We start from the raw sequence: 52845 nt of genomic DNA, 5'->3' as shown, positions 1-52845 counted from the left end.
GCAAGACCCTGCCCGGACTGCGCGCGCTCGAAAAATACGCGGTGCGCATGGGCGGGGGCGAGAACCACCGCATGGGCCTGTGGGACGCAGCGATGATCAAGGACAACCATGTTGCCGTGGCGGGAAGCGTGGGCGCGGCGGTCGAGCGCGCGGCGGCGGCGGGCGTCAAACCGATCATCTGCGAGGTCGACCGGCTCGATCAGATCGAACCCGCCTTGGAAGCGGGCGCGCACCACCTGCTGCTCGACAATATGGACCCCGCGACGCTCACACAGGCAGTGGCGATGATCGGCGAGCGCGCCAGGACCGAGGCAAGCGGCGGGATCAATCTCGACACCATCGCCGACAAGGCGGCCAGCGGGGTCGACTATTGCTCGGTCGGCCGCCTCACCCAAAGCGCGCCAGCCGCCGATATCGGGCTGGATTTCACGCCGCTGTGATTGAGCGAATTCGCGCGCGCCCTTGGTCCATCCACGCTTTCGCGGTTCTCATTCTCGCCGTCGGGCTGCACACTCTTATCACGAGCCTGGCCCACCTCGATGACTGGCTCTTCGACTTTGCCAACGCTCTTCCGCAGCTTCCCTGGAACCGCGACTGGGTGATCGTCGCGTTGTCGGCGCGTTTCACGATCGTGTGCATTCCGGTCGCCGCGATCTGGATCTGGCGAGCCGGATTTGCGCGTACGCTGGTAACGCTCTTCACCTTCCTGGCGTGCGCGAGCCTGATCCGTGTTCTCGCCGAAGGGTCCGATCCGCCCGATGCAATGGGCGTCGCAAAGACGCTTATCATCGCGGGGGCAAACGCCCTTCTTTTTACCCCGTCGGCCAATCAATGGCTGCGCAGGGACGAGGCGCCCAGCGGCGTCGAAGCCTTTGAGTAGACGCGCCCGCGACAAGGGCGCTCGAATGCGCAAAAAGTCGCGGGAAGAGCATCGTTTCTCGTGGCGCCGAACCCGTCGGGTCCGTATGAAGGGTGGGAAACAAAGGGGATCACCATGCAACCACAATCGATTGTCAATTTCAGCCGGATTTATCTCGGATCCCTGGCCCTTGGCATCGGCAATTTCATAGCGTCCTACGATAGCGTGATGGCTGAATTGCAAGCCGATCCGGTGGTCGCGGAGATGGGCTTTGCGAGCCTCGGATTCGTTCTGGGCACCGCCGCGATTGGCTGGGGGATTTCGCTGCTCATCTGGTTCTTCATCGCGCGCCGGGCGAGCAAAATCGCGAAATGGATCTTGGTGGCTTTGACCGCACTTGGATTGGCCATGCTCCCATCCTCGCTCGCAACCATGCCGACCGTCTCCCTCGTCGTCACACTTGTGATCACCGCGATGCAGCTTGTGGCCATCTATTTCCTCTTCCGGCCCGATGCCCGCGCATGGTTCGACAGCAAGGGCGACCCGGCGGCCGATATCTCCACCTTCGAATGAGACCTCGGCGGTTTGCGTGGACGCTGGCGCTTCTCGCGCTGCCGGCCACAGCCCACGCCCAGGCCTATCAATGCCGCGCGCCGCGCGTTTCCAGCGTCCCGCAGATTGCCGCTGACAGCAAGCCGCGCCGCGTTCCGATCACCGGCTACACGCTCGCGCTCAGTTGGAGCCCGGAATTCTGCAAGCCGCGCGAAAGCGCGCCCGCGCACCGGGTGCAGTGTTCGGGCGAGAACGGGCGGTTTGGCCTGGTCGTGCACGGGCTTTGGCCGCAAGGCACGCGCACCTGGCCGCAATGGTGTCGGCAGGAGAACCCGCTCACGCCTGCAGAGCTGCGCAAGCGGCTGTGCATGATGCCAAGCGCTCGCCTGATCGCGCGCCAATGGGCCAAGCACGGCAGTTGCATGACCAAAAGGCCGGAGACGTATTTTGGCGTCACGCAGATCTTGTGGGAGAGCCTGCGGATCCCGGAATACGACCGCATCAGCCGCGAAGAGGGTCTTACCGCCGGCCGCATCCGCCGCGCCTTCGCCGAAGCCAATCCCGGCCTCCCGGCCAGCGCGGTCGGGGTGAAGCTCAACGAACGCGGATGGCTGCAGGAGCTGCGCCTGTGCTATTCCAAACGCTTCCGCCCCACGCGCTGCGATGATCGGCGCTATGGCGCGCGCGACGGCGCGCGGGCGAGGATCTGGCGCGGACTCTAGGTCGCCCCATCGCTCCCTTGCCTGGGAACCGATTGCCGCCTAATGAGATGATGTCTCATTGAGCCAATCCGATGACCACTCTTCTATCCCCCAGCGCGCAGCGATCGACCGACCACAGCGTTCTTGACGCGATCCGCGACGAGGCGTGCAATCTGGCGATCTGGGAGCGGTCTGGGGCTCCGGCGTTCGACACGCTGCTCGCATCGCCGCTCGACGATGTGCGCTTTGCCGCCACGCTGTCGGAGCTTGGTGCGCGCCTCACGGCCCAGCTCGGCGCGGCGGGCTATCCGGCGACCCCTGCGCGCGCGGCTCTCATCGCGGATATCGCCGCGCTTGCCGAGCGTTACGCAGCGGTGATGGAAATCGACGCGGTGAGCGTGCGGCTGGCGATTGTCACCACCAATTCGTGCCGCAAGTTCCACGCCGACTATGTGAAAGCGCGGCTGATCACGACCTATGTCGGCACCGGCACGCAATGGCTGGATGCCGAGGACGCGGCGCGGGTCGCGCGCGATGAAGAACCTCACCACATTCGCACCCTTAAGGCAGGCGATGTCGGTCTGTTCAAAGGCCGAATGTGGACCACACACCCCGCCATCCACCGCTCCCCGCCGATCGCGGACACGGGCGAGAAGCGCTTGCTGCTGGTGCTGGACCCGGTGCGCGACGCGGCGGGCTAAACCCTGACGACCTCGCCTTTGCCCCAGATCAAATGACCGGGCGCGGCGAGTGTGGTAGAAGCCTCGCCATGATCGATATCGAACAAATCTCCGCCACCGCCCACCGGATCGTCGTCATCGCCGAGTTCCGTCAGGACGACGCGCAGCGCCTCGCCGGCTTCGCAAAAGAGCGCAACGAGGCGGGTGGAGGCGGCAACCTCCTCATCGATCTCACATCCCTCCAGGGCTTCACCTTGTCGGCTGTCACCGTTGAACTCGGGCATATCCCAAGCTTCCTCAAGTGGGTTTATGGCCTCGATCGGATCGCGGTGGTCTCGGACGAGGAATGGATCCGCACCGCCGCGCGGATCGAGAGCGCGATGCTGCCCGGCGTGACATACGCGGTCTACGACGAGGATGAAGCGGACGCGGCGCGCGCGTGGGTGATGGAATCAGCCGAAGCGCCGCACACCGGAGCCTTTCGCGAGCTGGATCTGGGCAATCCCGCCATCGCGGCCTTCGAACTCGCCGGTCGGCTCGACGCCCCCGAAAGCGAGCGCGGGATCGCGATGGTCGAAGCGCGGCTGAAAGAGCCGGAATGCCGCAGCCTGATGATGGTGATCAAGAGCTGGCACGGTTTCGAGGCGGACCTGTTGTTCGACTTCGGGTTGATGCGATCGAAGATGCACCTCATCAACGAAATCGACCGCTACGCCATCGTCGGCGGCCCCGACTGGATCGGCGGCACCGCGCAGCTTTTCGGTAAGCTTGTGAAACCCGAGATCCGCGCGTTCGATGACGATGAGCAGGACGAGGCGGTGGAGTGGTTGAAGGGATAAGCCGAGAGGCCGCAGTTTTGTGGGACTGTCAGCTAAGGGGTGGGAAACGGGCACTAACATTGTCGTCATTCCCGCGCACGTGGGAATCCACTCTGTCACAACGGCTCAAATCCAAAGTCCTCAGCCAAATCTCGCCATCTTGGGTTGTCTTCTTCGATCAAATCCACCTTCCAAGCACGCCGCCATTACTTGATCTGCTTCTCGCGCAAGATGGCTTGCTCCACTGTCGCATGTTGTTCGAACCAAACAAGACGATGCGCATCGTACTTCTTGGAGAAACCTTCGAATGCACCGTCGCGATGCTGAGCAATGCGCTGGAGTAGATGCGAACTGACGCCGAGATACAGCGTGCCGTTTTAGGCAGATGCCAACAGGTAAACCGTTGGCTGAAACTCTTTGTGCATTGGACCTAGCTCAATGGATTCCCGCGTGCGCGGGAATGACGAAATATGTCCGCTAGTGGGGTCGTAAGCGGACGAGACACCCCTCACCGCCGCTCCCTGAAAAACGCCCGCAGCAACTCCGCCGCTTCCTCTTCGCCCAAGCCTGAGTACACCTCGGGCCGGTGCAGGCATTGCTCCTGCTCGAACACCCGGCTCCCATGTTCGACGCCGCCGCCTTTGGGGTCGCTTGCCCCGTAGTACAGCCGCGCCAGCCGCGCGTGGGCGATCGCGCCCGCGCACATCGCGCACGGCTCCAGCGTCACGTAGAGGTCGCAGCCCGTCAGCCGGTCATCGCCCAGTTTTTGAGACGCCATGCGGATTGCGCGCATTTCGGCGTGGCCGGTGGGATCGGGGGGAGAGCGCGTTGCGTTGCCCGCCACCGCGATCACCTCATGGCCCTTGACCACCACCGCGCCAACCGGCACTTCGCCCGCCTCGCCCGCCTTCCGCGCGGCCTGCAAAGCGAGCGCCATGGGTTGAGGCAACGGCCATCGGGGACTTGAGCGCGCGGTCATGCTCTGGCGCTAACCCTCGCACGGCGACGAATCAATTGACGTTTTCGCGGCGCCCCGCTATGCGGCGCGCTTTCCGGGACCTCCGATCGATCGGACCGCGACCATCGCGGCGCGCCCGTCACTGTGAACAGAAACGAGATTTACCATGTCGCGTATTTGCGAACTGACCGGCAAGGGCCGCCAGGTGGGCCACAATGTGAGCCACGCCAACAACAAGACCAAGCGCGTCTTCCTGCCCAACCTTCAGAACGTCACGCTGCTGAGCGAAAAGCTGGATCGCAGCTTCAAGTTCCGCGTGTCGACCCACGGCCTGCGCTCGGTGGAGCACAATGGCGGGCTCGACAACTGGCTGTTGAAGACCAAGGATGAAAAGCTTTCCCCGCGCGCGCTCAAGGTGAAGCGCGAGCTTAAGAAAGCGGCGGCTTCGGCCTAAGCCAGGCATCGGGCTCTCCAAGCCAATGAAAGGGCGTGCGGGTTCTACTCGCGCGCCTTTTCTTTTGCCGGTTTTGAGAGCGGTTTCCTGGTCTTTTTCTTGCGCTCCTCGCGCGCGGCGGTCTCCGGGTCGAAGCGCAATTTGACCAGCAGGGTGCGCTGCATTGCGGCGAAATTATCGTCCGACAGGACCCAGATATCGAGCGCGCCGTCCTCGCGCTTCCGCACGGCAAGCGCCTCGTAATTCTCAGGCGGCGCAACCGATGTCAGATCGAGCGCGATCCGGGGCCTCAGCGCGAGCGCGGTGTCGCTATCGCCCCCGCTATCGCCGCCGCCATCGACCCCGGCGCCGGGCGCCTCGGCGATCGCAAGGCGGGCCTCGAAGGGCGGCACGCTCCAGACGACGCGGCGCAGCAGAAAGAGCAGTCGGCCATCGGGCAATTGCTTGACCTCGGTAACGCCGAAGTCTCCAGGAGGGGCCTCGTACGGAATGATAATCGGCGCAGCGCCCGTCACAGGATCGGACGGGTAGAGCAACGCCTCGCGCCCGCGTTCGGGCACCACCAGAAAGCGGCCATCGGCAAGGCGCACCATCGCTTCGGCGCCCGCGTTGAGCGGCCAGTCCACTTCGTCCTCGATCACCCGCACGCCGTCCGCCGCGTGCGCGCGCGTATAGCGATGGATCGCGTGCGTGTTTTCATAGCCGAGCCAGTATTGCCCGGTCGCGGGACCGCGCGTCGCCGATTCGATGTCCCACAAGAGCGTCTGATAGGCCTTCTCGACCGGCTGATAGCCGAGCGCTTGTGGCGCCTGAACGTCGGTTTCGGCGGCCCCAGCGGCTCCTGCAGCTCCGGCCACAACGGCGCGCGGCGGCGCGTCCGGAAGCGTCAGCGTGAAATACGCCCCGCGATCCGAAAACGCGCGCATCCGCGGTCCTCCCATATCCAGCAGCGCCGAATAGCCGCCGAAGAAAAGGCCGTCGCTCTCGTACTCCCACACGCCTTTGAGCGTCCATCCGGCCGGGGGCCGCCCTCCCGGCTCGTCGACTGCGCGCGCGTGGATCGGGAGTTCGAAGCCCTGCGTTATCGGGGATCGCACCCAGGTGCCCGGCACGAGGCCCACGGCGAGCAAGAGTGTAAGGACAAAGCGCTTCATTGCATCCGCGCCCTTCCGCTAACGCGCGCCGATCGTCAATCAGTCGCAGCGCCCGATCACTCCATCGGCCCTGTAAACAGCAGCGGATCGAGCCGCGCGTCGTTCCATTTGAGGCTCCAGTGCAGATGCGGCCCGGTTGCGCGTCCGCTTGAGCCGACATTACCGATATACTGGCCCTGGCTCACCGCCTCGCCCTGTTCGACCGCGATCCTGGAGCAGTGGAGAAAGGCGCTGTTGAGGCCGGCGCCGTGATCGATGATGATCAAGCCGCCCTCAAGGCTGAATCCGGTCGCGGCCAGCACCACGACGCCATCGGCGGGCGCGACAAAGGGAACACCGTTGCCCGGCGCGATATCGATGCCCGAATGATACGAGCCCGCCTCGCCGCGATAGATGCGCTGGCGTCCAAACATCCCGGAAATGCGGCCCTTTACCGGCCAGATGAAGTCTTGACGCCACCCTTGCGCCCCGGTCCTTGCCGCGCGCGCAGCGACAATCGCGTTGTATTCGGGCTCGCGCCGTTTCCACCATGCTTCGCTTGCGCCGCTGGGGCGTTTGGGAAGGTTTATGCGCTGAATGAACCACTTGCGCGGCGTGATGGAGAGCGTCTCGCGCGCGATATCGCCGCTGGCGAGCGTCACGCGCAATTCAAGCGTGTCCGGGCTGTCGCGGTCAAACGCGGCGAAGAAACCCCCGTCCTCGGCCAGTTCCAGGCTCTGCTCGCCCAGCGCCGCGCTCGCCGCGCCCGGCGGCGCCTTGCCACGGATATAGCCGCCCTGCGTGAGTTTGCCGTCATAGGTGAGGGCGGGCAGCGGGGCGAGCGAGGCGGACGCACCGGAGACTGTCGGTGCGCCGGCCCGAAGGGCGGACCCGCTGAACGCGGCGAGAAGGGCCAAGGCCGCGACGCCGCTTGCGATTGCCCGGAAGCTGGCTGGCCTGCGCGGCCTCACCCTTGGGCGAGCAGGCGCTTCGTGGCGATTTCGGCGCTCGCATAGGCTTCCTGAAGCTCCGCGCTCCAGTAGCGCAGCTCCTCCAGCGGAATGATCTCACCCGAAACCGCGCACACGACATGCTGGCCGGGGCGCAAGACGCGGAAGGTGGAAGGTCCGTAATAGAGCTTCGCAGGCTTCTCGGTCGAATTCATCAGCATGGCCGTGTCCTTAGCATCAAGCGCCTAGCCGAACAAATCCTCTTGGGTTGAAGAGGGCGGCCTGGCCTTGGATGAACGGCGCGGCTTTACCGAAGCCTGAACGCGCTGCGCCGAGCCATCCGAAAGCGGGACCGCGTCGAGGGTGCCGTCCTTGAACTGCAGGGCGAGCCGCGCCTGGTTGGCGGCCTCGGCGCGGGTCGTGACCGCCGCGCCGCCCTCGCCGCGAACGATGGCGTAACCCCGCTCCAGCGGCTTTTCGGGGTGCAACTGGCTCGCCAGCCGGGCCAGCGCGTCGAGCCGCGCGCGTGCCTCCTCGATCGGACGCCGAATGAGAGCGGGAGCCAGCCGAACCCTCTCCAGCCTGTCGCGCGCGCTGCGTTCGGCCCGGCGAAGCACGACCGGCGAGAGCCGCGCCGCCGTTCCGGCCAGTTCTTCGCGGCCCCGTCCGGCGCGCAGGGTCAAGGCGCGGCGCAGCCTTTCAGCAAGTTCATCGAGCCGCTGGGCCTGCGGCTGCAAGAGCGCTTCGGGACGCGGCATCCGGCGCACCCGCGCCTCCAGACGCTCACGCCCCAACTCCACCGGACGGTGCACCGCGCGGCGCTGGCGCGCGGCGAAGTCGGCCAGCGTCGCTTCAAGATCGGCGCGCACCGGCACTGCCATTTCCGCCGCCGCTGTGGGCGTTGGCGCGCGCCGGTCGGCGGCGTAATCGCAAAGCGTGGTGTCGGTCTCATGCCCCACCGCCGAAATAACCGGTATGGTACATTCTGCGATCGCACGCACGACGATTTCCTCGTTGAAGCTCCACAGATCCTCGATCGACCCGCCCCCGCGCGCGACGATCACAACATCGGGTCGCACGACCGATCCGCCTGCCGAAAGATCACAGACCGCCGAAAGATCCGAAAACCCCTGAATGGCCTGTGAAATCTGCTCCGCTGCGCCTTGACCCTGGACGAGAACCGGCCAGACGATGACGTGACTGGGGAAGCGATCCGCCAGACGGTGGAGAATATCGCGAATAACCGATCCGGTTGGCGAGGTGACAACCCCTATCGTGCGCGGCAGATAGGGGAGCGCGCGTTTGCGCCGCTCATCGAACAGCCCTTCCTGCGCCAGCCGCGCGCGCGTCTTCTCCAGCAGCGCCAGCAACGCCCCCTCGCCCGCGATCTCGAGGCTGTCGATGACGATCTGATATTTCGAGCGCCCGGCATAGGTCGTCAGCTTGCCGGTCGCGATCACCTCAAGCCCGTCTTCGGGCGCAAACGCCAGTCGCTGCGCGTTGCCGCGCCACATGACCCCGTCGAGCACCGATTTCTCGTCCTTGAGCGCGCAATAGAGGTGCCCGGACGCAGCCCGCTTGACCCCCGACAATTCGCCGCGCAGCCGCACATGGCCAAAGCGGTCCTCCACCGTGCGCTTGAGGGCCTGCGAAATCTCGGTGATCGTGAGGGGTTCCGCGTTGTCGCCAGCCCGGCTCGAGGCTACGAGACGGTCGTTCGCGTAAGAGGGTCCGGAGGAAGGGGAACGCGCCATGAATGTCCTGCTGCTTGGATCGGGCGGGCGCGAACATGCGCTGGCGTGGAAGCTTGCGCAATCCCCCAGCGTCACCGGGCTGGCCGCCGCCCCCGGAAATCCGGGCATCGCGCAGGTTGCCGCGCTGTTTGATCTCGACGCCAGCGATCACACCGCCGTGATCGCCTTTTGCAAGAACGAAGGCATCGACCTCGTCGTCATCGGCCCCGAGGCCCCGTTGGTCGATGGGCTCGCCGACAGTCTGCGCGCAGCCGACATTGCGGTTTTCGGGCCCTCAAAGGCCGCCGCCCAGCTGGAAGGTTCCAAGGGCTTTACCAAGGATCTGTGCGAACGCGCGGGGATTCCGACCGGAGCCTATGTCCGCTGCGCCTCCTTGCAAGCGGCGCGCGCGGCGCTCTCCCGGTTCAGCGCGCCATATGTGCTCAAGGCCGATGGCCTTGCAGCGGGCAAGGGCGTCGTGATCGCCCAGACGCTGGAAGAGGCCGAGGCGGCGCTCGCCGACATGTTCGGCGGGCAATTCGGCGAGGCGGGCGCCGAGGTCGTGATCGAGGAATTTCTCGAAGGCGAGGAGGCGAGTTTCTTCGCGATCACGGACGGGACCACGATCCTGCCTTTCGGCACCGCGCAGGACCACAAGCAGGTGAGCGAAGGCGACACCGGCCCCAACACCGGCGGCATGGGCGCGTATTCGCCCGCTCCGGTGCTGACGCCTGCGCTTCAGGCGCGCGTGATGGACGAGATCATCCGTCCCACGGTTGCGACCATGCGCGCGGACGGCATGCCTTATTCGGGCGTGCTCTACGCCGGGTTGATGCTGACCGCCGACGGCCCCAAGCTGATCGAATACAATTGCCGCTTTGGCGATCCCGAATGCCAGGTGCTGATGATGCGGCTGGAAAGCGATTTGGCGAAGATCATGTTTGCCTGCGCCAAGGGCGAGTTGGCCGGTGCCGAAACGCGCTTCTCCGACGAAACCGCGCTCACCGTGGTGATGGCGGCCAAAGGCTATCCCGGAACGCCAGAGAGAGGCGGCGCGATTTCATTGGGCGAGGCCGAGGCGTATGGGGCCAAAGTCTTCCACGCGGGCACGAGAGCCGCCGAGGATGGCGCGCTCGTCGCCAATGGAGGCCGCGTGCTCAACGTCACCGCCACCGGCGCAAACGCGACCGAGGCGCAGGCGGCGGCCTATGAAGCGGTCGAGCGCATCGACTTTCCCAGCGGCTTCTACAGGCGCGATATCGGGTGGAAGGAAGTCGCGCGGGAGGCGCAGGCCTAGTATCCGTGCTAGGATGGCGTTGCGCGCTTCGAACGGACGCAGGACCGCAAAGGGAGGCAATAGCTGTGCGACATTTTATCACCCTGGCGGCCGCGGCCGCTCTGCTTGCCGCTTGCCAGAGCGACGACACAGCGCCGCCCAAATCCGCGTCAGCCGCGCAGCCTGTGCCCAACCTCGTTCAGGGCGTGTGCGGGGATTGCCATGGCGTTGAGGCGCCCTTCCTCTCGCCCAATCCCGAAGCGCCGGGTTTTGACGCGATTGCCAACAGCGCCGGGCTCACGGGCGACAGCCTCACAGACTGGCTGATCGACGCGCACAATTACCCCGAATTGATGGAGTTCGAACTCACCCGCGAAGAAGCGGAGAAGGTCTCGCGCTACATGGTTTCGCTCCAGCGCGAGGATTACAAGCCCGCGCCGTGATGCGGAGCGCAAATTGCGCTCAGAGCTTCTCGGCAATCAGCGCCTTCAGATCCGCCTCGGGACGCGGGCCGTAATGCGAGATGACTTCGGCCGCCGCGATGGCGCCGCGTTTGAGGCACTCCTCCAAATCCATGCCCTTGGCGTAGCCCGACAGGAAGCCGGCGGCGAATTGGTCGCCCGCCCCCGTGGTGTCGATCACGTGGTCGATCGGCTCCGCGCTCACGACCGCGCGCGTCCCGTGCGCGTGCGCGACCGCGCCGCGTTCGGAGCGGGTGGCGACAAGGACGGGCACTTTGGGCGCGATCGCGTCGAAACCGGCGTCAAAATCATCAAGCCCTGTCAACGTGGCCAGCTCGCTTTCGTTGACGAACAGGATGTCGATCATCCCGCGCTCAATCAGGTCGCGGAAATCGTCGCCGTGGCGCTCGATCACGAAGCTCTCGCTCGCGGTGAAGGCGACTTTGCGGCCCGCGCGGCGCGCAACTTCGATCGCCCGCCGCATGGCGCTGCGCGGTTCTTCGGGATCCCACAGATAGCCTTCGAGGTACAGGATCGCGGCGCTCGCGATCAGATCTTCGTCGAGAGCGGCGGCGGGCAGGAATTGCCCGGCCCCCAGGAAGGTGTTCATCGTGCGCTCGCCATCGGGGGTCACGAAGATGAGGACGCGGCCCGTTGCTGGCTCTCCGCTGCGCGCGGGCGTGTCGAAATCGATACCCGTCGCGCGCATATCGTGGCGGAACACCTTGCCCAGCTGGTCTTCGGCGACCTGACCGATAAAGGCGCATTGCAGGCCCAGCGTCGAAAGCCCCGCTAGCGTGTTGGCGGCCGATCCGCCCGACACCTCGCGCGCGGGCGGCATCGCGTCGTAGAGTTCGTCGGCGCGCGCCTCGTCGATCAGCGTCATTCCTCCACGGTTGAGCTGGAGTTCGTCGATCAGATCTTCGGGGCAAGAGGCGATCACATCGACCACGGCGTTGCCGATGGCGATGACGTCATAGCGCGGTTCTGTCACGGATGGTCTTTCCTGAGTGGTGCAAGAGGATTAATGTGGGCAAGCGCCTAGCGGCACCGCTCGCCCTCGCCAAGCGGTTTGACACCTATGCGGGCTCTCGCGCAGATTCCTTGTTATGACGACCGTCCTTGCCGCCCTTGCCAAAGCTGTCGGTCAGCTCTCCGATCCGGCGATCGTGCGCGTGCTGGTGAAGACGGCCTTGATCACCGCGCTGCTATTCGCTGGGCTGGTCTGGAGCCTTTACCGGGGCCTGATCTGGATCGGAACCGAAATGAACTGGTCAGGCGAAGGGTGGATCGAGGCCATCACGGCAGCGGTTCTTGCTCTGGTCGCGGGGTGGTTGCTGTTTCGCACCGTGGCGCTGGCGGTGTTGCAGCTGTTCGCGGATGAGATTGTCGCCGCCGTTGAGGCGCGGCACTATCCAATCGCGGCCACGCACGCCAAGCCGCTGCCATTGCACCAAGACATTGGCAACGCGTTGCGTGGAATGGCGCGCGCCTTGGTATTTAACGCGCTCGCGATCCCGGTCGCAGCGGTGCTTTTCGTCACTGGGATCGGACCGGCCGCCGTGTTCCTGATCGTCAACGCGGTGCTGTTGGGGCGCGAGCTTACCGATATGGCGTGGCTCAGGCATTGCGAGGGCGATACGCGCGGCAATCCGGTGTCGGGGCTCGACCGCCTGACGCTGGGCGGAGCCATCGCCGGGCTGATGCTGGTGCCCTTCGTCAATCTGCTCGCCCCCGTGATCGGCGCGGCGGCGGGCACGCATCTGACGCAAGGCGCGCTGTCACGGGCGGCAGATAAGGAGGCGAACCATGCGTAAGGCCTTGACGCTCCTTGCTGCCTTAGGCGTGTCCGCCTGTTCGACCGGGCTGATCCCTCCGCCCAAGGCGCCCAGCCAAGCGCCGCGCGCATCAGCCCCTGTGCCAGACCCTGTGCCAGCTCCCCGCACTGCGCCGCAAACCGCGCCCCCGACCCGCGCCGCGCCCGCCTTTCGCAGCCCTCAGGTCCAGCGCGGGGGCGATCTCGACGCGGTCATCGGCGCGAACGCCAGCGCGCTCACGCGGCGCTTCGGTGCAGCGCGCATCGACCTTGCCGAAGGCGACGCGCGCAAGCTGCAATTCACGGGGCGGGCCTGCGTGCTCGATATCTTCCTCTACCCGCTTTCCCCCGGCGCCGAACCGGTCGCAACGCATGTCGAGGCTCGATCGCGCCGCGATGGATCGGACACGGACCGCGCGCGCTGCATCCGCGACGTTGAGGCCGAACGGTAAGGGCAGCCCCCTCGGTAACCCAGCCTTAAGCACGTGTGCGCTATGGCTTCGGCCAAGGAAATCAGAGGGGTTCACCACCGCCATGACAACGCATTTCATCGATCTTGCCCAGCGCGCGGCCGAGGACGGGCGCGTCTCGTCCGAGGAAGTTCTCGCCCTGCGTCGTCAGGGCTGGGGCGATGGCGCGATCCACCGCGACGAAGCCGAGGCGCTGTTTGCGCTCAACAACGCGCTCGACGATCGCAGCGAGGAATTTGCCGATTTCTTCGTCGAGGCGATCGGCGAGTATGTCCTCAACGGCAATCCGCCGCGCCTGCAATGCAGCGACGAGGAAGCCTCGTGGCTGATCGCTCAGGTGGATCACGACGGCGTGGTCGAGAGCCTGGTTGAGCTTGAGACGATCGTGCGGATTATCGAGCGCGCGGAAAACACCCCCGTGCAGCTCAAGAATTACGTCCTGCGCCAGGTGGAGCGCGAAGTGCTGAGCGGGGTTGGCCCCACACGCTGCGGCGGTTCGCTGAGCGCAACGCACATCACCAGCGCCGAATGCCGCATTCTGCGCCGCGTGATCTTCGCAAGCGGCGGTCACGGGCCCGCGGCGGTCTCGCGCTACGACGCCGAAGCACTGTTCCGCCTGAAGGACGAAACCCTCGCCGAGGAAAACGCGCCCGAGTGGGACGAGCTGTTCATCGATGGGGTGTCCAACTACCTGAAGGGCTTCACGCTGCAAAACGCGCAGGTGAGCCATGAGCGCAAGCTTGAGCTTGAGGCCTTCATCGCGGACAACAAGGCCAATGTCGGGCGCTTCATGGCGCGCATGGCCAAACAGGCGCCGCAAGTCGCCAACTCGATGGGTGTGGTGTTCGGCAAGAAGAAGTCAGGGCCCGACTACGCCGCGCTCGAAGCGGCTGGCAATGAGGTCACCGATAACGAGCAGGCGTGGCTCGAAGCGATGATCGACGCCGATGGCGAGGTCGATGAGTTGGAGAGCCGCCTGATCGCGCGGATCGCGGCGGGCGACTAACCTTTAAGCGGCGCGAAAGCCGCTTGATCGAGCGCAACCAGCCGCCTTTGACGATGGCGGAAGAACTGCTTCACGCCGAACGCCGCGATCGGGGTCAGCCATCCCGCATCGAGGGTAAGGCGGTCCACATAGCGCGTGCCCGAACCATGCGGCGACACCGCAATCCGGTGATCCCATTCGCGCAAGAGCGGCCCATAGCCGCGATCGCGCAGAACGAGATCGGTGTCCGCCGAAGTCGGAAACTCGATCACAATCGCCTGCCACCCGATGGGCAGGAGGCCAAAGAGCCGCATCGCGCCGCGATATTCGCCCTCCTCCCAACGATCGGGAAAGCGATCCACTCCGATGGGCGAAAAGTGCACCAGCGGCGCGGCCACATGCAGGAACAGCGCGGGACGTCTGATCCAGCCGCGCACCTCGTCGGGCGGTGAGCGAAGCCGGCAGGAAAATTCGAGACTGCGCGCCAAGGCGATGATCTAATCGGTGTCGAAGCTGAGCGGAGCCGCGGCTCCTCCCGTTTTGGGCGCAGGGCCCCTTGGCGGCTCAACCGGAACCGCGAGGCCCGCCTCGGGCGGCTTGCGACGGCGTGAGGATGCGCGCGCGGCGCGCCGCTCGGCCACTTCGATCATGACCGCGGCCGAATTGAAGCCGATTTTCAGGCGGCGCCGGGCCTTTTCGAACGTCTCTTGCGCCTCGGCGAAGCGGCGGTCGGCGTCGGCCAAAAGCTGCAAGGCGGCGGACAGACCCATCTTCTCGCGGCGCGGATCGAACTTTCTCGGCATAATAGCGCCGATCATACCATGAAGCTCTCGCCGCAGCCACACGCGCCCTTGGCGTTGGGGTTGTCGAACACGAAGCCGGCGGTGAAATCATCCTCGACCCAGTCCATCGTCGATCCCACCAGGTAGAGCACCGAAGCGCCATCGATATAGAGCACGCCGCCCGGCGTCACGATCTTCTCGTCGAACTTGGCTTCCTCGGTGACGTAGTCGACCGAATAGGCCAGCCCCGAGCATCCCCGGCGCGGGGTCGAGAGCTTGACGCCGATCGCGTCTTCGGGCGCGCTCGCCATCAGGTGGGCAACGCGCTCCTCAGCGCCCTTCGTGAGGGCAACAGCAGCCGGCACTTCGAGACGCCGCTTCGACACGCTCTGCGGCTCCTCAGTATGAGCGGGTGTATCAGTCATCACAGCATCCCCAGTTCGAGCCGGGCCTCGTCGGACATCTTTTCCGGCGACCACGGCGGATCCCATACAAGATTGACTTCGGCATCGCGAATGCCGGGCACCGAAGAGGCGCGCAATTCGACCTCGCCCGGCATGGTTTCGGCAACCGGGCAATGCGGCGTGGTCAGCGTCATGGTGATCGTCACGTCGGACTCCTCGTCCACGTCCACACCGTAGATAAGGCCCAGATCGTATATATTCACCGGGATTTCGGGGTCGTAAATTTCCTTCAACGCGTCGACCACGGCGCCTTGCAATTCGCCGCCATCGCCTCCAGCGGACGGGGCCTCGGGCGAAGCCGCAAGGAAACCATCGAGGTAATCGCGCTGGCGCGGCTTAACCTCTTCGTCCTCTTCTATCGCGTCCGAAACCCGCGCGCGCGGGGGCTTTTGCGCCAGCGCGTCGTTGGGAGCCGGTGCGGCGAGGAATTCGCGCTGATCCGTCGTATCGGTCATGGCCTCATCCTTTTCCAAAGCTTACGCCTTTCCAAAGAGTCTGCGGGTGCGAGCGATCCCTTCGAGCAGCGCGTCGAGATCGGCTTCGCTCGAATAGAGCCCGAAACTGGCGCGCGCGGTCGCGGAGATACCGAGATAGTCCATCATCGGCTGCGCGCAATGATGCCCCGCCCGGATCGCAACATCGGCCTCGTCGAGGATCGTGCCGAGATCGTGCGGGTGGATATCGTCGATCGTGAAGCTCACGATGCCCGCGCTGTCCTCCGGGCCATACAGCGTTACGTCGTTCATGGCGCGCAGTTTGCGGCGAAGACGGGCGACGAGATCGGCCTCGATTTCGTGAATTCGGCCCAGTCCGACGCTCTCGACATAGTCGGCGGCCGCCGCGAACGCGATCGCTTCGGTGATGGCAGGCGTGCCCGCTTCGAAGCGCTGGGGCGGCGGCGCGTAAGTGGTCTTGGCGAAGGTCACGCGGTCGATCATCGCGCCGCCGCCTTCCCACGGCGGCATCGCGTCAAGGATCGCGCTCTTCGCCCACAAGGCGCCGATCCCCGTGGGACCGTAGAGCTTGTGCGCGGAAAAGGCGTAGAAATCGCAATCGAGCGCCGCCACATCGACCGGCAGGCGCGGCGCCGCCTGGCATCCGTCGAGGAGCAGCTTTGCGCCCACCGCATGCGCCAGGTCCGCCGCGCGGCGCGCGTCGAGAACACCGCCGGTGACGTTGGAGACGTGGACAAAGGCCACCAGCTTGTGCGCGGGTGTGAGGATGCGCTCGGCCGCCTCAAGGTCGATCCGGTGATCCTCGGTGAGCGGGCAGACATCGATCTCGGCGCCCGTTACTTCGGCCAGAAGCTGCCAGGGGACGATGTTCGAGTGGTGCTCGACCTGGCTGAGCAGGATGCGGTCCCCGGCTTTGAGGTTCGCCCGGCCCCAGCTGTTGGCGACAAGATTGATCGCCTCGGTCGCGCCGCGCGTGAAGACCAGCTCTTCTTCCTTGCCGCCGATGAACTGCGCGATGCGCCGCCGCGCGGTTTCATAAGCGAGCGTCATCTCGGCCGAGCGCGCGTAGACGCCGCGATGAACGGTGGCGTAGTCCTCGCCCAGCGCGCGGGTCATCGCGTCGATCACGCCTCGCGGCTTTTGCGCCGTCGCGGCGGTGTCGAGGTAATGCCAAGGCGCGCCATCGCGGGTGACGAGCCCCGGAAAGTCCGCGCGCAGGTCCGGTGAAAGAGTGGTCGGAGCGTTCACAACGTCGCCTCTTCGAGCGCGGCCAGCGCGGCGTTGAGCAAGCGTTCGCGCTCCGTCTCATCGACGAGCTCGACAAACGCATCGCCGATAAACGCCTGCACCAGAAGGCGCTGCGCCAGTTCGGGGGGCAGCCCGCGCGCGGCCATGTAATAGCGCGCCGCCTCATCGAGCTGGCCGACGGTCGCGCCGTGCGCGCATTTGACGTCGTCGGCGAAGATTTCGAGCTGCGGCACCGCGTTGGCGCTCGCCCCCGCTTCGAGCAGCAGGCCTTTGAAATCCTGCGCCGCATCGGTTTTCTGCGCGTCCTTCACCACCTTGATTTCGCCGAGGAAATTGCCGGTACCCGTGCCCCAGTGGACACTGCGCACGGTCTGGTTGCTGGTCGCCTCAGGCTCCGCGTGCACCGTGGTGGTGACGAATTCGCGCACCGCGTCTGCGCCACCAATCGTCACGCCGCCAAACTCGAAATGCGCGCCCCGCGCCAGCTTCACTTCCACCTCGACGCGGGTGTAGTCGCGCCCGATATTGCTGACGAACAGTTCCGCGCGCGCGCCTTCGCCCAGCGTCAGGCGGATGCGGTGCAATTCGGGCGCGTCCGAGCCCACCACCATGGTCTGACGGCGGGTTTCGCCCGGTTCGAGCGTTACTTCTTTCCAAGCATCGAGCGCCTCGACACCCAGCCGCTCAAGCGCGGGGATGTCCGCGTAGCGCCAGGCCTCGTCGCGGCGGGTGGGAAAGGTTTGAATTTGCGTCATGAGGCACTCTTCTTCATTTCTCGTTCGACCTTTCGCACAAGCCGCCCGCGCGTCTCACGGATGCAGCTGTCGACCGCGTCCTGGTCGCTCGCGCCCTTGCGCACGCATTTGGTCACCGCCTTGCAGAAGGAGTGATCGAGCCTGGGTCGGCCGGTCGATTTGTTCATCGAGCAATGCCATTGGCCCTCGGGGTCCTGCCCGACCATCACCTGCACGCTGCGCAGATGACCGATCACGACGATCTCGGGGATCGGTTCGGCGGGCGCAGCCTGAGCGGCCAGAAGGGCGAGCGCCGCGATCAAGCCGCGACCTCGGCCATCACCGCGTCATAGCCCTCGGCCTCAAGCCGCAGCGCTAGCTCCGGCCCGCCGGTCTGGACGATGCGGCCATCGGCAAGGATGCTCACCCGATCGGGCTTCACCACGTCGAGCAGCCGCTGGTAATGCGTGATCAGCAGAACACCCTTGTCCGCGCCGCGCATGATCGCGTTGATCCCCTCGCCCACAATCCGCAGCGCATCGATATCGAGCCCGCTATCGGTCTCGTCGAGAACGGCGAACCGGGGCTCGAGAATGCCCATCTGGACCATCTCCGCGCGCTTCTTCTCGCCGCCCGAAAAGCCGACATTCACCTGCCGCTTGAGCATTTCCATATCCATCTTGAGCAGCCCCGCCTTTTCCTTGGCGAGCTTCAGGAACTCACCGCCGGAAAGCGGCTCTTGCCCCCGCTGCTTGCGCTGCGAGTTCAGCGCTTCGCGCAGAAACTGGACATTGGAGACGCCGGGTATCTCGACCGGATACTGAAAGCCCAGGAACAGCCCGGCCGCGGCGCGCTCATGCGGATCGAGTTCGAACAGATCTTGCCCCATGAACTGCGCCGAGCCCGCGCTCACGTCATAACCCGGCTTGCCGCCCAGCACGTTCGCAAGGGTCGATTTGCCCGCGCCGTTGGGCCCCATGATGGCGTGCACTTCGCCCGCGGCCACCTCCAGGTCGAGGCCCTTGAGAATGGGTTTGTCGGCGACGTTGGCGTGGAGATTTTCGATTTTCAGCATCACTCGATACCCTTGCTCTGGCCGCTGCCCGCGCCGGCCTCATCTTCGGTGCGCTCCAGGTCCGCGCGTGCCTGCACGACGGAACCATCGACAAGATCGAGCACCAGACCCTTGGGCTTGTTCTCTTCATACGCCGCCCGGCCAGCGATTGTAGCATCGACGCGCTCCCTAAATTGCTGATCGAAATCGCGCCCGCGCGCGACGTGGATCAGCCCGATATCGCGGAAAAGCTGATCGACCTCTTCGGGGCCGATACGCGTCTTGGAGCTGGCCATCGTCTCGTTCGAACGGGCGACAACGCTCTCAAGGGTTTCGGCGCAGCGCGGAATATCGGCGCGATGCTGAACCTCGAAATCCGCCTCACCGGTCACGCGCCGATCGGAGACGTTGAGGCACTGGCGGTATTCCACGACAAACGGCCGGAGCACGCGCGGATATTCGACCGTCCAGGTTTCCGGGTCATCGTTGCGAATGGCGGTCAGGGTCTCGCCGCTACTCTGCAGGCTGATCGCCAGGGCAAGGGAGGTTAGAAGCATCGTAAAGGTCTCTCTTCAGTCAAAAAAGTCAGCGTTCGCTCGCGGAGGCGCGGCGCGCCGCCTGCCGAGCCGCCTGTTTGTCCGCGATCCGCATCCGCATCCCTGCGGCAATGCGCTCAAGCACCGCGTCCATGTTCTCAAGAATGTCGCTGGCCCGGATGCGCATGACACGGATGCCGACCGCTTCGAGGCTCTTGTCGCGGCGTTTCGAGAGGGCTTCGTCGGCGTCTTCCTCGTCGATCATGATCGCCATGCCGAGATTGTGGCAATTGAAGTCGACGATGGCGCTGCCCACCACCGCATAGCGCTTGAAGGTGTAACGCCCCAGATCCGCACCCGCAAAACGGGCGGCGAGCGCCTTGTTCGCGGGAGACGCGAACCGGCGCATCTCGCGCGCGCGATCGTGCAGCTCATCAAGGCGCTTGTCCGAAATCTTCCAGCCGCGCCCCTTCTTGTTGAGGTTCGGGGCGGCGTCCGAGTCGGCCTTGAGGCCCAGAGTGGCGCGATCCGGTTTGCGCTCAGTCATTGATCGCCTCCGGCCCGACGGATTGAAGCGTGCGGGGATGAAACCCTTCGGACAGGCGCTTGTTGTTTTCGCCGAACCACGTGCACACGATGTTGTCGGCGTAGGTGGCCTGCTGAACGGTCATCAGCGGGCCGCCAGACTTGAGGCGCACAACGTCGCCGACCTGGAATTTGGGGGTGGTCACCGCTCCAAACTCTCACTAGCAGAATGGTCATCACTCGAAGCTTCGGTCGAATGTGGCTTAATCTTTCTCCGAATCGTCCAAACAATCGCGAAGATGGCGACATTTATAAGCGCATCGATGAGAAAGCCCGCAGCTACGATTTCGACGCCATTTGGATATGGCATGTCACCCATCAACACGCGGTTCGAGTTCGTCGCTTCGGTTCTAAAGAATTGGATGAACGAATTTGCCAGAGCTATCGCGACGGCGATCAGCACCCCATTCGGCCACAGTCTTCGCACAAACCATCCGGCTATCGCGCTGAAAATCACGCCAATGCCCCCCTAAATGAAATCGCGCCTTCGTCACCCTGAACTTGTTTCAGGGTCCATCCCAAGGAACCAACCACGAGGGTTGAGCGGGAGATGGATGCTGAAACAAGTTCAGCATGACGGTCGAACGATGACAGAGCGCCGATCACCCCACACTCCCCTCAAGCGAGATCGCCAAGAGCTTCTGAGCCTCGACCGCAAATTCCATCGGCAGTTCTTTCAGCACATCCTTGGCAAAGCCGTTGACGATCAGCGCCACCGCTTCCTCTTCGTCGAGCCCGCGTTGCTGGGCGTAGAACATCTGTTCGTCGCTGATCTTGCTCGTGGTCGCCTCGTGCTCGATCTGCGCGCCGGGGTTCTTCACCTCGATATAGGGCACGGTGTGTGCGCCGCACTCATCGCCAAGCAGCAGGCTGTCGCACTGGGTGAAGTTGCGCACGCCTTCGGCTTTGGGGCCGACGCGCACGAGGCCGCGATAGGTGTTGGAGGATTTGCCCGCGCTGATCCCCTTCGAGATGATCGTCGAGCGCGATCCCTTGCCGTTATGAACCATTTTGGTTCCTGTATCGGCCTGTTGGAAGTTATTTGTAACCGCAACGGAATAAAATTCGCCCACGCTGTCTTCGCCGTTCAGCACGCAGCTTGGATATTTCCACGTCACCGCGCTGCCGGTTTCGACCTGCGTCCAGCTGATCTTGGAGCGATCGCCCTGGCAAAGGCCGCGTTTGGTGACGAAGTTGTAGATCCCGCCCACGCCTTCGGAATTGCCCGGATACCAGTTCTGGACGGTCGAATATTTGATCTCGGCGTCTTCCATCGCGACCAGTTCGACCACGGCGGCGTGCAGCTGGTTTTCATCGCGCATCGGCGCGGTGCAGCCTTCGAGATAGCTGACGTAAGAGCCCTTCTCGGCGACGATCAAAGTGCGTTCGAACTGGCCGGTATTTTCCGCGTTGATGCGGAAATAGGTCGAAAGCTCCATCGGGCAGCGCACGCCTTCGGGTACGTAGACGAAGGTACCGTCGGAGAAGACCGCCGAGTTGAGACAGGCAAAGTAATTGTCGCGCGTCGGCACCACACGGCCCAGCCACTTTTTGACCAGCTCCGGGTGGTCCTTGATCGCCTCAGAAATCGAGAGGAAGATCACGCCCGCCTTTTGCAGTTCCTCGCGGAAAGTGGTGGCGACGCTGACGCTGTCGAACACTGCGTCCACCGCCACCTTGCGCGCGCCTTCGACCCCGGCGAGCACTTCCTGCTCTGCCACCGGAATGCCGAGCTTGTCGTAGACCGCCTTGATCTCGGGATCGAGCTCATCGAGCGATTTTAGCGTCGGCTTCTTCTTGGGCGCGGCGTAATAATAGGCGTCCTGATAGTCGATCGGCGGATAGCCGACCTTGGCCCAGTCGGGCTCTTCCATCTCCTGCCACAGGCGGAAGGCCTTGAGGCGCCAGTCGAGCATCCATTCGGGTTCGCCCTTCTTGGCGCTGATAAAGCGGACCGTGTCTTCGTTGAGACCCTTTTCGGCAAACTCGGTGTCGATATCGGCCGACCAGCCGTGCTCGTATTCGGCCGCACTGGCCGCCGCTTCGCGGGCGTCGGCGTCTATTACAGCTTCTTGCGTATCGGCTGGTGTCAGATCAATATTGTCGGTCATGCCGCTTCTTCTTTCGGAGAAAGGATATCTGGGATGCGTGAACTCGCCTTGGCCGGAGCGCGCAGCGTCTCGAGCGTGATGCCGGCGAGCGCGCCGCGCAGCGCGGTGTTGATGATCGGCCAGTGCGCCTTCATGTTGCAGCCCGCCTCGTAGTCGCACGCGCCGTTATCGATGCAGGCGGTGAGCGCGATCGGCCCCTCCACCGCTTCGACGATATCGGCCACCGTGATGGCCGCCGCCGGTCGCCCGAGCTGGAGGCCGCCCTTGGCTCCGCGCACCGAGCGCAACAGGCCCGCCGCGGTGAGCTTGGAGACCAGCCGCTGCACCGTGGGCACGGGCAGGCCGGTCTCGCTCGCCAGTTCCGCCGCGCTCACCCGCCCATCGCCGCAATGGGCCGCGGCCTGGCTCATGGTGATGACGGCGTAATCGGCAAGATTGGAGAGGCGCATGGCCTGGCAAACACCTGTTGTTGCGAACGGTTCTTAAATCGGAGCGAATGAGTCGGATTTCAAATACGCGCGATTTGATCCGATTTCAACACACAACGCTGCGAAAGGCCGGAAAATCGTGGGTTTGTGGATGTACTTCATGAACGAAACCCCCTGCTCCGAGGGCCTCGAACGCCGCGATTAGCTGTCGCGCAGCCGTTTGCCCGAGCGCCCATGCCCGTCGGGATCCAGCATGTCCTGCGCAAGCGGTTCGCGCGTCAGGCTGCGCGGAGTGCGTCCGGTGTAGCGGCGCACATCGTTGATCAGATGGGCCTGATCGAAATAGGCTTCCAGGACCTCGTCCCGCAAATCGTCGGACAGATCGTCATGCGCCAACAGCATGGCCGCCCGGATCGCGCGGTATCGCTTGATCAGCTGGGCCGGTGGGACGCCAAAGTAGCGCCGACACAGACGCTGGACCTGACGCTGGCCCAGCTCCACGCTGTCGTACAAGGTCTTGATCGAGGGGTTGAACGCGCTGGCAAGCCACGCGTCGATAGCGCGGACAAGCTCACGGTGGTCTGCGCGCGGCTGGCGTTGCGGGGATGCGCACACCGTTCGGATCATATCCTCGATGACGCGGCTGTAGGCTTCGGGCGAGATCGCGCCGGATCGGCACTCTGGCAACGCGGCCTTGACCGCCGAGAGGGCCTCATCGGCGATGAGAGTGTCGGCAGGAAAGGCGGTGTCGTGCGTCTTGTCGGCGGCGAGGCCCGAAAACGTCGCCCATCCCAAGGGAGTGAACGAGGCGCCGACGCTGAGAACCGGCCCGTCCAGGATCATCGGCGCGGCCCGCAGCATCGGCGCCTTCAGCGTGATATCGCTGGAGCGCCGAGCCTCCCTCTCGGGAAACTGCATTTCGACACGGCCCGCGACAAAGCTCAGAAGCTGGGCGGAATAGGCCGGCAAGACGGATCGGGTTTCTCCCTTTCCCGCACGCATCACGAAAAGCGTGTGGACAAGATCGAGCATGTCGGGCGACGCTGAGATCAACTCCAGTTGCGGTTCGTGTTGGGGAAGGGCGTTTGTCACGGGCGACGACCCTGCGACGCAGAAAATCTCCACACGCAAACGCGGGGCACGCGAGCGCATTTCGCAAGCGCAAGGCCAGCCTGACGACGGGAGCAACGCATTTCAGATTCTCAAGTGCCCTGTTGCGACCAGAATATCCGGCGCACTCAGGACGATGACGCGCCCCGGTGCGCCTGACACAGGCAATACATCAAAATCGTGAGCGATCACAACGCGAAAAGAGTATTCGCGTGTGAAACGGCGGCACGCTGTGACGCGCCCGCGTCAAAACCAGGTGAGGAAAAAAGGGGCGGCCCGCAAAGTGGGGCCGCCCTTTGAGTTGAGGAACTCTTCGCAAAGCTGCTCCGAGCCCTTCGGGTCGCGGGGGCGTTCTACCCAGAGCCCGGCTCCGAAAATTGTATGAAACTGACAGGGCGTCGCGTTTGCCCGAAAAAACTGGCCCTGAGGCAGCGTCATCGCGCGCCCCGAACCGAGCCAAACGCTGTCTTTTGCAGACGGCCGCCATGCGATAGGGGCTGAACATGCTCTTTCGCCTCGCGCGCCCCGCGCTCTTCACGCTCGATTCGGAGACTGGTCACCGTCTGGCCATCGCGGGCCTCAAGGCCTTGCCGAAACGCAGCCTGGGTTCCTTGCCGGCGACGACCGGCGCAACCCGGATAGAGGTGGCGGGCATTACCTTCCCCAACCCAGTGGGGGTCGCGGCAGGGTTCGACAAAGACGCGGAAGTGCCGGACGCCCTGCTGGGTCTTGGCTTTGGCTTTACCGAAGTCGGATCCATCACACCGCGTCCCCAGTCCGGGAACCCCAGGCCGAGGCTCTTTCGCCTTGTCGAAGATCAGGCGGTGATAAATCGTATGGGGTTCAACAATGCGGGCGCCGCGAAAGCGGAGGAGCGGCTGAAGGCTCGCGCGCGAAGGCCCGGAATAGTTGGCGTCAATATCGGCGCCAACAAGGATTCCGAGGACCGTATCGCCGACTATGCGACCATGGCCCGCCGGATGACGCCTTACGCAAGCTATCTGGCGGTCAACGTCTCAAGCCCCAACACCCCCGGCCTGCGCGCGCTTCAGGACGAAAGCGCGCTCTCAGCGCTGATTGATGGTGTGGTTTCCGCGCGGGACGAGGTGGCGGCGGATGCGCCGCCTCCCATCTTCCTGAAAGTCGCGCCCGATCTTCAACCCTCCGACATTGACGCGATAGCGCGTCTTGCGCTTGAGAAAGGGCTGGGCGCGCTCATCGTATCGAACACGACCATTTCCCGCCCGGAACTGGCGTCGCGGCACGCTGGCGAAACCGGCGGGCTGAGCGGGGCTCCCCTGCGGCCACTCGCGCTCGAACGGGTGCGGGACTTTCGAAAGGCGACGGGAGGCCAGATCCCGCTCGTAGGTGTGGGCGGGATCGCGACCGCGGAACACGCATGGGAACGGATCAGGGCGGGCGCGAGCCTCGTCCAGCTTTATTCCGCGATGGTTTATGAAGGGCCGGGCCTTGGCGCGCGCATCGCTCGCGGAATCGAGCGTCTGATGCGCCGCGACGGCTTTGCAAGCGTTGCACAGGCCGTTGGAAGCGAATAGCGGTACGCGCCATGATTGAGCGTACTTCCCTAAAGCCCACCGCGTTGCTGTGTCTTGTCGTTGGCCTCCTGGTTTCGGTCTCGGGCTGCGCCCCGAGCGACGCCATTCGAGGCGCTTCCGCCGACACTTTGCCAAGAACAGAGGAGAATCGCGGAAACGGAGCGGTCAGCGCGGCGGATCCGCGCGCGCAGGCTGCCGGCGAGGAGATTCTCGCAAAGGGCGGATCGGCGACCGACGCCGCCATAGCGGTGATGCTCGCCCTCACGGTTGTCGAGCCGCAAAGCTCTGGCGTTGGCGGCGGGGGATTTCTGGTCCATGCCGACAAGAGTGGAGTCATCACGATCGATGGGCGCGAAACCGCGCCCGCCGCGGCAACGCCCACGCGCTTCCTCGATGTACAAGGGGAGCGCCTGCCGCGCGACAAGCGCGTGATTTCCGGCCTTAGCGTCGGGGTGCCCGGCAACGTGGCGCTCGCTGCCAAGGCCCATGCGCTGCACGGGAAGCTGGAGTGGGCCGAGCTGTTCCAGCCCGCCATTCGGCTTGCTCGAGACGGCTTTCGGATGAACCGAAGACTGAACGAATCCCTTTCGCGTTCAAAGGGCCGCGCCGACAAGAGCCCGGAGGCGAAGGCGATCTTCTTCCGCGAGAGCGGAGAACCGCTGCCGGTGGGCGCTATCGTGACCAATCCAGATTTCGCGCGAACGCTTGAATCGCTTGCCTCCGCTGGACCACGCTATTTGTATTTCGCAATGGCCGAGCGTCTGGCGAATTATGTCGCCCAGGAGACCCCGCAAGACGGCCTCATGACCGAAGCCGATATCGACGCCTACACCGCCAAACTGCGCGAGCCAGTATGCGGGCGCTACCGTGTTTACAGGGTTTGCGGCATGGGCCCGCCTTCTTCTGGAGGAGTGGCGGTCGCGCAGATCCTCGGACAGCTCGAACGCTTCGACCTTGCCGCCCTTGGCCCTGACAGCGCGACATTCTGGCATCTTTTCCTCGAATCGCAGCGCATCGCCTACGCCGACCGCGACCTTTACATCGGGGACGAAGACTTCGTTCCGGTCCCGGTCGCTGGCCTTATAGACCCCGCTTACCTTGCCCAGCGCAGCGCGCTGATCAGCCCGGACAAAGCGATTGAACAGGCCATCCCGGGAACACCCGAGGGGACCAGCATCGCTTTCGCTCCCGGTGACCGCCCCGATGAGCAAGGCACCACGCATTTCTCCGTCGTGGACAAGGAAGGGAACGCGGTCAGCTACACCTCGACCATCGAGGGCGCGTTCGGTTCAGGGCTGTTCTTCGAAGGCTTCTACCTCAACAACGAATTGACCGATTTCAGCCTGACGCCACAGCGCGACGGCAAGACCGTCGCCAATCGGGTCGAAGGCGGCAAGCGCCCCCGCTCTTCCATGGCGCCGACGATTGTATTCGACGCCGATGGCGAAGTTGTGCTCGTCGTCGGCGCGGCCGGTGGACCCACCATTCCGGTTCAGACCGCACGCTCGATAATCGGTGTGGTGGACTTCGGCCTGACGGCCCAGGACGCGCTGGCCCTCCCGTTGATCATGGCGTTCGGCCCGACCGTCGTTTACGAGGAGGGCACCATCCTCGATGACATGGAAGACGACTTCAAAGCGCTCGGACACACGCGGATCCGCAACTTTGGCGCTCCGTTGAAGGCCAACGCGCTGCGCCGGGTGACAGACGAAAACGGAGTTGTCAGTTGGGAGGTCGCCCGCGATCCGCGTGTCGAGCCCAAGCTTTCTTATGAATAATTGTCCGCTTACAAGCCGCTGAATAGGTAGCGAAAGCCGGCATTGCAGGCCGGATGGGCGTCGCGCTCGCGCTTGCCGCTACGGCCAACAGCGCCTAATTTGAAATCTGAGCTACAGTTGCAAACCCGCTTTTTAAGTCCTCCGCGCCCAAGCGCCGGAGGAGAGGAGCCAACGCCCCGTGCACGCCCCACAATCGCAATCCTCCGCCCCGCCCATTGTCGATCCAAGCGATCATCCGATCCTGCAAGAGATCGACCGCGCCAACAATCTTGTCGAGCTGTTCCTCACGCGCGCCGGTCAGAAAGGCTCGGCCCCGTTTCTCGGACGCAAGGACAACGGCGCATGGGAGACAATCAGCTGGGCCGAAGCGGCGGACCAGGTGTGCCTGCTGGCCGAGGCGCTTCGCGGGCTGGGCCTGAACGAAGGAGATCGGGTCGCGCTGGTTTCCGAGAACCGCCCCGAATGGTGCATCGCGGACCTTGCGGTGATGGCAGCCGGGTGCATTTCTGTGCCCACCTACGTCACGAACACGGAACGCGACCACGCCCACATCCTCGACAATTCGGGAGCGCGGGTCGTGATTGTCTCGACCGAAAAGCTGCTCGGGCCGCTGGTCGGCGCAATCGGGCGGACCGGGCTTGTCGATTATGTTGTCGGGATCGAGAACCTCAACCGTCAGCAATCACCGGGCTTTGATTACCACGACTGGAGCGCGATGCTCCAAGGCGATGCGGCGGCAGCGCGAAAGGCGGTCGAGGCCCGGATGTCCAGCGTCGCGCGCGACGACACCGCCTGCCTCATTTACACAAGCGGTACCGGCGGCGCACCGCGCGGGGTCATGCAGCACCACGGAGCCATCCTGTGCAACGTGGCGGGCGCGAGCGAAGTCCTGCTCAACGATTTTGGCATTCAGGATGAGCGGTTCTTGTCTTTTCTGCCCCTCAGCCACGCCTATGAGCACACGGGCGGTCTCTATCTCCCGATCGCCGTGGGGGCGGAAATCTACTATTCGGAAGGGCTGGAAAAGCTCGCATCCAACATCGAGGACACCCGGCCGACGATCATGGTCGTGGTGCCGCGCCTGTTCGAAGTGCTGCGCACGCGGATCATGAAACAGGTCGAGAAGCAGGGCAAACTTGCCAATTTCCTTCTGGGAAGCGCAATCAAGATCGCCGACAAGAGCGAAGAGGGCAAGACGCGCAAGCGGGACAAGCCCATGGACTTCGTTATCGAGAAGGCTCTTCGCCCGAAAATCCGCAAGAAATTCGGCGGGCGCATCAAGGCCATGGTTTCAGGCGGCGCACCCTTGAACCCGGAGGTCGGCAACTTTTTTGACGCAATGGGTCTCACCATGCTCCAGGGCTACGGGCAGACCGAGAGCGGCCCCGTCATCAGCTGCAACCGCCCGGCGGTCGGGCTCAAGATGGACACGGTTGGTCCGCCTTTGCGGGGCGTCGAGGTGCGCATCGCCGAAGATGGCGAAATCCTGTGCCGCGGTGAGCTGGTGATGCACGGATACTGGCAGAACGCCGCCGAAACCCAGCGCACGATCAAGGATGGCTGGCTGCACACGGGCGATATCGGACACCTCGACGAAAAAGGCCGGATCGTAATCACCGACCGCAAGAAGGACATGATCGTCAACGACAAGGGCGACAACGTCGCGCCGCAGAAGATCGAGGGCATGCTCACCCTACAGCCCGAGATAGCGCAGGCGATGGTGAGTGGCGACAAGCGCCCCTATGTGGTCGGCCTGATCGTCCCGGACGCGGAATGGGCTCTCGAATGGGCGAGGGCGAACGGGAAGAAGTTCGACCTCAAGGCGCTGCTCGATCTGCCCGAATTCAAGAAGGCGGTGCGCGCAGCGGTCGATCGCACGAACAAGGATCTCTCGGTGATCGAGAAGGTTCGCAAATTCGAGTTTGCGGACGAAGCCTTCGCAATCGAGAACGAGGAAATGACGCCAAGCATGAAAATCCGCCGCCACAAGATCCGCAACCGGTATCAGGAGCGGATCGACGCGATGTATTGAGGCATCGCTTCTGCGAGACTTCGAAGACCGCCGCCGGGCCCGAGACCCAAGCGGCTTGTAAGGCTTTGTCGCAGCCGACAGGACCTCTGGCTGAGGGCAGGCGCGGAGCAGCCCGCAGATGGGCTCAAACCGCCTCGGCGTCTTCGATGCATTCCGGATAGAAGGTCGGCGCGCGCGTCGACCAGCCAGGCGCTGTCGCTGCGGCTTCGCTCAGCGATTGAAGCAGAAGCTTGCGCTGGGCGGGACGGATCATGGGTTGCGCCGCAGCGGCGCAGAAAAGGGAGGGCAGATAGGGGCGAACTTCGGCGCTCAGCAAACGCTCATAGAGGAAACGGAACGCAGAAAAGCTCGAAATCCCCTCTTCGCCCAAGTCGAAGACCGCGAGGCGAAGACATTTGGCGATGAAGCGCTCGACTTCGGAAATCGCACCAGCCCTGGGCACGCTCTGGCGCAGCGCCTTCATATCCTGATAGACAACGTACTGACGACGGATCGAAGTGTTCTCTTCTTCGCTCTTGCCCCACAGCTTGAAGGCATCACCACGAGCAAGCCCGATGTCGAGCGCGCGTTTGATGTAGCGTTGCTCGGCGGGCTCGAAGCTCGCGAATTCGCGCATCTCGTTAATGGTCGCGATTGATGTGCTCGCCAGCGTCACGCTCTTGCCTCCTGTTGCTGGAGGAGCATCGCGAAACGTAGTTAATAACAGGTAAGCCGCGCGGAGAATTTCACACCGGGCGACGTTGGCAGGACCTAGATCAATCCGGCAAGCGGGCTGCTGGGGTCAGCGTATCTGCGTCGCCCCATGCGTCCGGCGAGATACGCCTCGCGTCCCGCCTCGACCGCCAGCTTCATGGCGCGCGCCATGCGGATCGGGTCTTTGGCTTCAGCAATCGCGGTGTTCATCAGAATGCCGTCGCAGCCCAATTCCATACCCACGGCAGCGTCCGAAGCCGTGCCGACGCCGGCATCGACGAGCACCGGCACCTTTGCGCCTTCGACGATCAGCCGGATGGTCACCTGGTTCTGAATACCCAGCCCGGAGCCGATCGGCGCGCCTAGCGGCATGATGGCGACTGCGCCTGCGTCTTCCAGCTGCTTGGCGGCAATGGGATCATCGACGCAATAGACCATCGGGTGAAAACCTTCGTTCGCCAGGGTCTCGCACGCGGTCAGCGTCTCGCGCATGTCCGGATAAAGCGTGCGGGCTTCCCCCAGGACTTCGAGCTTCACAAGATCCCATCCTCCCGCTTCGCGCGCCAATCGAAGGGTGCGCACCGCCTCTTCGCCCGTAAAACAGCCGGCGGTGTTGGGAAGATAAGTGACCTTCTTGGGATCGATGAAATCGGTGAGCCTTGGCGCTTTGGGATCTGTTACATTAACGCGGCGCACCGCCACGGTCACAATCTCGGCCCCGCTCGCTTCAAGGGCGGCGGCGTTCTGCTCGAAATCCTTGTACTTGCCCGTGCCGACAATCAGCCGCGAGGTGAATGTCTTCCCAGCGACACTCCACGTGTCCGCCGCCGCCGCCGACGCGGCGTGGTCGCCCCCTCCCACAAAGTGCACAATCTCGAGAACGTCGCCTTCGGCAAGCGCCGCAGTCTCAAGCGTCGAGCGCGGCGCGATTTCGCCGTTGCGTTCCACCGCGACCTTTTCCGGCGCAAGATCGAGTTCGCGGACAAGTTCGGCCACGGTTGCAGCCTGCGTGCGGCGAGTCTCGCCGTTCAAGGTGATGGTCTTGCTCATACGGTCCGAGATAGCCACCCTGCCCCGAGGCGCAACCGGCAGTTTCTCGCCTTTCGCTTGCGAAGAGCGCATCGCGGTTTGTTGCAAATGATCTTGCGCTGGCGAGAGGCTGGGCACATTTAGCAACGCATGGCCACGACCGCCGCCCAGCAAGCCAACCCCATTGCCACGAGTTCGCACGGGACATCTCGCGCGCGCCCACTCGCGCTCGCAAGATGGCTCGAGGTGACGGCCGCTTTGGTCGTGTTGATCGTTTTTGTCGGCGGCATCACGCGCCTTACCGAAAGCGGTCTCTCGATCACCGAATGGGAAGTCGCAACTGGAATTCTTCCGCCATTGAGCGAAGACGCCTGGCAGGCCGAGTTCGCAAAGTATCGCGCGACGCCCGAATACCGGCTCGAGGCCGGCGTTGGCGGAATGACGCTGGCAGACTTCCAGTTCATCTATTTCTGGGAGTGGTTTCACCGGCTGTTGGCGCGGATGGTTGGCTTGGTCTACGCGCTGCCGCTGGTTTGGTTCTGGGTGCGCGGCGCTATTCCAGCGGGGTTCAAGCCGCGGCTGATTGGACTGCTCGCGCTCGGCGGTCTGCAAGGGTTTTTCGGCTGGCTGATGGTCCAGTCCGGGCTTGTGGGCGACATGACCGATGTGAGCCATTTTCGCCTGTCCTTGCACCTTTTGACCGCGCTCACGCTCCTGGCGGCTCTGGTGTGGACCGCCCGCGACATGCGCCGCCTGGCTCGCGAGCCCGGCGTCAGCCCGGCGCCGCTGACGCCCGGCGGAGCGATCGTAGCGGGCGTGCTGTTCGTGCAGCTGCTGCTTGGCGCCTGGGTTGCCGGGCTCAACGCGGGGCACGCCTCCTACAGCTGGCCCTTCATGTACGAAGACCGCCTGGTCCCGGAGCTGGACTGGTCGCCGGGCGTCTTCACCATGTTCACAAGCGACCCAACGCTGCTTCATTTTCTCCATAGATGGTGGGCGTGGGTGGCTGTCGTTGCGCTCGTCTGGCTGGCCCGGCGTGTGCGGCTGCGCGATCGACGCGCCTCGATTTCGCTTCACGCTGCGGTTGGTGCGATGGTGCTTCTTGGAATTGGTACCGTGTTGAGCGGGGTCAATCTGTGGCTCGCCTCCGCTCACCAATTGATCGGCGCGCTGACGGTCGCGGCGACCGCCTGGGCGATGCATATCGATGGCATCGCGAGCCAGGCCCGGCGCGTGGCCGCATGACGACCGGCGAGGCGACCCGTGCCGCTCTTATCTACTCGCCCTTGCCAGACGCCGAGACAGCGCGCGCAATCGCCGGAACGCTGCTGGATGAAGGTTTGATCGCTTGCGCCAACCTTCTTGGTCCGATCGAATCGGTCTTTCTTTGGAAAGGGCAGCGCGAATGCGCGAGCGAGACTGCGGCTCTGTTTAAAACGACCGCCGAAGCTCTGAAGAGAGCGGTAAATCGGTTGCACGCGTTGCATCCTTACGAAACTCCCGTCATTATAGCGACGATTTGCGACGCAGCGCATCCTGACACCCTGGCGTGGATTTCCGAGCAGACCCGCTAAGAGGGACCGTGCGGCGTCATGGGGTTGGGCTTTAATCGAGGAAGCCTATGATCGCAGATGGGCTTACGCGTCGGCATGCATGGCTGTTCACGATGGGCGCGCTTGCCTGTGGCGCAGCGCCGTTTCCCACTTCACTGCTTGCCGCGCAGTCGGTCGCCTGGCCTAGCGGCACCTGCACACTCACCCGTCGGCTTTCTCGCGGCCTGCGCGATGGGCAGGCGGTCGTCGTCACACGAAGCTGGCGTGTTACGTTTGCGCAACAAAGCCGCGGCGTTGCCGTAATGGGCCAGCAAGCCTCAGTCTCGGTCGAGGCTCCGCCCAAGCTTGCGCGCCTGAGTCAGATTGAAAGGGAGCGTTCCACCCACAAGATGTGGCCGATACTCCTTTCGCCGGACGGAACGATTGTGGCAGCCGGGCAGCTGACGACCCGCGCCAGCGTCAATAACGCAATCAAGGTTGCGGAGGCCATTTTTGAGGAAGAGGGCCTCTCCGGCGACAGCGCAGCGCAGCAAGCGCGGTATCTCGCGCAATTGCAACGCGCGGGGTCCTCGCTGCTCGACCAGCTGCCCGGAGATCTGTTCTGTCCCTCAACCACACCATTCCACGATGTCCGCCGCGTGGCCTTGCCCGATGGCGGCTACGGGGAGTTCGAAGTCAATTGGAGGGCGAGAGCTCAAGAAGGCTCCACATTGCTCGACATAGCCCGGCGCGAGGTCGTCACACGGATCGGTGAGAGCGAGCGTCGATCGAGCGAGGACTGGTCGCTGGTTGTGGCGTGATCGAGAGGCCGAAGCGGCGCGAGTTAGTTGATCAAACACGCGCGGGGAGAGCCCTTTGGATTTTGGAGGTATTATTTTACCTCTCCGCTAACCCCCCCTTTTGCTTGACTTAAGCGCTCTTTCGCCACAAATGCGCGCCACTTCGCAAATGCGGTCGTACGACGCCGCCACGCGATTCGCGATGCAAGGCCACCGGGCTCTCTCGCATCGCTTTCAGTTCATCGCTTTAAGGACAAAACCATGAAAGCGCTCAGCACGCAGACGCGGTCGATCAAGCCGGCCGAAGTCGAAAAAGAGTGGCACATCATCGATGCGGACAGCCTTGTTGTAGGCCGCCTTGCCTCGATCATCGCCAACATCCTGCGCGGCAAGCACAAGCCGAGCTACACCCCGCATGTCGATTGCGGCGATCATGTTATCGTGATCAACGTCGACAAGGTGAAATTCACCGGCAACAAGACGACCGACAAGGTCTACTACAAGCACACGGGCCACCCTGGTGGCATCAAGGAAACGACGCCTCAGAAGGTTCTTGAAGGTCGCTTTCCCGAGCGCGTGCTGGAAAAGGCCGTCGAGCGCATGATCCCGCGTGGACCGCTGGGGCGGCAGCAGATGAAGGCGCTGCACCTCTACGCCGGGACCGAGCATCCGCATGACGGGCAGAAGCCCAAGACGCTCGACGTCGCTTCGATGAATCGCAAGAACAAGGTGTCCGCATAATGGCCGACAACGCTAACACTTCCGGGGAAACCGTGAACGACCTGTCCGATCTCAAGGAGATCGCGGGCGATGCACCCGCAGCCGACGCGGCTGAAATCGCTCAGAACGCATCGACTCAGCCTGGCGCGCCGCTGCGCGAGCAGGAACTGGACGCGCAAGGCCGCGCCTATGCGACCGGTCGCCGTAAGGACGCAACCGCGCGCGTCTGGCTGAAGCCGGGCACTGGCAAGGTCACCATCAATGGCCGCGATCAGGAAGTGTACTTTGCGCGTCCGACCCTGCGCCTCATCATCGACCAGCCCTTCACGATCACCGATCGCCAGGGTCAGTACGATGTTGTCGCTACCGTCAAAGGCGGCGGGCTCTCAGGCCAGGCCGGCGCGGTCAAGCACGGCATCAGCCAGGCGCTGACCAAATACGAGCCAGAGCTGCGCGGCGTCGTGAAAGCAGCCGGCTTCCTGACACGCGACAGCCGCGTGGTCGAGCGTAAGAAGTACGGTCGTGCGAAGGCCCGCCGCAGCTTCCAGTTCTCGAAGCGCTAAAACGCGCCACCATACGCGATTGCAGGACGGGCGGCCTCTCCAACGCGGGAGGCCGCCTTTCTTTCATGACACGCTCTTCTTTGTGCCCGACCTGAAAGGCCGCTCCCCTTGGCTCATCGTTGGAGCCACATGATGCCCCATGATAGGCCCGTGCCCGCCGCAAACATCGGCCAGGACCAGTAAATCCGGGCATCCCCCACAGCCATCGCGTGGACCGCGAGTGGGCCCGCGCTCGAGCCTTGCGACCCGATGACAAGAGCAATCGTGCCGGTAAGGATCGTCCCCAGGGCAAGCGCTTTCAACATGATGAACTCCACACATCCAAAGAGCGCAAAGCCCCTTTCGCGCGCGCGGATCGCGCAGTCTTGCGTCCGATCAACAACGGTTCAGGCGACCAGACGCCAGACCAGTGGAAGCAACCACCGATGCCGCCGCTCGATCGAAATATGGCTTAAATCGAGTTAAGGAGGGTCCGCCAAAAACGGTTAACCGGTTGCGCGCTATGTTTACCTGGCGGCTCGCCGATAAAGCCTGGGCCACTCTCTGGCCGCGATCATAACACAACGGGGATTGTGCGGGTTTCGACCGCTATGTCGCCCTCTCCGCGCGCGCACGTCAGCACGTTGTACGATGGGGGCGCGCCGTGGCGCAGGCGCGTCGACAGAGTGCCCGCGCCGATCACCTGAGCGCTCCCCTCGCCCGCGCGCCGCCTCTCGTTGAAGGGGGTGTGGATATGCCCTGTCATTATCGCGTCCATTCCGCTTTCGACGAGGCGCGCGAACGCCTCATTACCACCAATCGTCGACGTGGGGCCGTCAATCTCGGGACCATGCAGGGGGTGGTGCGCTGTCACTATCACTGTACGCGAGTCGGCCTCGAAGGGCTCAATCGCAACAAGGGTCGCCGCAATCGAATGGGAAGTGACCACTCCATCCGACCACGGCCAGCGCTTCTGCGCCGGCACCGTCGTTCTGAGTGGGATCAAGACAAGATCATCGGTCTCGAATACGTCCACCGCCACCGCGCGGCGCAGGGCGTTATAGCGGCGATACGGCTCTTTGAAGCGCTCCCACAAATTGTAATAGGGCATGTCGTGGTTGCCGACATCCAGCCAAACCGGAATGTCGAACCGGCCAAACCACTCAGCGGCTGAGGCGTATTGTCTGTGGGTCGCGCGCTGCGTCAGATCTCCGGTGCACACCAGGGCATCGGGTCGCTCGTCGGCGATCGCGCGTTCGACCTCGGCAAGGGCCGCGCGGTCCTCGATCCCGAAATGGACATCGCTGATATGGAATAACCGCGTCGGCATGACCTGATCCGCTGGACGTTTAACCCGCCGCCCGCATCACGCGCGTCGGCGCAAGACAAGCCAGGCGGCCATACCATTGAGCGCGCTGTAGGCAAGATACGCCCACGCCAGCTCCGGCCAGCCGTTCGCGGTGAGCAGCATGGCCGCGAGCAGCACAGCGAACTCAGCGATCAGGCTCAACCGACCGCCGATCGAACCGAGAAAATCGGGCATTTGGCTAAGCAAGGGGTGATCGCTTTCGAGAACCGCGCGGTGCAGAGCAAAGTTCACAACCCCGAGAATCGCGACAAAGACAACCAGCCAGCTCATGTGTGGCACTATGGCGTAAACCTTCGTCGAGTGGAAACAGGCGTTGGTCGGACGCTTTAACCCCCTGATCGCACGCGCTTTCTTTCAGTCGAGCGACGAACGCCAAAAGTCGAGCTTGGGATGATCGCAGCGCTGCCTCGGCGTAATTCTCCAATTGTAAGGCCGCCCGGTTACCCCGCTTCGACCCTTCCCCGAACCCTTGGTCGAAGGCTGGGCGGTCCTTGCAAGAGGAGAGTTTACATGAAAAACATCGCCGTTGCCCTTGTCGCCGCTTCGATCGGCGCCGCTGGAATTGCCACCCCCGCTCTGGCGGGCGACACCATCCGCAAGACCGAAATGGTCAGCTACGAAGGTCTCGATCTCAACACCATCAAGGGCCAGAAAATGCTGGAGCAGCGTGTCGAGATCGCGGTGCGGCGTGTCTGCAATTACTACGGCGGTCGCATGGACACCCGCACGCAGCGCGACGCGCGCGAATGCCTCAAGAAAGCGCGCATCTCCGCGCGCGAACAAGCGGCCGCGGTTATCGAAGATCAACGGCGCGGCGGCTGAACCGCGCTCAACACCCCGCACGCTGCGGTTAGCCCCTGCGGTGTGCGACTCGAGCGGCCTGGATGCACTTAGTCCCTGCGATCCAGGCCGCTTTCTTTTTGGGAGTTCCGAAAGTGGCGGAACCGGGCTCCGCCTATCCCGCCGCTCCACCCAGCCAGCAAAGCCTGGTGGCCCCATTGGCAATCAGGTGGGGAGGCGGGGTGGGTGATCGCTGAGCGCGAAGGCGCCAAGAGGATCCCTTACCTTCCCGCCATCTTCTTCACTTTGGCGAGATATGTGCGGCCGATCCGCAGGGCCTCACCATTCAGAAGCTCCGCCGACCACACCCCCAGGCCATCATGCCGAAGCCCGCGAATGTTGTCGCGGCGAAGGATGGTCGAGCGGTGAATACGGATAAACTTGTCGGGGTCGAGCCGCGCTTCGAGGCCGGCAATGGTCTGGAGCAACAGATAGGTCCGTCCGCTCTCTCCGGTTTCGTTCGCCTCTTCGCCGGGCGCCGCGACGTGCAGGCGGACATAGTCGCGCTCGGCGTCGATGCGGTGCACTTCGCTGACCGCGATGCGGAGCAATTCCGAGCGATGCGGCACCCATAACTCGTCCAGCCATTCGCTTGTCTCGGCTACGCGTTCGCCCCGGCGCGCGATGGCGCGGGTGATCGCGCGACTCAGGCGGTCGGCCGAGACGGGTTTAAGCACGTAATCGATCGCTTCGAGATCGAACGCCTCCACCGCAAAATGATCGTGTGCGGTCACGAAGATCACCGCCGGTGGATTGTCACGCTCTGACAGCTTACGGGCGACACCCAGACCATCGAGCTCGGGCATCGTCATGTCGAGCAGCACGAGATCAGGCTCAAGCTTCTCCGACAGACGCAGCGCCGCCGCGCCGTCGCTTGCCGTACCGACCACCCGGATCGCGTCGAGTTCCGCGCAGATCACCTGCGTGCGCTCGACCGCGAGTGGTTCATCGTCGACGATCAAGGTCCGCAGCGATGTTTCGGGAAGATCGGTGTCAGCCATACGCCTCGTCATTCTGCTCCGTGCCGTACGCCGTCATCGGCTGGCGCGTAAGCGGTATCCGCATCTCGGTCACGTACCCGCCCTCGTGCGGCGTTGAGGTCAACACGACGTCTGTGCCAAAGCGCGCTTCCAGCCGGTCGCGCACATTGGCAAGCCCGATCCCGAATCCATGCTCGACGCCCGCTGGCACACCCGGGCCATCGTCGCTGACGCTGAGCACAAGCCGGTCAAACTCCTCGCGCGCGGCCAGCGTTATCGTCACGGCACGCGCCACGGGTGAGACGGCGTATTTGACCGAGTTCTCCACCAGGGGTTGCAGGATCATGCCAGGCACGCGCGCGTCGGCAAGTTCGGGGGGCAGATCAAAGCGCGTGCGAAGACGGTCGGGGAAGCGCACCGCCTCAATCTCGAGATATTCGCGCTGCATGTCGAATTCGTCGGCGAGCATCACGTCGCTCGTCGGATCATCGGCCAGACTGTGACGATAGAACCGGCTGATCGACTGGATCATCTCCTCGGCGCGCTGCGGCTTGCCCGTCATCACCAGTGCGGAAAGCGAATTCAAGGTGTTGAACAAGAAATGCGGGTTCACTTGATAGCGCAAGCTGCGCAGCTCGGCGGCCTTGGCGGCGCTGCGAAACTGCTCTTCGCGCCGCTGAGCCTCCCTCGCCTGATAGCCGGCAAGAAGCGCAAAGTAGAGCGAGGCCCACGCAAGCAACAGGAAATAGCGTCCCAGCGCAATATCGAGCACCGATCGCCAACGATCCGCATTAGTCGCCGCCGGACGGATCAGAATGCTCTCCGTTTCAGCGGTGCCGGGCTGGGTAGTACCGGACTGCGTGGTGCCAGGCTGGGCGGTCGATGCGTCGCTCGATGGGCCTTCGGCAGCGGCCGCGCCTGGTCGGACGGGTACATCAACCAGCAAATTGCCCGCCTCGTCGCGTCGCAGGCCGATATTGTTCATCTTCTCGAAGCGCTTTTCCCACTTCAGCTGCATTTCCTCGAAGACCAGCTGGTTGATCTGGCCAATCGCCAAGGCCACCGGCAAGGCAAGGACAAGGGCGGCGGAGATCTTTACCCAGAGAGGGCGCGTGTCGAAGAGCCGCAAGAGGCTCCACAGCACTATGGTGAGCGCCAGCCCGCTCAAGGTCACCAAACCGCGCCGCCACGCCAATTCGATCTGCATGTCGAAACCCGCGACATAGCTGCGCACGGTGACGATCAGGAAGTAGGCCGCCCACAGCACAACCATCGAGAACAGCACCGTGCGAAACGGAACGCTCGCCGCGGCGCTGGTGGTGCGCTGCGAGGCGGCAAGATTGGCTTTGGCTGGGGGCATCATGATCCCTTGCGAGATAGCGCGGCGGGCGGGTCTCCGCCAATCGCCTGAGTCAGCGCATCATCGGACCAAGATGAACGTTGGTCGAACAGCGACCGTAAACACCCGCATTTTGACCCGATTGGCGCCACAACATATCGGATTGTGCCGCAATCGGCGGCCAAACGCCACCGTCGCGACGACGCGGCTGACGGGTCGACGCCATCCTACCCGTCGCCCGCGCGATCAGTCTCTCGGCTTGATCATCTCAGCCGGCACGATCCAGGCGTCGAACTGATCTTCGGTCAACAGGCCCAGTTCCAGCCCCGCTTCCTTGAGTGTCGTCCCGTCCGCGTGCGCCTTCTTCGCGATCCTGGCCGCGTTGTCATAGCCGATATGCGGGTTGAGCGCCGTCACCAGCATCAGGCTTTCATTCATGAGCTTGTCGATCCGCGCAGTGTTGGCCTCAATCCCGCTGACACAATTATCGGTGAAGCTCTTTGTGCTGTCCGAAAGCAGGCGGATCGATTGCAGCACGGCGTAGATCATGACCGGTTTGAACACGTTCAGTTCCAGATGGCCATGCGAACCCGCAACGCTGACGGTGGTGTGGTTGCCCATCACTTGAGCGCAGACCATGGTGAGCGCCTCGCATTGCGTCGGGTTGACCTTGCCCGGCATGATCGAGGAGCCCGGCTCGTTCGCGGGCAGCGCGATCTCGCCCAGACCCGAACGCGGGCCCGAGCCGAGCAGGCGGATGTCGTTGGCGATCTTCATCGCCGACACGGCATTCGAATTGAGCGCGCCCGACAACTCTACAAGGGCATCATGCGCACCAAGCGCTTCGAACTTGTTGGGCGCGGTCACAAAGGGGTGGCCCGTCGCCTCGGCCACCTTCGCAGCGAACTTTTCAGCAAATCCCGCTTTGGAATTGATGCCAGTACCCACCGCTGTGCCGCCCTGGGCAAGCTCCAGGACGCGGGGCAACGCGTTTTCGAGCCGGGCTATGCCGTAATCGATCTGCTTGGCGTAGCCCGAAAACTCCTGCCCCAGCGTCAGCGGCGTCGCATCCTGCAGGTGCGTGCGGCCAATCTTGACGATATTGGCGAAAGCCTTGGATTTTGCGTCAAGCGCTTCGTGAAGATGCTGCAGGGCGGGGATCAACCGCTCGATCGTCTCGCTCGCCGCGGCGATGTGCATGGCGGTCGGAAATGTATCGTTCGAACTTTGCCCCATGTTGCAATGGTCGTTGGGGTGAACCGGCTCCTTGCCGCCGTGCTGACCGGTCAGGATTTCGTTCGCGCGGCTGGCGATGACTTCGTTGGCGTTCATGTTCGACTGCGTCCCGGACCCGGTCTGCCAGACGGAAAGAGGAAACTGGCTCGCCAGCGTACCGTCGACCACTTCGCTCGCCGCCTGGATGATCGCCTCCCCGACCTTTGCGTCCATCACGCCGAGTTCCATGTTGGCCTTGGCCGCGCTCTGCTTTTGAACACCAAGAGCTTTGACAAGCGGCGCGGGCATGGTCTCCACCCCGATCGCAAAGTTGGCGAGACTGCGCTGCGTCTGTGCGCCCCAGTGCGCGTCGACGGGCACGGCAACCTCACCCAGCGAATCGGTTTCGACCCGTACCTTCCCGGTTGCGCCGAAGATTTCGCCGTTGTTGATAATGTCGCTCATCGAAGATCCCTTTGTGCTGGTCGATTGCCGTATGCCGGCCCATCGCGATGCAAGCCGCGCTCCCATAAGGCCCGCCCCATAAGGCCGTAACGCCGGAGTCGTCAAAGGCCTTGGCGGTGGCCGCGCGCAGGTCTAGGGCAGCGTATCGGATGCCGAGGTCCAAACGTTTGGAATTCGGCAAGGGTTGACGGACTGTATTAGTACCGCAATACGGTTCATCAAGGTATTGAAAGACGACGCATAGAATGACGGGCATCGATGCAGCCGAGATGACGCAGGATTCTCTCAAAGCGCGAAAAGCGATGATCGACAGCCAGCTGCGCACCAGCGGGGTGAACGAGGAATTTGCGCTTGCTCGCATGATGGCGGTTCCGCGCGAGGATTTCCTGCCCGAAAGCCGCAGCGCGCTGGCCTATATCGATCGCAGCGTTGCCGTCGAGGGTGGAGCGCTGGCCTCTCCGCTGTTCTATGGCAAGGTGCTCATGGAAGCGGTTCCGGCGCGGACCGACACGGTTTTGATTGTCGAGGGGGGTACAGGCTATCTCGCCGCACTGGTCGATCCTCTCGTGTCGAGCCTCGACACGGTCTCGGCGGACGAAGCGATCGACGGCGCGATCGACGGCGCGGTCGAAGGCACCTATTCGCTTGTTCTGATCGACGGCGCGATCGAACAACTGCCGGTGGCCTTGGCCGATTGCCTCGAAGAGGGCGGGCGAATCGTCTCGGGGCTGGTTCTGCGCAACGTCACCCGCTTGGCGTCGGGGCGGAAGGTTGTGGGTCAAGTGTCGCTCCAGCCCGTCGAGGACCTTGGTATCCCGGTGCTTCATGCGTTCGACAAGCCCAAGGGCTGGACATTTTCATGAGAGCACCTCTCAATCTGTGCGCGCTGGCCCTGAGCAGCGCAACTCTCGCGCTGACCGCGGCTGCCCCGGCGCAGGCGGAAACGCTGCGCGAAGCTCTTGCGGCCGCCTACAACAACAACCCCACGCTGCAAGGCGCACGGGCCAACCAGCGCGCGACCGATGAAGACGTGCCGATCAACAAGGCGGACGCAAGGCCATCGCTCGATACAAACTCGGGTCTGACCGAGTTCGTCCGCGCCAACCAGAACAACTTCTTCCAGCCCCAGCGCGTTTTCACGTTCCAGAGCAATCTCGGCGTGCCGATCTATAATGGCGGGGCCGTGAAGAACGGGATCAAGGCGGCGAAGGAGCGCGTGGCAGCCGGGCGAGCGGACTTGCGCGCAACGGAAAGCGCAATCTTCAGTCAAACGGTCGCTGCGTATCTCGATGTCCTGCGCACCGAAGCTCTGGCCAACCTCGCCGCCAATCAGGTTGAGGTGCTGACCGTCAATCTGGAGGCAACCAGCGACCGTTTCGAGATTGGCGACGTGACGCGGACCGACGTCGCGCAGTCGCAATCGCGCCTCGCTCTTGCAGAAGGGGATCTTCGCACGGCCCTCGCTAACCTGGTGTCCGCGCGCGAGACCTATATTCAGCTGGTCGGCCGTGCGCCGATCGATCTGGCTTCGCCTCCCCCCTTGCCCGGCCTGCCGGGCTCCGTCGAAGATGCAGTGGTGCTCGCGCTGCAAAACAATCCTGATCTGATCGCAGCCAAGGAGCGCGCCGAAGCCGCTGGCTACGATAGCGAAGTCGCCGGCTCCGGACGGCTTCCCACCTTATCGGCCTTCGGCACCTACGATTACCAAAACACGCTCGGTACTGTGCCCGATCAAGTCATTCCGGGCGAAAATCCGGGCGATCCAGCGACAGTCATTCCCAGCGACCAGACGGCGACCGGTATTCAGGCCGGGCTTACCTTGCGCATTCCGATTTTTCAGGGCGGGCGCGTCGCCGCCCAGCAGCGTCAGGCTTTCGCGCGGGAAACTGTGGCGATGGAGCAGATGATCGAGACTGAGCGCTCGGTCATCCAGCAAACCCGCGCCGCTTATGCCAGCTGGAGAGCCGCGCTTGCGGTTATCGACAGTTCGCGGGTCGCCGTTGAATCGGCCGAGGTCAGTCTCGAGGGCGTGCGCGCCGAGAATTCGATCGGAAACCGTACGATCCTGGATGTGCTCAACGCCGAACAGGAGCTTGTCTCGGCCAAAGCGCAACTCGTGACCGCACGGCGTGATGCCTATGTTGCCGGCTTTACACTGCTGGCCGCGATGGGCCGCGCCGAGGCACGCGACCTCAACCTTGACACTGGAGGTCCACTTTACGATCCGGATGTCAACTATGAGCGGATCAAGGGCAAGATCTGGGATTGGGACCGCGATCCCGAACCCGCTCCAAAATCGACACGTACCGTTGACATTCCAGCGGCTGACGCGACTTATGGCCCGCTCGACATAGAATAGCGCGCGCGGCCTGATTCGAGGTCGCGTCGACGCGCATAAACGCAGGTCCACAAGGTGAGTATGGCGCAAAACAGCGAAGCATCGGTCGAAGAAATCCTCGAATCGATCAAGAAAGTGATCGCTCGCGACAACCGCAAGGACGCAGAAGAAGCGCGCCAGCTGCGCGATGCCGACGAAAGGGATGCAGAGCCAGCCAGCGACGATGAGGCCGAAGAGGTCCTCGATCTCGGCGACATGCTGGCAGAAGAGGGCCTGGAGGACACTGACGAGCCGGATGAAGAGGAAGGTGCGATCACACCAGCCGACGCGCCGCTTGTGGCCGAAGAGGTGCGCGGCGCCATGCAGGACAACCTCGCCGCGCTTGCCATGCTCGCCGAGCCCGGCGCGAAGCCGCAGATCGTGCGCACGGGCGAAACGTCGCTCGAGGGCCTCACGCGCGAATTGCTGCGCCCCATGCTGGCTCAATGGCTTGAGGATAATTTGCCCGCCATGGTCGAGGCAATGGTGCAAGCCGAGATTGCCCGGATCGCCGGAAAACGCAGGTAGCGGCTGACGTTTCGCGCGCCGTGCAAATTGCTGGAGTTGGCGCGTCTCGCGGGTTACGACCCGCAGCCATGAGGATACCTGAATTCAGCCTCCCCATGAGCGCGCTCATCGCCGTGCCATTAGCTTTGACCGGAGCGCCGCTTCTCGCCGACAGTCACGAGGATGGGTCCAAGACCATTCCCGGTTTGAGCTCGCCTCCCATGTCGGCGCGCGACCTTGTCACAATGCCCCGACTTGGCGCGCCCACCGTTTCGCGCTTTGGGCGCTACGCCGTCTTTTCGGTAACCTACACCGATCCTGAAACGCTCACGCGCTCGCCAATCCATTACGCGCTGGACTTGTCGGCTCCTGGAGCCAAGCCGGTCGAGCTTGAATTGGGCCTCGATGGATACGCGCTCGCCTTCGGCCCGGAAAACCACCTGTACTTCCTTAGCGAAGATCACACGGATCGCGAAGCGGCAAACTACACGCGGCTTTGGCGGGTCTCTTTGGATAGCGCACAGAGCGTTAGCAAGCCGACCCTTGTGGCGGACCTTGGGGACAGCGCGCTGTCCGGGTTCCTCCTCTCCCCCAAGGGCGACAAGGCTGCGCTGCTGCGCAGCGCCCCGCGCGAATGCCCGACGTTTCAGTGCGAGCCAGAAGGCGAACCGACAGGCTCGGGCCGTCTCTACGAAGGCGATATTGGGTTCTATCGACACTGGGACCGATGGGTAAAGCCGGGTGAGTTCAACCGCGTGTTCGTGTTCGATCTGGAGGACGGGGAAATCTCCGGCCCCGGCGTACCGATCGATGGAGCTGATCCGACAACCGGCCTTGTTGGCAACACGCCGACCGTGCCGTTTGGCGGGATGGAAGACCTGGCCTGGGCACCGGATAGCTCGGGGCTCTATTTCGTGGCGCGCGAAGCGAGCGCAAAGGAGCCGACCTCCACCGATCTCGACATCTACTTCTCGGACCTCACCGGCAGCGCCCCAGTCGTCCTCACGCAGGCAAACGACGCCCACGATTCAGGGCCTACAATGTCACCTGACGGCGCCACTCTCGCCTATCTGGCGATGGAGCGCCCGGGCTACGAATCCGATCGGCTCGTCGTCCATTTGCGCGATATTGCCAGCGGCGAAACACGCGCGCTGACGACCGATACCGATCTTTCGTTCGGCTCTCTCACCTGGAGCGCGGACGGCTCCTACCTGCTCGCCACCGCCGCCGATACGCTCGATACGCCGGTCTTTCTGATCGATCCGACCAGCGGGAAGGTGAGAGAGCTCGACCTGATGGCCGGAAACGAAGCGCATATCGGCTCAATGGCGGCGCTCCCCGGCAACAGGCTGCTGTTCGTCCGCGATTCGATTGGAGCGCCGAACGAGCTTTACCTTTCGACCAACCTCGCAAGAGCGCGTCCGCTCACCAACTTTGTGACGAAGCGCATGGGGCAAATGGCAAGCACCCTCACCACTCGGTTCAGCTTCGCCGGCGCCGAGGGCGCGACCGTGTGGGGCCAGATAACGCGGCTGGAAAACCAGGGGGGTCCAATCCCGGCCATCCTCTACATTCACGGCGGTCCGCAAGGTTCGTTCAACGATGTCTGGTCAAGCCGCTGGAACGCTCGAGCCGTGGCGAGCCAGGGCTACGCGGTCATCTCGGTCGATTTCCATGGGAGTTCTGGTTACGGACAGGACTTCATGGATGCCATCAACCAGGATTGGGGCGGCAAACCGCTTGTCGATCTGCAGAAGGGGCTCGAAGCGGCGCTGGCGCTCGATCCGCAAATCGACGGCAGCCGCGCCTGCGCCATGGGCGCGAGCTATGGTGGGTACATGATCAACTGGATCGCGGGCAATTGGCCGGATCGCTTCGATTGTCTGGTGCAGCACGACGGCCTGTTTGACCTGCGCAGCTTTTATTACTCGACCGAAGAATTGTGGTTTCCGCGCTGGGATTTTGGCGGCTCCTATTTTGAGCAGGCGGAGGTTTACGAGCGCTGGAATCCGGTCAACCACATCGACAAATGGCAAACACCCATGCTGGTAATCACCGGCGAGAAGGATTTCCGCGTTCCCTACACGCAAGGGTTGCAGAGCTTCACGGTTCTACAGGAGCGCGAAATCCCCTCGCAATTGCTGGTCTTTCCCGATGAGAACCACTGGGTTCTGGGGGCGAAGAATTCGTTGCAATGGCACGAAACCGTATTCGCCTGGCTCGACCGCTGGCTTTCGGACAAGGAGGTGGGCGAATGAGCGCGGAAATCGATCAGGCGCTTGCATCCGCTCAGCACTCGCTTGCGCGCAAGTATGGCGATCCGGAAAAGGGAGACGCGGTCGAACGGCACATCTTCCTGTGCGCGGTTTCGGAGAAGCAGAAATGCTGCTCACGCGAGGTGGGCGAGGCGTCCTGGGCGTATCTGAAAGCGCGCACCAAGGAGCTTGATCTCGTCGGCCCCAAGCGCAGCTCGGATCACCCTAATGGTGCCCGGGGCGGTGTTCAGAGAACCAAAGCGGATTGTCTTCAGATGTGCGACGCCGGGCCAATAGCGGTCGTTTGGCCCGATGGGGTCTGGTACCACTCGTGCACGCCGGACGCGCTTGAGCGGATTATTCAAGAGCATCTCATCCGCGGCAATCCGGTGGAAGATCTCCGCCTGCGGCCCCAGAAGGCGACGGGCGGCGAAACCTGACGCCCTCAGCGATCCTTGTTCCGGCGTCCGAACAGCTCGTCGGCACCGGGCAATCGATTGTCGACCGCTTCATCATGCCCGGTCCCGTTGGAAAGAAAGACAAGACCCATCAGCGCCCCGGTCAATCCCATTGTAAAGGCAGCCCCCAGCGCGACGGCGATGAAAAAGTGGATCGAGGCGTCCGGGTATAGGAACCAGAGCAAGCCCACCAAGAGGGCGACTGTTGCCAAGGTTACCGAGGCCAGCAAGCGCATGATCTGCCGAAATCGTCGCCAGGCGTAGGCGGCGTTTTCGGGATCATCGAGGGGGGACTTGCGGACCATGTGTGTCCAATGAGCGCGTCAGCGCGCCTTGGCAATGGCGCAATGCGCATCATTCGATGCATCGGATTCGCCTTTTCAGGCGATCAGTGGCACTCTCCCCAGCGGGAAAGAGGAGTGAAAGCCATGAACATCGCAAACATAATCGCGAGCCGTCGAGCCACCGAAATCATATCATGCGACGTCTCGACATCGGTTGCGGAGGCCATTGCGATCCTTGCAGAACGCCGGATCGGGGCCATGCCCGTCATGCGCAACGGATCGGTGGCCGGGATCATTTCCGAACGCGATGTGATCTACCACCTCGCTAGCGATGGAAAAGACTGCCTGGATGGCCCGGTCGGAGCCATCATGACGTCGCCGGTGATTACCGTTGAACCCTCGACTACGGTGGATGAGGCGCTTGCTTTGATGACACGGCGGCGCTTTCGCCATTTCCCGGTGGTTGAAAACGGGTCGCTGCGCGCTTTCATCTCGATCGGCGATCTCGTGAAGACACGCATCGACGAAGTGGAGCACGAGGCCGAGGCGTTGCGCCAGTATATTCAAACCGGCTGATCGGACTTTCCCGCTCGGATCTTGAGGTTGCGACCGAGGACACTTAAATAAGGCCCATGGCCGAAACGCTCACCCTCACCCCAGCCGCTGCGAAACGGATCGCGGCGATTGCGCAAAAGCAAACCAAGCCGGCGATCCTGCGTCTATCGGTCGAGGGAGGCGGGTGTTCCGGTTTTCAATACAAGTTTGAGATGGCCGAGACCGCCGAAGGTGAAGACGCTGTGAGCGAAACCGACGGGGTCAAGCTTGTGGTCGATCCGGTCAGCCTTGATCTCGTCGGAGGCAGCGTCGTCGACTATGTCGAGTCGCTCGGAGGGGCGGCCTTTCGCGTGGAAAATCCCAAGGCGGCAGCCGGCTGCGGCTGCGGCTCCAGCTTCGGCATATAGGCCGTCCGCTTTGCGTTTGCGTTGGACGAGGCGCAGGGCTTGCGCCATGGTCGCCGCATGAAACTTGCCAGCTTCAACATCAATGGGATCAAGGCGCGCCTGCCCCGCCTCAAGGAGTGGCTTGAGGAAACGCGCCCCTCGATCGCCTGTTTGCAAGAGATCAAGAGCCAGAACGAAGGTTTTCCGGCTGAAGAGTTCGACAACCTTGGCTACCAGGCCATCTGGCACGGGCAGAAGGCGTTTAACGGCGTCGCAATCCTTGCGGACACAAAGGCAGGTTACGCGATCACGGAAGTGCAACGAGGACTCGGCATCGACGGCCCGAAGGAGGGAGAGGGAGAGCAGGCTCGCTATCTTGAGGTCAATGTCACCCATGATGGCACCCACGTTTCGCGGATCGTCAATATCTACCTTCCCAACGGAAATCCGCAGCCCGGTCCAAAATTCGACTACAAGCTCGCCTGGATGGAGAAGCTGCGCTCGCGCATGGCGCTGATTTGGAGCGAAGAAGTGCCAGCAGCGGTGCTAGGCGACTACAACGTGATCCCGTTCGATGATGACACCTATTCCGTCAAGGCGATGGCGAGCGACGCGCTCATGCAGCCGGAGAGCCGCGCTGCCTATGCGCGCCTCTTGGCGGATGGATGGACCGACGCGGTGCGCACCCTCAATCCACGCGGCGGCGTGTGGACGTATTGGGACTATCAGGCGGGCGCGTGGCAGCGCGACCATGGTTTTCGGATCGATCACGCGCTGCTTTCGCCCGAGCTTGCGGACCGGTTTCTTGCGGTAGGCGTCGATCGCGACCATCGCGGGCGCGAGAAGGCCAGCGATCACGCCCCGGTCTGGGTCGAAATCGCCTGATCAGACCGCGTCGGCGCGCTGTTGGCGCCTCCAAGCTTGTCAGCGGTAGAAAATATGGGTGTCGATTTGCGCCAACCGCTCTTTGCGACGGCTCCACTTGGGGCGCACATATTTGGCGTGGAAATACACCGCGTCCTCGACCTCGGATTCCCACAAGCCCTCATGGGCGATCTGGGCGATCGCCTTGGCTCGGTGCCACGCGCCCGAGGAGGTGCGAATGCGCGGCATGCGACCGTTTTTGACAAATGAGAACTGCGCGCGCTGGTAGACTACGCCGCAATAACTCGCCGGCCAGCGCGTATCCTCGCTGCGATTGATCACAACGTTCGCAACCGCCAACTGGCCCACGAGGGGCTCGCCGCGCGCTTCGAAGTAAACCGCGCCAGCCAGACACTGCATTTGATCGCTGAGTGCTTCTGGCTCAAGGGTGCTGACGAGCTCGTTCAGCGAAGAAGCGTTGGCCGCCTCGTCTTCCGGGAGTTCCTGAACAACCGCGTTCGAGACGAATTCGATCTCGCTCTCGACCACTGCATCCAGCGGCACGACTTCAAACGGTTCTTCCGCCAGATCAACAGGGTCATCGATACGCTCGGGAGCGGCGATGGTCACATCATCGGAACTGGCCTGCGCGAAGGCTTCACCGCCTTCGGCACCGGAGAAAATCAAACTGGCGGTGGCCAGAGTGGCAACCGCGCCAAGGGAATAAGTCCTACGACTCATGAAAACACTGTATTCGTGCGGTGAGCGCGCACCGACGCAGACCCGGAACCTTCGCGATTGTTTCGCTCATTTAGGGATGGTTCTCTATCGCCTGCCGGCCGCTCCCCGTCTGCGTGCCGAAGGAATGACCGAATTGCCATTCCTGCGGCCTCCGCTTGGAAGCAGGCCCTCAATTAGTTTCAAAAGATACGAAATCAAGCTATTTCGGCAAGAGCTCGATAAACCGTTCCGCATCGGCGATATCCACCTCGAGAATCCAGATGTCCGGATCCTGATCGCGTCGCCGATCGAGATATTCGGAGAATTCCCGAGGGTTCTCCCGATTCTCTGCCTTCGTCGCAACAAAGGATCGCGTGCCATCAAGCTGTGGCATGCGCTCATAAAGCGTCGCGCCTTCGCCGCGATGCATTGTTACCAGAAGCAGAGTGCCAGCGTCGGGTTCGCCTTTCGATAGGACCACCGCAGATCCACCGTTTGTCTCGGCCAGGCGGATAAGGCTGCCGACTTCGAGATGAGCGGGAAAGCGCATAGGGTGCGAGCGCTAGGGCTCGGGCTGGTCCGAATAGCCGGGCAGCCCCGAAAGCGCGATTCGCGAGCGCATGAATGTGCCCGTACCCCGACCGATTTCGTCTCCCTCGGCATCGATCAGGCGCGATTCGGCGACAAAGACCCGGCGCCGACCGCTCACCCATCGACCTTCAGCGATAACCTCACCCGCCCGCACGGGCTTGGTAAAATTCATGTTGAAGCTGGTGGTGAGAAGAAAAAAATCGGTCGAAAGCGTGTTGGCGGCATAAAAGGCGGCGTCATCCAGCATCTTGAAGTAAATGGTGCCGTGGGCAGCGCCCGCCGCGTGGAAGTCTTGCTCGCTGACGTCAAAGTGCAGCCGAGAGACGCCCTTCTCGATGATACTGAGCCGGGAAGCAAACTTGGAATTTATGGGGGCAGACGCGTAAAGTCGCTCCAGCGCCCTGTAATGGAGCCGCGCGCCAGCCTGGTCTGCCGCGTCGGACGCGGAATCAGGCGGCATCGCGCAAGAATTGATTTGTCAAAAGGGCAAACAACGCTTCCGTGTCATCGGCGTCCATCAACGCCTGGAGCATCGCCTCGTCACGCAAAAGCCGCGAGATGGCGGCAAGCGCATGCAGATGGGTGGCTCCGGCGTTTTCGGGCGAAACAAGGCCAAACACCAGACCGACGGGCTGCGCATCAGCCGCTTCAAAGTCGCAAGGGGTATCAAGCTTCAGCAACGCAAGCGTTGGGCGCTTGACGGCATCGCTTCGGCAATGCGGGATTGCGACGCCCTTCCCGAACCCGGTGCTGCCGAGCGCCTCACGCTGCTCAAGCCCTTCGAGCACTTCGGAAGCTTTCAGACCATAAACGTCGCGATAAAGCTCGGAAAGTTGCCGCAGAACGGAGTGTTTCGTGGCCTCGTCAGCGCGTTCCGATCGGTTTATGGCAACCGCTTCAGGCTGCAATGCGATATTGACGTCCATGAGAGTACGAAGTCCCGTTTATACGATCCGAGGGGTTCAGCACAGGCTGACAGCCACCGCGGGCGTAAGGGGGTGCGGTGGTTATCAGCCTAGCCGTGGATACAGGTCTCCACACCAAAAGCCGGGCATGAGGAATTCCGGCGGATGTCAGCAAGACCCTATCGTGGTTCGACCCAACCGATCGAACCATCCGAGCGGCGGTAGACCATATTATGTCGCCCGGTTCCAGCGTTTTTAAAGAAGAGGGCGTTAGCGTTGCGTAAATCGAGCATCATGACTGCGTCAGCGACGGAGCCGGTTGGGATGTCAACGCTGGTTTCAGCGATCACGGGAGCGGATTCAGCGCTCGCTGCCTCTTCGCTGTCTTCGGTCACAAATACGTCCGCATCGAATATCGTGTAGGCCGCTTCTTCCTCGGCGCGAACCGAGAGGGCGCGTTCGTGTCGGTCCTTCAATCTACGTTTGTACCGGCGCAATTGCTTGTCGATTTTGGCCGCGGCGGCGTCGAGCGCGACATGCGCATCGTGCGCTTCGCCCTGCGCCTTGAGAATTGTCCCCTGCGTGACGTGCGTAACGATGTCGCATCGAAACGCGCCGGCGGCGGCCTTGCCGAAGGTCACGTGGCTCGAGAGCGCTCGATCGAAGTATTTCTCAACAATTGTGCCCAGCCGGTCCGTGGCGTGTTCCTGAAGCGCAGCGCCGGTTTCAACCTGATGCCCTGAAACGCGGATATCCATTTCTGCTTCGCCCCTTTTCTAAGCATAAGGTACATTGTTACGGCATTTTTTGCCATATGGGTTCTTCGAGATCCTTGATGAAGCGAGCGTGACGCGCAAGTTCCTCGGCGCTCGCAGCGTGCGGGCGCGGGTCGCGGCGGGTGCGGTTTGCGGCGGCCCGACCAGCCTCGATAGTGGCCGGGGCCGTCTCGGTAGACGGGCTGATACTTTCGGAGGCCAATTCAAGCCCAATCTGACGTCCGCCGGTAAGCTCAATGTAAACCTGCGCGAGCAATTCCGCGTCAAGCAGAGCTCCGTGCTTGACCCGATGCGAGCGATCCACACCGTATCGCGTGCACAAAGCGTCTAGCGAATTCTTCGCACCGGGATGTTTCTTGCGGGCGAGCGCGACCGTGTCCACCATTCGATCAAGCCCGATTAACTCGCGGCCAAGGCGCTCAAGCTCCGCGTTGAGAAAACCAAAATCGAACCCGGCGTTATGCGCCACCAGCGGCGCATCGCCAAGAAATCCAAGCAACGCATCAACACTCTCCGAGAAAAGCGGCTTGGTAGCGAGGAAAGCGGAAGAAAGGCCGTGCACCGCTTCCGCTTCAGCTGGCATGTCGCGTTCGGGGTTATAGTAGGCGTGGAAAGTCTCACCGGTCGCAACCCGCCCAATCATCTCCACACATCCTATTTCCACAATTCGATCGCCGGTTTTGGGATCAAGGCCAGTGGTTTCGGTATCGAAAACGATCTCTCTCATCCCGCGTACTATCCGCTCAATCGCGGACCTGCGCAAGGGGCAGTGAGAGCTGTAAGAACGGTTATTGTGCCTTGGCGAGCAACGCTTTGATCAAGGCTTTGACTTGTGCGCGTGCCTCTTCAAGTGAGGTGCCGGTATCGATCACGTGGTCGGCCCGCGCGCGCTTCTCCGCGTCGGGTGTTTGAATGCCCAGGATGCGCTCGAATTTCTCGCGCGTCATACCGGGGCGCGAGAGCACACGCTCGCGCTGCGCCTTGGCCGGAGCGGAGACTACCACCACGCTATCCACCGCTTCGTTCCCTCCGCCCTCGAACAAAAGCGGAATGTCGAAAACGAGCAGGGGTTCGTTGGCGTTCTCTGCAAGAAACCTCGCGCGCTTCTGGCCCACAGCCGGGTGGACAATGGCTTCGAGCGCCACGCGTTTCTGGGCGTTCCCGAAGACAAGCTTGCCCAGCGCCTCGCGGTCCACTCCGTCCGACCCCGTCGAACCGGGAAAGGCCGCCTCAATGGCGGGAAGAAGCTCGCCGCCAGGTCCCTGCATCGCGCGCACTTCAGCGTCCGCATCGAAGACAGGCACGCCTTCGTCCTTGAACATCTCGGCGACGGTCGACTTGCCCATGCCAATCGAGCCCGTCAGGCCGATTATATAAGGCCGGGACGGCGAAGGGGGGCTCATACCATCAGTCTTTCGCGCAGCTCGGCATCGTGTTCGCGCGGCGCTTTGGCGCCAAAGAAGATCTCGAACGCCGCCGCCGCCTGCCCGATCAGCATGGAAAGGCCGTCAATGGTGTCGTACCCAGCCAAGCGCGCGGCCTGGAGAAACGCCGTGTCCACCGGATCGGTGACGATATCGTAGGCGATGGCTCCGGGCGGGGCGTGCGTCCAGTCGAACGCAAGCGCTGGCTGGCCGCGCATGCCCAGCGGGGAGGCGTTGACCACCAGGTCGAGGCACCCTTCACGGTTATCGAAGGCGAAGTCTGTCGGCACAGCGAAGTGATCGAGATGAACCGCGTGATGCTCTCCAACCGGCGCAAGCTCATCAAGCAGAGCGCGGGCCTTATCCGGGTTGCGACCCGCCAGAACCAGAGTGAAACCCTCATCATAAAGCGCCGTCACGATCGCGCGGGCCGCACCACCCGTGCCCAGAATTCGAGCCATGCGAAAAAGGTGCTTCTCGGAAAGCTTGCCGCGCAAGGG

67 protein-coding genes and 1 pseudogene (2 of these 68 running past the window's edge) are annotated in these 52845 nt (G+C 63.1%); 30 read left to right on the top strand and 38 right to left on the bottom strand.

Annotation, left to right across the window (positions count from 1 at the left end):
* From nadC to QNI87_RS08395, 6 genes are all read left to right on the top strand, one after another.
* Nucleotides 1–440 carry the 3' portion of a carboxylating nicotinate-nucleotide diphosphorylase gene (gene nadC / locus QNI87_RS08420; RefSeq protein ID WP_300595734.1) on the top strand. 427 nt of this gene lie to the left of the window's left edge, so 440 of the gene's 867 nt are visible here — the last part of the coding sequence; its start codon lies beyond the left edge, outside the window; its stop codon occupies nt 438–440.
* Complete coding sequence (locus QNI87_RS08415; protein WP_300595733.1) at nt 437–880, top strand: hypothetical protein; 444 nt, start codon at nt 437–439, stop codon at nt 878–880. Before nadC ends, QNI87_RS08415 begins: the two co-directional genes overlap by 4 nt.
* 114 nt (nt 881–994) lie before the next feature.
* The gene (locus QNI87_RS08410; RefSeq protein ID WP_300595732.1) at nt 995–1432 is read left to right on the top strand and encodes a hypothetical protein; all 438 of its coding nucleotides are present in this window, start codon (nt 995–997) and stop codon (nt 1430–1432) included.
* Nucleotides 1429–2133, top strand: a complete 705-nt coding sequence (locus QNI87_RS08405; protein WP_300595731.1) for a ribonuclease T — start codon at nt 1429–1431, stop codon at nt 2131–2133. The genes QNI87_RS08410 and QNI87_RS08405 overlap by 4 nt, the downstream gene beginning before the upstream one ends.
* 71 nt (nt 2134–2204) lie before the next feature.
* Nucleotides 2205–2813: a DUF1826 domain-containing protein gene (locus tag QNI87_RS08400; protein ID WP_300595730.1), complete on the top strand. Its 609-nt coding sequence runs from the start codon at nt 2205–2207 to the stop codon at nt 2811–2813.
* 68 nt (nt 2814–2881) lie between these two features.
* On the top strand, nt 2882–3631 hold the full coding sequence (locus QNI87_RS08395) for an STAS/SEC14 domain-containing protein (protein WP_300595729.1): 750 nt from the start codon (nt 2882–2884) through the stop codon (nt 3629–3631).
* A 95-nt stretch (nt 3632–3726) separates the two neighbouring features.
* On the opposite strand, the pseudogene QNI87_RS08390 reads toward QNI87_RS08395, so the two are convergent.
* Together QNI87_RS08390 and QNI87_RS08385 are read right to left on the bottom strand one after the other, a co-directional pair.
* A pseudogene (locus tag QNI87_RS08390) lies at nt 3727–3978 on the bottom strand (GIY-YIG nuclease family protein).
* 140 nt (nt 3979–4118) lie between these two features.
* Nucleotides 4119–4589 carry a nucleoside deaminase gene (locus QNI87_RS08385; RefSeq protein ID WP_300595728.1) on the bottom strand — a complete coding sequence of 157 codons (471 nt, stop codon included), beginning with the start codon at nt 4587–4589 and terminating at the stop codon, nt 4119–4121.
* A gap of 145 nt (nt 4590–4734) precedes the next feature.
* Here QNI87_RS08385 and rpmB point away from each other — a divergent pair, with 145 nt between their 5' ends.
* Nucleotides 4735–5022 (top strand): 50S ribosomal protein L28, encoded by a 288-nt coding sequence (gene rpmB / locus QNI87_RS08380; RefSeq protein ID WP_300595727.1) that lies wholly within the window; start codon nt 4735–4737, stop codon nt 5020–5022.
* 44 nt (nt 5023–5066) lie between these two features.
* On the opposite strand, the gene QNI87_RS08375 is transcribed toward rpmB, so the two are convergent.
* The 4 genes from QNI87_RS08375 to xseA are packed head-to-tail and all read right to left on the bottom strand — an operon-like array spanning nt 5067 to nt 8859.
* Nucleotides 5067–6176: an esterase-like activity of phytase family protein gene (locus tag QNI87_RS08375; RefSeq protein WP_300595726.1), complete on the bottom strand. Its 1110-nt coding sequence runs from the start codon at nt 6174–6176 to the stop codon at nt 5067–5069.
* A gap of 56 nt (nt 6177–6232) precedes the next feature.
* Complete coding sequence (locus tag QNI87_RS08370) at nt 6233–7072, bottom strand: M23 family metallopeptidase (protein WP_300595725.1); 840 nt, start codon at nt 7070–7072, stop codon at nt 6233–6235.
* 50 nt (nt 7073–7122) lie between these two features.
* Nucleotides 7123–7326, bottom strand: coding sequence for a DUF2093 domain-containing protein (locus tag QNI87_RS08365; RefSeq protein ID WP_300595724.1), 204 nt, complete (start codon nt 7324–7326; stop codon nt 7123–7125).
* A 24-nt stretch (nt 7327–7350) separates the two neighbouring features.
* Complete coding sequence (xseA, locus tag QNI87_RS08360) at nt 7351–8859, bottom strand: exodeoxyribonuclease VII large subunit (RefSeq protein WP_300595723.1); 1509 nt, start codon at nt 8857–8859, stop codon at nt 7351–7353.
* Between xseA and purD the strand changes: the two genes are divergently transcribed.
* Both purD and QNI87_RS08350 read left to right on the top strand, forming a co-directional pair.
* Complete coding sequence (gene purD / locus QNI87_RS08355) at nt 8858–10135, top strand: phosphoribosylamine--glycine ligase (protein ID WP_300595722.1); 1278 nt, start codon at nt 8858–8860, stop codon at nt 10133–10135. The genes xseA and purD overlap by 2 nt on opposite strands.
* 65 nt (nt 10136–10200) lie before the next feature.
* Nucleotides 10201–10557 carry a hypothetical protein gene (locus QNI87_RS08350; RefSeq protein ID WP_300595721.1) on the top strand — a complete coding sequence of 119 codons (357 nt, stop codon included), beginning with the start codon at nt 10201–10203 and terminating at the stop codon, nt 10555–10557.
* Nucleotides 10558–10576: 19 nt separating this feature from the next.
* Here QNI87_RS08350 and QNI87_RS08345 read toward each other — a convergent pair whose 3' ends face one another.
* On the bottom strand, nt 10577–11569 hold the full coding sequence (locus QNI87_RS08345) for an adenosine kinase (protein WP_300595720.1): 993 nt from the start codon (nt 11567–11569) through the stop codon (nt 10577–10579).
* A gap of 115 nt (nt 11570–11684) precedes the next feature.
* Between QNI87_RS08345 and QNI87_RS08340 the strand changes: the two genes are divergently transcribed.
* From QNI87_RS08340 to QNI87_RS08330, 3 genes are all read left to right on the top strand, one after another.
* A complete protein-coding gene (locus QNI87_RS08340; RefSeq protein ID WP_300595719.1) occupies nt 11685–12392 on the top strand; it encodes an EI24 domain-containing protein in 708 nt (235 codons plus the stop codon).
* On the top strand, nt 12385–12843 hold the full coding sequence (locus QNI87_RS08335) for a hypothetical protein (RefSeq protein ID WP_300595718.1): 459 nt from the start codon (nt 12385–12387) through the stop codon (nt 12841–12843). Before QNI87_RS08340 ends, QNI87_RS08335 begins: the two co-directional genes overlap by 8 nt.
* Before the next feature lie 82 nt (nt 12844–12925).
* Nucleotides 12926–13867: a hypothetical protein gene (locus QNI87_RS08330; protein ID WP_300595717.1), complete on the top strand. Its 942-nt coding sequence runs from the start codon at nt 12926–12928 to the stop codon at nt 13865–13867.
* Here the strand turns inward: QNI87_RS08330 and QNI87_RS08325 are convergent.
* The 11 genes from QNI87_RS08325 to QNI87_RS08275 are packed head-to-tail and all read right to left on the bottom strand — an operon-like array spanning nt 13864 to nt 19850.
* Nucleotides 13864–14334 (bottom strand): hypothetical protein, encoded by a 471-nt coding sequence (locus tag QNI87_RS08325; protein WP_300595716.1) that lies wholly within the window; start codon nt 14332–14334, stop codon nt 13864–13866. The genes QNI87_RS08330 and QNI87_RS08325 overlap by 4 nt on opposite strands.
* A gap of 9 nt (nt 14335–14343) precedes the next feature.
* Complete coding sequence (locus QNI87_RS08320; protein ID WP_300595715.1) at nt 14344–14664, bottom strand: hypothetical protein; 321 nt, start codon at nt 14662–14664, stop codon at nt 14344–14346.
* Nucleotides 14661–15053, bottom strand: coding sequence for an iron-sulfur cluster assembly accessory protein (locus QNI87_RS08315; protein WP_300595714.1), 393 nt, complete (start codon nt 15051–15053; stop codon nt 14661–14663). The genes QNI87_RS08320 and QNI87_RS08315 overlap by 4 nt, the downstream gene beginning before the upstream one ends.
* A complete protein-coding gene (locus QNI87_RS08310) occupies nt 15053–15547 on the bottom strand; it encodes an SUF system Fe-S cluster assembly protein (protein WP_300595713.1) in 495 nt (164 codons plus the stop codon). The genes QNI87_RS08315 and QNI87_RS08310 overlap by 1 nt, the downstream gene beginning before the upstream one ends.
* A 21-nt stretch (nt 15548–15568) precedes the next feature.
* Nucleotides 15569–16795 carry a SufS family cysteine desulfurase gene (locus tag QNI87_RS08305; protein ID WP_300595712.1) on the bottom strand — a complete coding sequence of 409 codons (1227 nt, stop codon included), beginning with the start codon at nt 16793–16795 and terminating at the stop codon, nt 15569–15571.
* Nucleotides 16792–17550 carry a SufD family Fe-S cluster assembly protein gene (locus tag QNI87_RS08300; protein WP_300595711.1) on the bottom strand — a complete coding sequence of 253 codons (759 nt, stop codon included), beginning with the start codon at nt 17548–17550 and terminating at the stop codon, nt 16792–16794. Before QNI87_RS08300 ends, QNI87_RS08305 begins: the two co-directional genes overlap by 4 nt.
* Nucleotides 17547–17852 (bottom strand): hypothetical protein, encoded by a 306-nt coding sequence (locus tag QNI87_RS08295; RefSeq protein WP_300595710.1) that lies wholly within the window; start codon nt 17850–17852, stop codon nt 17547–17549. Before QNI87_RS08295 ends, QNI87_RS08300 begins: the two co-directional genes overlap by 4 nt.
* Nucleotides 17849–18604 carry a Fe-S cluster assembly ATPase SufC gene (gene sufC / locus QNI87_RS08290; protein WP_300595709.1) on the bottom strand — a complete coding sequence of 252 codons (756 nt, stop codon included), beginning with the start codon at nt 18602–18604 and terminating at the stop codon, nt 17849–17851. Before sufC ends, QNI87_RS08295 begins: the two co-directional genes overlap by 4 nt.
* Nucleotides 18604–19140, bottom strand: a complete 537-nt coding sequence (locus tag QNI87_RS08285; protein WP_300595708.1) for a hypothetical protein — start codon at nt 19138–19140, stop codon at nt 18604–18606. Before QNI87_RS08285 ends, sufC begins: the two co-directional genes overlap by 1 nt.
* A gap of 28 nt (nt 19141–19168) precedes the next feature.
* A complete protein-coding gene (locus tag QNI87_RS08280; protein ID WP_300595707.1) occupies nt 19169–19666 on the bottom strand; it encodes a DUF559 domain-containing protein in 498 nt (165 codons plus the stop codon).
* Nucleotides 19659–19850 (bottom strand): DUF2158 domain-containing protein, encoded by a 192-nt coding sequence (locus tag QNI87_RS08275; RefSeq protein WP_300595706.1) that lies wholly within the window; start codon nt 19848–19850, stop codon nt 19659–19661. The genes QNI87_RS08280 and QNI87_RS08275 overlap by 8 nt, the downstream gene beginning before the upstream one ends.
* Nucleotides 19851–19873: 23 nt before the next feature.
* Here QNI87_RS08275 and QNI87_RS08270 point away from each other — a divergent pair, with 23 nt between their 5' ends.
* Nucleotides 19874–20203: a hypothetical protein gene (locus QNI87_RS08270; RefSeq protein ID WP_300595705.1), complete on the top strand. Its 330-nt coding sequence runs from the start codon at nt 19874–19876 to the stop codon at nt 20201–20203.
* A 103-nt stretch (nt 20204–20306) separates the two neighbouring features.
* Here QNI87_RS08270 and sufB read toward each other — a convergent pair whose 3' ends face one another.
* The 3 genes from sufB to QNI87_RS08255 form a co-directional block, all read right to left on the bottom strand.
* Nucleotides 20307–21815, bottom strand: coding sequence for a Fe-S cluster assembly protein SufB (gene sufB, locus QNI87_RS08265; protein ID WP_300595704.1), 1509 nt, complete (start codon nt 21813–21815; stop codon nt 20307–20309).
* A complete protein-coding gene (locus QNI87_RS08260; protein ID WP_300595703.1) occupies nt 21812–22264 on the bottom strand; it encodes an SUF system Fe-S cluster assembly regulator in 453 nt (150 codons plus the stop codon). Before QNI87_RS08260 ends, sufB begins: the two co-directional genes overlap by 4 nt.
* A 180-nt stretch (nt 22265–22444) precedes the next feature.
* Nucleotides 22445–23335: a helix-turn-helix domain-containing protein gene (locus tag QNI87_RS08255; protein ID WP_300595702.1), complete on the bottom strand. Its 891-nt coding sequence runs from the start codon at nt 23333–23335 to the stop codon at nt 22445–22447.
* 521 nt (nt 23336–23856) lie between these two features.
* On the opposite strand from QNI87_RS08255, the gene QNI87_RS08250 reads away from it, so the two are divergent.
* From QNI87_RS08250 to QNI87_RS08240, 3 genes are all read left to right on the top strand, one after another.
* A complete protein-coding gene (locus tag QNI87_RS08250) occupies nt 23857–24909 on the top strand; it encodes a quinone-dependent dihydroorotate dehydrogenase (RefSeq protein WP_300595701.1) in 1053 nt (350 codons plus the stop codon).
* An 11-nt stretch (nt 24910–24920) separates the two neighbouring features.
* Nucleotides 24921–26687 (top strand): gamma-glutamyltransferase, encoded by a 1767-nt coding sequence (ggt, locus tag QNI87_RS08245; RefSeq protein ID WP_300595700.1) that lies wholly within the window; start codon nt 24921–24923, stop codon nt 26685–26687.
* Nucleotides 26688–26925: 238 nt separating this feature from the next.
* Nucleotides 26926–28719 carry a long-chain fatty acid--CoA ligase gene (locus QNI87_RS08240; protein ID WP_300595782.1) on the top strand — a complete coding sequence of 598 codons (1794 nt, stop codon included), beginning with the start codon at nt 26926–26928 and terminating at the stop codon, nt 28717–28719.
* Between the two features lie 124 nt (nt 28720–28843).
* On the opposite strand, the gene QNI87_RS08235 is transcribed toward QNI87_RS08240, so the two are convergent.
* Nucleotides 28844–29335: a hypothetical protein gene (locus QNI87_RS08235; protein WP_300595781.1), complete on the bottom strand. Its 492-nt coding sequence runs from the start codon at nt 29333–29335 to the stop codon at nt 28844–28846.
* Between the two features lie 134 nt (nt 29336–29469).
* Nucleotides 29470–30462: a sulfur carrier protein ThiS gene (gene thiS, locus QNI87_RS08230; RefSeq protein WP_300595699.1), complete on the bottom strand. Its 993-nt coding sequence runs from the start codon at nt 30460–30462 to the stop codon at nt 29470–29472.
* A 129-nt stretch (nt 30463–30591) separates the two neighbouring features.
* Here thiS and QNI87_RS08225 point away from each other — a divergent pair, with 129 nt between their 5' ends.
* The 5 genes from QNI87_RS08225 to rpsI all read left to right on the top strand — a co-directional run bounded on the left by QNI87_RS08225 (nt 30592) and on the right by rpsI (nt 34056).
* Nucleotides 30592–31686, top strand: coding sequence for a COX15/CtaA family protein (locus QNI87_RS08225; protein ID WP_300595698.1), 1095 nt, complete (start codon nt 30592–30594; stop codon nt 31684–31686).
* Nucleotides 31683–32015, top strand: coding sequence for a divalent-cation tolerance protein CutA (gene cutA, locus QNI87_RS08220; protein WP_300595697.1), 333 nt, complete (start codon nt 31683–31685; stop codon nt 32013–32015). Before QNI87_RS08225 ends, cutA begins: the two co-directional genes overlap by 4 nt.
* 47 nt (nt 32016–32062) lie before the next feature.
* Nucleotides 32063–32794 (top strand): hypothetical protein, encoded by a 732-nt coding sequence (locus tag QNI87_RS08215; protein ID WP_300595696.1) that lies wholly within the window; start codon nt 32063–32065, stop codon nt 32792–32794.
* A 240-nt stretch (nt 32795–33034) separates the two neighbouring features.
* Nucleotides 33035–33514, top strand: coding sequence for a 50S ribosomal protein L13 (gene rplM / locus QNI87_RS08210; protein ID WP_300595695.1), 480 nt, complete (start codon nt 33035–33037; stop codon nt 33512–33514).
* A complete protein-coding gene (gene rpsI / locus QNI87_RS08205; protein ID WP_300595694.1) occupies nt 33514–34056 on the top strand; it encodes a 30S ribosomal protein S9 in 543 nt (180 codons plus the stop codon). Before rplM ends, rpsI begins: the two co-directional genes overlap by 1 nt.
* Nucleotides 34057–34169: 113 nt before the next feature.
* Here rpsI and QNI87_RS08200 read toward each other — a convergent pair whose 3' ends face one another.
* The 3 genes from QNI87_RS08200 to QNI87_RS08190 form a co-directional block, all read right to left on the bottom strand.
* Nucleotides 34170–34361: a hypothetical protein gene (locus tag QNI87_RS08200; protein ID WP_300595692.1), complete on the bottom strand. Its 192-nt coding sequence runs from the start codon at nt 34359–34361 to the stop codon at nt 34170–34172.
* A gap of 248 nt (nt 34362–34609) precedes the next feature.
* Nucleotides 34610–35365 carry a metallophosphoesterase gene (locus tag QNI87_RS08195; RefSeq protein WP_300595691.1) on the bottom strand — a complete coding sequence of 252 codons (756 nt, stop codon included), beginning with the start codon at nt 35363–35365 and terminating at the stop codon, nt 34610–34612.
* A 36-nt stretch (nt 35366–35401) separates the two neighbouring features.
* Nucleotides 35402–35674 carry a hypothetical protein gene (locus QNI87_RS08190; protein WP_300595690.1) on the bottom strand — a complete coding sequence of 91 codons (273 nt, stop codon included), beginning with the start codon at nt 35672–35674 and terminating at the stop codon, nt 35402–35404.
* A 240-nt stretch (nt 35675–35914) separates the two neighbouring features.
* On the opposite strand from QNI87_RS08190, the gene QNI87_RS08185 reads away from it, so the two are divergent.
* The gene (locus QNI87_RS08185) at nt 35915–36226 is read left to right on the top strand and encodes a UrcA family protein (protein WP_300595689.1); all 312 of its coding nucleotides are present in this window, start codon (nt 35915–35917) and stop codon (nt 36224–36226) included.
* Between the two features lie 239 nt (nt 36227–36465).
* On the opposite strand, the gene QNI87_RS08180 is transcribed toward QNI87_RS08185, so the two are convergent.
* The 3 genes from QNI87_RS08180 to fumC all read right to left on the bottom strand — a co-directional run bounded on the left by QNI87_RS08180 (nt 36466) and on the right by fumC (nt 40243).
* Nucleotides 36466–37245 (bottom strand): LytTR family DNA-binding domain-containing protein, encoded by a 780-nt coding sequence (locus QNI87_RS08180; RefSeq protein ID WP_300595688.1) that lies wholly within the window; start codon nt 37243–37245, stop codon nt 36466–36468.
* Nucleotides 37238–38584 (bottom strand): histidine kinase, encoded by a 1347-nt coding sequence (locus tag QNI87_RS08175; protein WP_300595686.1) that lies wholly within the window; start codon nt 38582–38584, stop codon nt 37238–37240. The genes QNI87_RS08180 and QNI87_RS08175 overlap by 8 nt, the downstream gene beginning before the upstream one ends.
* Nucleotides 38585–38809: 225 nt before the next feature.
* Entirely contained in the window at nt 38810–40243 is a 1434-nt protein-coding gene (fumC, locus tag QNI87_RS08170) for a class II fumarate hydratase (protein ID WP_300595685.1), read from the bottom strand.
* A 245-nt stretch (nt 40244–40488) separates the two neighbouring features.
* On the opposite strand from fumC, the gene QNI87_RS08165 reads away from it, so the two are divergent.
* The 5 genes from QNI87_RS08165 to QNI87_RS08145 all read left to right on the top strand — a co-directional run bounded on the left by QNI87_RS08165 (nt 40489) and on the right by QNI87_RS08145 (nt 45822).
* Entirely contained in the window at nt 40489–41106 is a 618-nt protein-coding gene (locus QNI87_RS08165; RefSeq protein ID WP_300595684.1) for a protein-L-isoaspartate O-methyltransferase, read from the top strand.
* The gene (locus tag QNI87_RS08160; RefSeq protein ID WP_300595683.1) at nt 41103–42602 is read left to right on the top strand and encodes a TolC family outer membrane protein; all 1500 of its coding nucleotides are present in this window, start codon (nt 41103–41105) and stop codon (nt 42600–42602) included. Before QNI87_RS08165 ends, QNI87_RS08160 begins: the two co-directional genes overlap by 4 nt.
* 60 nt (nt 42603–42662) lie before the next feature.
* Nucleotides 42663–43148, top strand: coding sequence for a DUF2497 domain-containing protein (locus QNI87_RS08155; RefSeq protein ID WP_300595682.1), 486 nt, complete (start codon nt 42663–42665; stop codon nt 43146–43148).
* A 68-nt stretch (nt 43149–43216) separates the two neighbouring features.
* Nucleotides 43217–45385 carry a S9 family peptidase gene (locus QNI87_RS08150; RefSeq protein WP_300595681.1) on the top strand — a complete coding sequence of 723 codons (2169 nt, stop codon included), beginning with the start codon at nt 43217–43219 and terminating at the stop codon, nt 45383–45385.
* Nucleotides 45382–45822, top strand: coding sequence for a (2Fe-2S) ferredoxin domain-containing protein (locus tag QNI87_RS08145; RefSeq protein WP_300595680.1), 441 nt, complete (start codon nt 45382–45384; stop codon nt 45820–45822). Before QNI87_RS08150 ends, QNI87_RS08145 begins: the two co-directional genes overlap by 4 nt.
* Before the next feature lie 5 nt (nt 45823–45827).
* Here the strand turns inward: QNI87_RS08145 and QNI87_RS08140 are convergent, their stop codons facing one another.
* Nucleotides 45828–46145 carry a hypothetical protein gene (locus QNI87_RS08140; protein WP_300595679.1) on the bottom strand — a complete coding sequence of 106 codons (318 nt, stop codon included), beginning with the start codon at nt 46143–46145 and terminating at the stop codon, nt 45828–45830.
* Between the two features lie 123 nt (nt 46146–46268).
* On the opposite strand from QNI87_RS08140, the gene QNI87_RS08135 reads away from it, so the two are divergent.
* From QNI87_RS08135 to xth, 3 genes are read left to right on the top strand one after another with little or no spacing between them, the layout of a single operon-like run.
* The gene (locus tag QNI87_RS08135; RefSeq protein ID WP_300595678.1) at nt 46269–46700 is read left to right on the top strand and encodes a CBS domain-containing protein; all 432 of its coding nucleotides are present in this window, start codon (nt 46269–46271) and stop codon (nt 46698–46700) included.
* A gap of 56 nt (nt 46701–46756) precedes the next feature.
* The gene (locus QNI87_RS08130; protein ID WP_300595677.1) at nt 46757–47086 is read left to right on the top strand and encodes an iron-sulfur cluster assembly accessory protein; all 330 of its coding nucleotides are present in this window, start codon (nt 46757–46759) and stop codon (nt 47084–47086) included.
* 57 nt (nt 47087–47143) lie between these two features.
* Nucleotides 47144–47950 (top strand): exodeoxyribonuclease III, encoded by an 807-nt coding sequence (gene xth / locus QNI87_RS08125; RefSeq protein WP_300595676.1) that lies wholly within the window; start codon nt 47144–47146, stop codon nt 47948–47950.
* Nucleotides 47951–47989: 39 nt separating this feature from the next.
* On the opposite strand, the gene QNI87_RS08120 is transcribed toward xth, so the two are convergent.
* From QNI87_RS08120 to QNI87_RS08085, 8 genes are all read right to left on the bottom strand, one after another.
* Complete coding sequence (locus QNI87_RS08120; RefSeq protein WP_300595675.1) at nt 47990–48670, bottom strand: cell wall hydrolase; 681 nt, start codon at nt 48668–48670, stop codon at nt 47990–47992.
* 199 nt (nt 48671–48869) lie between these two features.
* Nucleotides 48870–49199 (bottom strand): DUF1491 family protein, encoded by a 330-nt coding sequence (locus QNI87_RS08115; protein WP_300595674.1) that lies wholly within the window; start codon nt 49197–49199, stop codon nt 48870–48872.
* Between the two features lie 12 nt (nt 49200–49211).
* The gene (locus tag QNI87_RS08110; RefSeq protein WP_300595673.1) at nt 49212–49700 is read right to left on the bottom strand and encodes a PaaI family thioesterase; all 489 of its coding nucleotides are present in this window, start codon (nt 49698–49700) and stop codon (nt 49212–49214) included.
* The gene (locus QNI87_RS08105; RefSeq protein ID WP_300595672.1) at nt 49690–50166 is read right to left on the bottom strand and encodes a PTS sugar transporter subunit IIA; all 477 of its coding nucleotides are present in this window, start codon (nt 50164–50166) and stop codon (nt 49690–49692) included. Before QNI87_RS08105 ends, QNI87_RS08110 begins: the two co-directional genes overlap by 11 nt.
* A 158-nt stretch (nt 50167–50324) precedes the next feature.
* A complete protein-coding gene (raiA, locus tag QNI87_RS08100; RefSeq protein WP_300595671.1) occupies nt 50325–50903 on the bottom strand; it encodes a ribosome-associated translation inhibitor RaiA in 579 nt (192 codons plus the stop codon).
* A gap of 37 nt (nt 50904–50940) precedes the next feature.
* Nucleotides 50941–51660 (bottom strand): DNA polymerase III subunit epsilon, encoded by a 720-nt coding sequence (gene dnaQ / locus QNI87_RS08095; protein ID WP_300595780.1) that lies wholly within the window; start codon nt 51658–51660, stop codon nt 50941–50943.
* 49 nt (nt 51661–51709) lie between these two features.
* Nucleotides 51710–52324 carry a dephospho-CoA kinase gene (gene coaE, locus QNI87_RS08090; RefSeq protein ID WP_300595670.1) on the bottom strand — a complete coding sequence of 205 codons (615 nt, stop codon included), beginning with the start codon at nt 52322–52324 and terminating at the stop codon, nt 51710–51712.
* Nucleotides 52321–52845, bottom strand: the 3' portion of a protein-coding gene (locus QNI87_RS08085; protein ID WP_300595669.1) for a shikimate dehydrogenase. The gene runs 333 nt beyond the window's last position; only the last 525 of its 858 coding nucleotides appear in the window; the start codon falls outside the window, past its right edge; its stop codon occupies nt 52321–52323. The genes coaE and QNI87_RS08085 overlap by 4 nt, the downstream gene beginning before the upstream one ends.

Origin of the sequence: Erythrobacter sp., assembly GCF_030066995.1 — a bacterium.
Classification (GTDB): Bacteria; Pseudomonadota; Alphaproteobacteria; order Sphingomonadales; family Sphingomonadaceae; genus Erythrobacter.
The sequence above is the reverse complement of the archived record's forward strand: the minus strand, read 5'-3'. Positions and strand labels throughout refer to the sequence as shown.

Coding starts and splice junctions, on each gene's coding strand:
- QNI87_RS08260 (WP_300595703.1), bottom strand. CDS start 22,264: ATGCGCCTCTCCAATCTTGCCGATTACGCCGTCATCACCATGAGCCAG.
- QNI87_RS08140 (WP_300595679.1), bottom strand. CDS start 46,145: ATGGTCCGCAAGTCCCCCCTCGATGATCCCGAAAACGCCGCCTACGCC.
- rplM (WP_300595695.1), top strand. CDS start 33,035: ATGAAAGCGCTCAGCACGCAGACGCGGTCGATCAAGCCGGCCGAAGTC.
- QNI87_RS08150 (WP_300595681.1), top strand. CDS start 43,217: ATGAGGATACCTGAATTCAGCCTCCCCATGAGCGCGCTCATCGCCGTG.
- QNI87_RS08235 (WP_300595781.1), bottom strand. CDS start 29,335: ATGCGCGAATTCGCGAGCTTCGAGCCCGCCGAGCAACGCTACATCAAA.
- QNI87_RS08300 (WP_300595711.1), bottom strand. CDS start 17,550: ATGACGCAAATTCAAACCTTTCCCACCCGCCGCGACGAGGCCTGGCGC.
- QNI87_RS08410 (WP_300595732.1), top strand. CDS start 995: ATGCAACCACAATCGATTGTCAATTTCAGCCGGATTTATCTCGGATCC.
- QNI87_RS08405 (WP_300595731.1), top strand. CDS start 1,429: ATGAGACCTCGGCGGTTTGCGTGGACGCTGGCGCTTCTCGCGCTGCCG.
- QNI87_RS08155 (WP_300595682.1), top strand. CDS start 42,663: ATGGCGCAAAACAGCGAAGCATCGGTCGAAGAAATCCTCGAATCGATC.
- xth (WP_300595676.1), top strand. CDS start 47,144: ATGAAACTTGCCAGCTTCAACATCAATGGGATCAAGGCGCGCCTGCCC.
- thiS (WP_300595699.1), bottom strand. CDS start 30,462: ATGAGCAAGACCATCACCTTGAACGGCGAGACTCGCCGCACGCAGGCT.
- QNI87_RS08340 (WP_300595719.1), top strand. CDS start 11,685: ATGACGACCGTCCTTGCCGCCCTTGCCAAAGCTGTCGGTCAGCTCTCC.
- purD (WP_300595722.1), top strand. CDS start 8,858: ATGAATGTCCTGCTGCTTGGATCGGGCGGGCGCGAACATGCGCTGGCG.
- coaE (WP_300595670.1), bottom strand. CDS start 52,324: ATGAGCCCCCCTTCGCCGTCCCGGCCTTATATAATCGGCCTGACGGGC.
- QNI87_RS08135 (WP_300595678.1), top strand. CDS start 46,269: ATGAACATCGCAAACATAATCGCGAGCCGTCGAGCCACCGAAATCATA.
- QNI87_RS08165 (WP_300595684.1), top strand. CDS start 40,489: ATGACGGGCATCGATGCAGCCGAGATGACGCAGGATTCTCTCAAAGCG.
- QNI87_RS08130 (WP_300595677.1), top strand. CDS start 46,757: ATGGCCGAAACGCTCACCCTCACCCCAGCCGCTGCGAAACGGATCGCG.
- QNI87_RS08375 (WP_300595726.1), bottom strand. CDS start 6,176: ATGAAGCGCTTTGTCCTTACACTCTTGCTCGCCGTGGGCCTCGTGCCG.
- raiA (WP_300595671.1), bottom strand. CDS start 50,903: ATGGATATCCGCGTTTCAGGGCATCAGGTTGAAACCGGCGCTGCGCTT.
- QNI87_RS08400 (WP_300595730.1), top strand. CDS start 2,205: ATGACCACTCTTCTATCCCCCAGCGCGCAGCGATCGACCGACCACAGC.
- QNI87_RS08200 (WP_300595692.1), bottom strand. CDS start 34,361: ATGTTGAAAGCGCTTGCCCTGGGGACGATCCTTACCGGCACGATTGCT.
- QNI87_RS08395 (WP_300595729.1), top strand. CDS start 2,882: ATGATCGATATCGAACAAATCTCCGCCACCGCCCACCGGATCGTCGTC.
- QNI87_RS08270 (WP_300595705.1), top strand. CDS start 19,874: ATGGTCATCACTCGAAGCTTCGGTCGAATGTGGCTTAATCTTTCTCCG.
- QNI87_RS08225 (WP_300595698.1), top strand. CDS start 30,592: ATGGCCACGACCGCCGCCCAGCAAGCCAACCCCATTGCCACGAGTTCG.
- QNI87_RS08285 (WP_300595708.1), bottom strand. CDS start 19,140: ATGCTTCTAACCTCCCTTGCCCTGGCGATCAGCCTGCAGAGTAGCGGC.
- sufB (WP_300595704.1), bottom strand. CDS start 21,815: ATGACCGACAATATTGATCTGACACCAGCCGATACGCAAGAAGCTGTA.
- rpmB (WP_300595727.1), top strand. CDS start 4,735: ATGTCGCGTATTTGCGAACTGACCGGCAAGGGCCGCCAGGTGGGCCAC.
- QNI87_RS08250 (WP_300595701.1), top strand. CDS start 23,857: ATGCTCTTTCGCCTCGCGCGCCCCGCGCTCTTCACGCTCGATTCGGAG.
- QNI87_RS08365 (WP_300595724.1), bottom strand. CDS start 7,326: ATGCTGATGAATTCGACCGAGAAGCCTGCGAAGCTCTATTACGGACCT.
- QNI87_RS08330 (WP_300595717.1), top strand. CDS start 12,926: ATGACAACGCATTTCATCGATCTTGCCCAGCGCGCGGCCGAGGACGGG.
- QNI87_RS08320 (WP_300595715.1), bottom strand. CDS start 14,664: ATGATCGGCGCTATTATGCCGAGAAAGTTCGATCCGCGCCGCGAGAAG.
- ggt (WP_300595700.1), top strand. CDS start 24,921: ATGATTGAGCGTACTTCCCTAAAGCCCACCGCGTTGCTGTGTCTTGTC.
- QNI87_RS08175 (WP_300595686.1), bottom strand. CDS start 38,584: ATGCCCCCAGCCAAAGCCAATCTTGCCGCCTCGCAGCGCACCACCAGC.
- fumC (WP_300595685.1), bottom strand. CDS start 40,243: ATGAGCGACATTATCAACAACGGCGAAATCTTCGGCGCAACCGGGAAG.
- QNI87_RS08105 (WP_300595672.1), bottom strand. CDS start 50,166: ATGGACGTCAATATCGCATTGCAGCCTGAAGCGGTTGCCATAAACCGA.
- QNI87_RS08145 (WP_300595680.1), top strand. CDS start 45,382: ATGAGCGCGGAAATCGATCAGGCGCTTGCATCCGCTCAGCACTCGCTT.
- QNI87_RS08195 (WP_300595691.1), bottom strand. CDS start 35,365: ATGCCGACGCGGTTATTCCATATCAGCGATGTCCATTTCGGGATCGAG.
- xseA (WP_300595723.1), bottom strand. CDS start 8,859: ATGGCGCGTTCCCCTTCCTCCGGACCCTCTTACGCGAACGACCGTCTC.
- QNI87_RS08120 (WP_300595675.1), bottom strand. CDS start 48,670: ATGAGTCGTAGGACTTATTCCCTTGGCGCGGTTGCCACTCTGGCCACC.
- QNI87_RS08280 (WP_300595707.1), bottom strand. CDS start 19,666: ATGACTGAGCGCAAACCGGATCGCGCCACTCTGGGCCTCAAGGCCGAC.
- QNI87_RS08385 (WP_300595728.1), bottom strand. CDS start 4,589: ATGACCGCGCGCTCAAGTCCCCGATGGCCGTTGCCTCAACCCATGGCG.
- QNI87_RS08180 (WP_300595688.1), bottom strand. CDS start 37,245: ATGGCTGACACCGATCTTCCCGAAACATCGCTGCGGACCTTGATCGTC.
- QNI87_RS08315 (WP_300595714.1), bottom strand. CDS start 15,053: ATGACTGATACACCCGCTCATACTGAGGAGCCGCAGAGCGTGTCGAAG.
- QNI87_RS08190 (WP_300595690.1), bottom strand. CDS start 35,674: ATGAGCTGGCTGGTTGTCTTTGTCGCGATTCTCGGGGTTGTGAACTTT.
- QNI87_RS08160 (WP_300595683.1), top strand. CDS start 41,103: ATGAGAGCACCTCTCAATCTGTGCGCGCTGGCCCTGAGCAGCGCAACT.
- QNI87_RS08310 (WP_300595713.1), bottom strand. CDS start 15,547: ATGACCGATACGACGGATCAGCGCGAATTCCTCGCCGCACCGGCTCCC.
- rpsI (WP_300595694.1), top strand. CDS start 33,514: ATGGCCGACAACGCTAACACTTCCGGGGAAACCGTGAACGACCTGTCC.
- QNI87_RS08185 (WP_300595689.1), top strand. CDS start 35,915: ATGAAAAACATCGCCGTTGCCCTTGTCGCCGCTTCGATCGGCGCCGCT.
- QNI87_RS08110 (WP_300595673.1), bottom strand. CDS start 49,700: ATGCCGCCTGATTCCGCGTCCGACGCGGCAGACCAGGCTGGCGCGCGG.
- sufC (WP_300595709.1), bottom strand. CDS start 18,604: ATGCTGAAAATCGAAAATCTCCACGCCAACGTCGCCGACAAACCCATT.
- cutA (WP_300595697.1), top strand. CDS start 31,683: ATGACGACCGGCGAGGCGACCCGTGCCGCTCTTATCTACTCGCCCTTG.
- QNI87_RS08335 (WP_300595718.1), top strand. CDS start 12,385: ATGCGTAAGGCCTTGACGCTCCTTGCTGCCTTAGGCGTGTCCGCCTGT.
- QNI87_RS08115 (WP_300595674.1), bottom strand. CDS start 49,199: ATGCGCTTTCCCGCTCATCTCGAAGTCGGCAGCCTTATCCGCCTGGCC.
- QNI87_RS08215 (WP_300595696.1), top strand. CDS start 32,063: ATGATCGCAGATGGGCTTACGCGTCGGCATGCATGGCTGTTCACGATG.